The sequence below is a fragment of the Mesorhizobium sp. WSM1293 genome (genome assembly GCF_000513875.1).
Lineage (GTDB): Bacteria > Pseudomonadota > Alphaproteobacteria > Rhizobiales > Rhizobiaceae > Mesorhizobium > Mesorhizobium ciceri.
Genome location: NZ_AZUV01000036.1, coordinates 1 through 44565, shown reverse-complemented (window position 1 = coordinate 44565; position 44565 = coordinate 1). Strand labels below are relative to the sequence as shown.

Sequence of the window (44565 nt, the reverse complement as noted above, 5' to 3'; positions counted from 1 at the left end):
TTGGCGCGTTGCTTTTCGTTTTTCGGAACAAAGCGGTCGGCGTGAACGATGGTCGTGCCGCGCTCGCCTTTCCTGACATTGCCGCCAAGGGCAAGCGCCTGCCGGAAGGTCAGCCAGTTCTGGCTGGCATAGCTGCGCTCGATGACCGCGCCCCANAGGATCAGGATATTGATGCCGGAATAGCGGCGCTCGGTGGCCGCATTCCTGGGCAGGCCGAGGCCTGCCTTTGCGCTTCCCCAGGGCTTGACCCATGGCACGATGCCGCGCTCGAGCTCGGCAATGATGCGGTCCGTGATCTCTTGATAAAGGTTGGCGCCTGCGCGCCCGCCCCTGCTTGCGCCAGCCTTTCGGCTGCCGGAACGCTTGTTGATTGAACGCATGCCCTGGTCCTCCGCTCGCCAAATCGCGCCCTCCCCCGGAAGATCCCATGGGCGGTGGAGGCAGCGCTCGATCCCGATCTCGCGTGCCTGCCCCCGTGAGTGGGGTGGGCGGCAGAACGCGACTGGCTTGGCCCGCTGAACGAGGCAGGCCGCACCCGAAGGGCCGGAACGGAGTGGAGGATGTGAGCGAAGCGAACATTGCGGCCTGCCGCAGCGGGCCTAGAAAGGAGCGTCGCCCACCCCGCGAGCGGGGGTTGGCAATAACCAAAACCACATCGCGAAGCGATGACCGCAGCTGCGATCAACTCGCTTTGGCCGGCGTATTGCTCATGAACAACTTGGAGGGATAGAACACATGAAAGCTGAAAACGTGACTGAGATTGAAACCGATGCGGTCCATACGACACTCGGCGCTATCTTCATGTCCCTGGAACTCAGTCGCTCGAGCTGGTTGGTGACAAGCTTGTTGCCGTGCAACGGAGAGAAGATGTCAAAGCGCGTCGTCAAGGCAGGCGACACGGCCGGATTGTTCGATCTTATCCGCCAGTTGAAGGCAACGGTTCGGCGCAGAACGGGCCGTGACGTGCCGGTGATCGCAATCCAGGAGGCTGGCCTGGACGGCTTCTGGATACATCGGATCCTTGATTGTGACGGTATCGAAAGCCATGTGGTTGATGAAGCATCCATTGCCACGTCACGCAGGAAGCGCCGGGCGAAGACGGACAAGCTGGATGGCGAGACCCTTCTTCGCGCCCTGCTTGCCTACAAGCGCGGCGAGCCGCGGGTATGCGCCATGGTCGTTCCGCCATCGCCCGAGCAAGAGGACCGAAAGCGCAACAGCCGTGAGCGACGCGCTCTCATCGCAGAGCGGATCAAGATCGTGAACCGGGTCAAGGGGCTCTTGTTCTCGCAGGGCATCGTTGGATTTGAGCCGCTGAAGCGGGACCGCCGCAGTCGACTGGAAGAACTCAGGACCGGAGACGGTCGTGAACTACCGTCGAATCTCAAAGCGGAGATTGTCCGTGCACTGGACCGGATCGAGCTCGTGCTTCGGCAGATCAAGGACGTGGAGGCAGCGCGTGACGAAGTGGCTCGCGATGAATGCGACCCATCAAAAGTCGCCAATGGAATGTCGATGCTCAAGCAGCTGCGCGGCGTGGGAGCGGACTTTGCACGAGGTGCTTTGGTCCGAGGGTCTGTATCGCGAATTTGCGAATCGAAGGCAGCTTGCCTCCTATGCCGGTCTGACGCCGACACCGTGGCAAAGCGGATCGATCAGCCGGGAACAGGGCGTATCGAAAGCGGGCAATCCGAGGCTGAGGACCGTGATGGTGCAATTGTCGTGGTTCTGGCTTTTGCATCAACCTCGATCGGCTTTAGCACAATGGTTCCAGGAGCGGGTCGCGCTCGACGGTGGCAGGCGCCGGAAGCCGGCCATTATTGCGCTCGCGAGAAAACTTCTGATCGCGCTATGGAAGTATGTTCATCATGGTGCTGTCATTGAGGGCGCTGTCATGAAGCCGGCATGATCAACGTACTCTTTTCCATCCGCCGGGATTGATCGCTCCCGGCTGATCCTGGGCGAACGAACCTCCCACCCCACTTGGCCTAAAATGCCGTCCGGAAGATTGGTCGCGTTCCCCTGAGCCTTACCGACGAAAGCGGGATGTTGGTGCAGCTGCCACAGCGTAGCGACCGTATGTGAGTTTGGACCGGTGTTGCTACCGCGCCAAGACGACAGGCTCGGACCTGGGATCACAACGCATCGAGGTAGATATGCGAAGACAGCCTTGACGACAAAGTCCCCATGTGAGCGGGGTGGGCGGCGAAAACGACCGGAAAGGCCCGCCGTGAAAGGCGGACCGCATCCGAAGGACCGGAACGGAGAGGAGGACCCGAAGCGCAGCGAAGGGTTGCGGGACGCCGCGGCGGGCCTAGAAGGGAGAGCCGCCCACCGCGCGCCACCGGGGACGGCCAACAGACAGACCACGCCGGCCGATCGGCCGGCGGCCGTCTGCAGCCGAAAGGCTGCCCAAGCCAGGGGGCGAAGCCGGATGGCCGAGACCGCCTGAGGCCTGCGGAAGAAGAGCGGGCTCGGTGCACGAGCACCCGGCGCGCGCCACAGGGCACGCGGGCGCCCCAAGAAGCCGGCCGGTGTCCTGTCGACGCCGATCGCGAATACCGCCTTTGAGCCGAACCTTTACGAGCTCGCTCGCATGGTGCTGAATGCCTGGACGCATGGCTAAGATCACCAGAATACTAAGCGCGACCCGTCCGACCTGACGGACGAGGAGTGGGAACAGGTCGCGCCGCCAATGCCCAATCCTGGGGCGTTGAGCCGTCCGCGCGAGTTTGATTTTCATCAGGAGATCAACAGGGTGCGCTACCTCGTGCGTTCGGGTGGCTGGCGGAATGCTGCTGATGCCGAGTCTCGGCAAGCGAAGGGTACGGGGCCGTCAAGAAGATCGTCGGCCGAAGCGCCACATCGCCGTCGAGCCCAGATGAACAGCTTTTTGTGGTCACCATCACCCAGCTGATATTGGACAGTGATGGAGTTCAGGTCGATCTTGGATGATATCTAAGCGTGCGGCCCCCGCCTCGCGGACCTCTTGACTGCTGGGGCGTCGGGTGGCCGAAGGCCGTCTCGGCGCCCCCTCTTTTTAACGGAACGTCCGCCAGCGTCGTTTTACGCCGCGATCCACCTCGCCTGCGCGTTCTAATCACAATGCGTTAAAAAAGGGCACCCGGGAACAGGGCGCCCCTTCTCATCGACGAAATGCTCGGACTGGAGGTCCGTGATCAAGCAATGCGCCGATAACCGATACGAAGGCTCGCAGTTACCCGCTTCGAACGCGGGGTACGAGCCGTTCCATCCTCAGAATGAGCGTTGGAACCGAACAAAACCGCCTAAGCTGTTTTTCTTGTCAGCACCGGTCCAGTTCAAGGCCGGAGCAGGAGAACCAGCACCGAATTCGTCGAAGCGGCCTGCGTGCAAGTAATCGACTTCTGTCGTGATCGTGAAACCGGGAACGATATCGTAAGCGATATTCGCCGCAATACCGAGGTTCTTCCACTCATCGTAGGAGACCTGGGCGTTGAATGAGGCCTTCTCATTGAACTTGTAGGTGCCGCCGCCCCACACCGCCCAGTTTCCGCCCCACTGCTTGTAAATGCCGCGACCGCGGCCCGGAATCGCCCAGGTCGGATCCGACAGGTTGTCGTCCGTTCCATAGCCGGCCATCGCGAACAGCGAAACTGCGTCGCTAACATTGACGTCGATACGGACTTTGCCGGCCACTTCCTCGTAGTTGCTGTCGTAAGCGATGACGCCGGTGATGGCGCCCCAGCCCTGCGTGTACTTCACGCCGCCGACCACGTGCGGCACGTAGCTGTCGATGGTGCCCTTGTCGCCCGAGCCTTCTTCAAGTGAGACGACGGCCGAGAAGCCGTTGCCCGCGTCGAAGTAATACTGGATGACATTGGTGTTGTGGTCGCCATAGGGCACGAGCGTGTCGTTGATGACGTTGCCGGCATAATCGATGAAGCTTTCGAAAGCTGTGTCGGTCTTGCCAATACGCAGACCGCCGAGCTGGATCCAGGCGTGCTTCAGATTGACGGCCTGGTTGTGCGCGGGATTGGGATCGGTGCCAAAGTCGCCTTGATCATTGCCGAAATCGAAACGGGTCTCGGTGTAGGTCTTCAAGGTGCCGAGCTCGGTCTCCTGGCCGGTATAAGTGCGCAGCGAAAAGCGAGCGTTCTTGTACCAGGTGTGGTTGCGGCTACCGTCCTCATGATCCTCATTAGTCGCACCGTCGTATGAGCCGACGTCGCCGAAACCGATGTCGTAGCGGACATAGCCGCCGATGCGCAGGCAGGTTTCGGTGCCGGGGATGTAGAAGTAGCCGGCGCCGTAGACGTCGCAGATCTTGACGTATTCGGCCGGTTCCGGCTCGGCCACGACGACCGCGTCGGCGGCGCGCGCGCCCGAAACCGCGATCAGGGCCGCAGCGGAGCCGAGAAGAAGGCTCTTGATGTTCATACTTGATCTCCTTGAATGATTTGAAAAGGGCGAGGACGTCGATGGACGAACCGCTCCCTATCCCCACGATCGAAAAAGATGCGCATCGCGATGCATCCTTCCCGGTTCGGACGCTATTCACCGGGATGAATAGCGCAAGGTCAAATTCCGCTTCACTGCTATATGTTTCATTATTAGTTGTATTTTTATCACTAAATGGCTGTTATTACTTGCACGAATTGAACAACTATACATTTGTACAAACCGCACAATTGGCACATTGACGGATTTCGAGCACATCGAGTGTGCGCGAACAGCACCGACACCGACGAATCGTCAGATAGATCCAATCAGGGAAATAGCCTGGGCGGCCGACGCAACAGCTTCTGTGTTGATGCCTTCCCTGAGCAATTCGACAGGAACCCGACCGTTGAGCAGAGGCGACGGGCTGATCAGCCACAGCCAAGCCAGTCTGGGATCGGAGATCGAGGAAAGGACTTCCCGGATTCCGTGCACGGGCCTGCCGTCGATGAACTGAGCCAGGGGAAATACATGCTTGCGGGAGCCTCTCCGAAAGGCAACCACATCATTGTGCCGCTGCCACCAATGCAGCGTTGACCGCGGGATCCCAAAACGTCTTTCGATGTGCGTTGAGCCCGCAACTGGTCCGGCCCACTCAGCGATGCGCGCGCCTATCGGAAAATCTTTCAGAACCGGATGCCCGAGCGGATGATCGGCTGCCCGGGGCCGCGAAGCGATCTCACAGGCCTGAGCGTTTAGCCGTCGCGCTGCTTCGGCCTCGAGCCTGCCAAGCAATTCGGCGGCCACGATGGTCAGATCCGGATCGGAACCCGAAGCAGCAGGACTGTCACTTCGCTTGGCCTCATCGCATTGCGCAAGAATGCGTTGCACCTCCCTCATGACAAAGCTTGAAAGCTCGTTCTGGCGCTTGTCATCCGCAAGATCACTCGATCCCGACATGTGTAGCTTTCCTAATAGCACTCCCTCAGCAAGCCGCTGAAGGAGCGTTGAAGACATGAAGCTTGCAGGACGGCGATGTGTTGCGTCTTCGCATGCTCGCGGCCTGGCAGCCGTCTCGCGGCTTCAACCGTGCCTCGATGGACGACCTTCCTAGCCCCTACGATCGAAACAGATGCGCCTTGCAGAGCATCCGTCACATCGCGATAGTATCTGCGATGTGACTTTGCGCAAGATTCAGAGCGCATCTTGCAGATATAGTAGTTTAGACGTTGCTTGTAGGCAACTAAATTCGAGACTTTACTTGTACAAATCGAGGATATTACATATTTGTCCGATACTATAGATTACGATAGCAACTTTTATGCTTGGCCTTTTCTGCTGTTGCCGCGTCACATTTTTCAGGTGCGTGGCACCTCCATAATTACTAAGGTGAAAGCGCGTCTTCAGGAGTCTCGTATTGCGTATCGCTCGATCCACTCATGCGGGCTTCCCGGCAGGGAGAGCAGGTTTTAGCCGGTGCCTCAGCCGACTATCTGCACGAAGGATCAGGCGCCGCGTCCTTGTCCCAAGCGACCAGCAGGCCCTGTGTTCACGCTATGTTAGAAGGCGCTTCCTGCTGAAGTCTGCAATGTGCGAGGGTTCGCTGCAGCTTTCCTGCGTTTTTCTCGGCGGCTCTGAGGAGGCCGCCTTGCCGAGGTTGGAGAGTAGCTGCCCGTCGGTATGATCGGGACTGACTGTTGCCGAGCCACTCGTCTCGAGATTTAATGCTGCCGCCGGCGCGCTGGTCGGAGGAGCGCGAAGTTGTTGATCGTCGAGGACTATGGACTTCGCGGCAGGTATCGGCGATGTCGCGACGCCATGGGATTTCCAACCCACTGCTGTTTGATTGGCGCAGGTCGAATGCGTATCCTCGACGCCAGCGCCGACAATGCCAGCGGGCAGGACATAACCAATCTCTCGGCATTGACCTGGTTTTAGAACCGCTCCGCGCCCGCAACGCTGTGCGCAGCCATATCGACCGCGCGAACTGGATGGTGACGACCGGGGCCAGGCAACTGTTCGCGGCTGAACCAAAACACGGGTCAACGCGCCTCACTGGTCGTCTCTGACGACCATGCCGGCCTGGTGGCGGCAATCGGCGAGGTGATCCCCGAAGCCGCCTGGCAGCGCTGCTATGTGCATTTCCTCAGGAACGCGCTCGATCACCTGCCGAGGAAGCGCGGCGACGATTGCCCTGCAGGAACTGCGCTGGCTCTATGACCGGCGCGATCTCGCCGAGGCCAAGGCCGATCTCGCCGCATGGCTTGCCAAAATGGTCGGGCCGCTATCCGCGACTGACGAGCTGGGTGGAGGAGACCATCGAATGCACGCTGACCTCCTTTTGCCTGCCGCGCCAGCACCACAAGCACCTAAAGTCCACCAACATGCTGGAGCGCCTCAACGAGGAAATCCGCCGGCGCACCTATGTTGTGCGCATCTTCCCAAATTCACTGAGCTGCCTGCGCCTGGTCAGGGCGCTGGCCGTCGAGACCAACGAAAACTGGATGGAGGCCAACCGCTACATCAACATGGATGATCTGCGCGAGCACAAGAAGCTCGCTTTACGCCAAGCCGCATGACCACCAACCATGGCCGCCCCTTTTTTGCGGGACTTGACGCACACAACCTGGAATGCTTCCGCAATGAGCCGTCGAGGGCGCGAGAACAGGGAGCCCCTTTCAGTAACTAAAAGGCTGCCCCGCGTCTAGGCTAGCCGTATGTCCGAGACTTCGGAGACTGGCGGATAAAAGGGCTCGGGTCGCGAGCAATCGGCGCGAACTGCATGAGGGACGCCTACTAAGTCCGCAGGCTCGACAGCATCTCGCACGGATCAGCGTCAAGGGCCGCGGCTACGTCGAGAAACTCGATGACATCGAGACGCCGCTCTCCACCTTCGTACTTGGCCACGAAGGATTGCGGGCGGCCAAGCTGCTCGGCCACCTGCTCCTGGGTCAGGCCTTTGGCCTTGCGCAGCGATATCAGCTGGGCCAGAAACCGCTGGTGGCGGGGAGATCGAAGAGATTTGGGCATGCAAGCGAACCGGTCACTTAAAGGCCGGCTCAGCGACTAATCTCCGTTTCGAATTATCCCATTTTGGGATGTTCTGCATTGAATCCAGCGATCAACATGCTAGGTTCACTGCAGCCATTGAATCGACGCGAACAGATAAGACCCGAAGCGCAACGCGGTGCGACGAGGTGCCCTGGTCAGACAGCATCACGAGCTACGACAGGCAACATCGCACCATTTACCTGCGCATCCTGGACGCCTCCGCCGACAATGCCCGCGTGGAAGAAATGGCCGATCTTATTCTCGGGATCGACCCGATCCTTGAGCCGGTCCGCGCCCGCAAGGCTGTTCACAGCCATGTCGACCGCGCCAACTGGATGGTGACGACCGGCAGCAAGCACCTGTTCGGCGGCTGAAATGCGGCGCGGATTGCCACGCCTCTGGGCGTGACGGTGCAGCCCTGCCCGCCTTTATCGCGTGATCTCATGCCACCTTGCGAAGTACCGGCGCCCAGAGCACATGACCGCCTATGCCGCCGCTTTGCCGAACCGTCTGGAGCATCTTTTCCGACACTTCCAAATAGCCGGCCAAGGCGCGGGTGGCGCCAATCGTGTGCGGCTCTGCAAACCGCTCCAACGGCCAGCCGGCGCGGCGAAGGATGCGTTCCATGCGCAAATCGGTGAACCGTTACGATATGGCTGAGCTGGCGCGAGAGGCCCAACTCGATCATGCCGGCGAAAAATTCATAGGTAGCGATCGCAATGCCGCCTGCTCCCTTCGATGCCGACGAGGCAATGTCGAAGGGAGGTATGGCCAGCTTCAGTACGTCAGGAACTTGAAGCGGCGAGACGAGCAACTGCCTGTCTGGTTATGCTAACGCCAAGTTTCCTGCCGTTGGCCAGATGAAACGTTGCCGTATGCCGCGTAATCCCGAGGATGCAGCCGATATCGCGTTTGGAATTTGCCCTTCTCGGCCCATTGCAGACACTCGTATACTCGCGCCGTCAGCAATACGCCGTTCACCAGTCGATCAGCCGAAAGTTTGTGACGGACGAACATGTGAAAACAGGTCGCAACGTAAGGGAGAGCGTGTTCATAGCGTTCCGCGGCGCGGACAAATGAAGCATCACGCTTGTCAGCGGCAAAGGTCATCGCCGCAAAATTGCCTCTGAGATCAATGATCGGGATCGTCGAACCACAGCAGATGCCGAACTGCGCCGCTTCGTCAAAGAGCCTATGCTCAGCTTCTGATGGCTCAACACCCGGTAGCGAAGAGCCCCATCGGAAGGGGCATCCGCCGCCTCGGGCGTACGATTACGGTATCAATGCTCTGGTACTGGTGCTCTAGATAGCGCGCCGTCCAGCTCGTCGGATAGTTGGAGATCAGCGTGGGCTTGTTACCCTGCGGCGGGAGCGAGAGATAGGCGAAGGCGACCAGGTCGAGTTGTGAGCTCAAATGGGCCAGGGGGCTGCGGAAGTCGACCTCATCGACGCCTTCCGAAAGCTGTTCCAAAAAATCTTTCGTAGACAGATTGCAGCAAATAGTGCCGAGCATCTGGACTTGCTGCCACCTGCAGGCAAGTTGCCGAAGACCAACGCAAGTTTCTGACAAGGGCAGACATGAGGAATAGGCCCTGCCGGCGGGGAGGTGCGCCGGCAGGGCTCGCGGCGCAACGTCCGCGGTCAAATGGGAGGACCGGAAACAGCCGCAAACAAGTGGTTTGGTCCGCAATGTTATACGGCGCGTTCCGCCTTCAAGGCGCGGTACGTCGTTCAACAGACTTCCCGTCGCATCGACATGATGTCGACACCGTTGCGGGTGACGATCAGTGGCGGGGCAAGGCCGAGAGTATCACTGTGCAGCATGGCCCGGCCGATGACCCCGTTTTCAAGCAGAGCAGCGGCGGCCCGCACGCCAACCTGCAACTCGGGCTCGAATGCTACGCGCGCCCCGGGATCGCGCATCAGCTCGACACCTGACAGGTTTCCAACGCCGCGAACTTCGCCGACGATGGGGATGTACTTCCAGTTCGGCCCCGTGCAGCACTGGCAACGCCGCCCTACATGCGGCGGATTAGAGGGCCGGTCAGCGCCCTATGCCACCGAATTGGGCTAAAGGGGATGTGCAAGATCGGACCGCGGATCGAGCACCGTGTAAACTGGCTCTGCCGCACCGTCGACGCCGGCTTCACCTGTTCGGCTTCATGGTTCAATCGCGGTTTTTTGACGCTGCCTTCGACCGATTGGTCGATGCCAGCGGACATGCTGGAGAGATCATGAGCTACGAGGCGGGGGACGGTCGGCTATGAGGAGGACAACCCGATCAGTTGCAACATGTCCTTCAAATGAATTCACAGAGTCTTTGCACCCGGAATCACTGACATTGATACGTTCAGGACAAGGTCGGAGGTGGTGCATCGAAGGTGACGCCGATTACCCTCAAACTGCCGGACAGCACGCATCGTCGGAGACAACAGACAATGGCAAGAAGTAGAGCGCTCATCCTGATTGAAGGTCATCCTAGGTGCACTGGTCTGCTATACGTCCAAGCGGCCCAGCGTCTTGGTCTTCATCCAATTGTCTTGTCGGCTGATCCATCTCGGTACGACTACATTGCTGCAGAAGGCATTGAGGCAATTCGTGTTGATACCGACAATGTCGATGCGCTGACCCGCGAATGCTCCCAGCTGCATGCGGCCCACGACATAGCTGGCATTACGTCCGACATAGAGTCGGTCTACGCGACGGTTGGCAAGCTCTGCCAGTATTTCGATCTACCGGGACCGAACCCCAGATCGATTGAACGATGCTGCGACAAATTCATTCAACGTCAGCTTCTCGCGGAGGCCGGCGCACCCATACCGTCTTACCGGTTGGCAACGAATGTGACCGACGTAGAAAGCGCTGCTGCGGAGATCGGCCTGCCGGTAATTCTTAAGCCAACTGTCGGGGCCGGCGGCAGAGGTGTCCGACTATGCTGCAACGTCGGTGAGTTAGTCGAACATACGACCTATCTGTTGGGGGGGAAGCATATATGGCGGTCTTCGCCGAGGATACTCGTCGAAGAATACGCACAGGGTCCCTATTATTGGGCCGACATAATGGGCGATCAGGTCGTTGGAATTGGCACCGGTGAGACCAGACCTTCATCGCATTTTGTGTGCACCCTTCCTGCCCCGCTGACTGATGACGCCCATGAGCGAATCGTAGATGTTTCGCTGAGTTGTTTGCGAGCTCTCGGCCTTGGCTGGGGGCCAACGGGCATCGAATTCCGATGGACGGAGCGTGGCCCAGTCGTCATTGAAGTCAACCCGCGGCTTCATGGCACGCCCACTCCCCAACTGATTCAGCTGGCTTACGGTATCGATCTCATCACGGAGCACATCAAGCTCGCCACCGGCGACGAATGGGATTTGCGCCGAAGACATGAGCAGACTGCAGCGGCGCAGATCCTAGTCCCTGATCGCGACGGCACACTCGACTGGATCGGCGGTGACAGTCGGGCGACTGCCATACCGGGTGTCGCAGAGGTCAAACTCTATGCTAAATCCAAGACGCCGATCGTCAGAAACGGCGATAACCGTGACTGGATTGGACATGTCATCGCCACGTCACCCAGCAGTGGCAATGCCGCAGCGATCGTCCAGAAGGCCGTCGACCTCATCGGTTGGTCAATTAGCCCGTTTCCGGCCCTTGGCAAATAAGAACAATTCGCTGCCTCTCGGTCTTCTGCAAAGAACTGCAAGCGAATGGGAGCATCGGCGCGCTGCGGATCAGGGAGCGACAATGGCGAGCTATTGGGCGATGGACGGATTCGGTTGCGTCTCGATCTGCTCTCCGTGTGCCTGGGGGCTGGTCGGCTGTGGGTCTCAACCGACCTGCCGCGAACCTTGATCTTTGGAGACGAAGAGGTGTGCAGGGTGCTGGATGTTGATAGATGCTGTGCCGAGCGTTCCCTTTGGCCCGAGAGCTTAGATGGACGCGAGATCGTTCTCATATCTGCGTGGAGAGCTACAGCAAACTCTAGCTTCCGCAGAGAGAAACCGCAAAGCGGTGTCGAGGCCGCGTGTCTCGTCCGCAGCCTCAAACCACCACATTTCGCAGTTCCTGAAAATCGTCACCTATTAGCTTTCGGGAACAAAATGGCCCGTACACACGACGAGTTGTGTCCAAGAATCCAGAGGGCCGCGCAAACTCATAATCATAAGCCCGCTAGAAAGGACTGCCCATGACAATCGCGACGGTGCCTGCAATCAGCGAAACGGATGTCCGAATTGAGCGCCGACTATGCGAGTTAGCAATTCGCGACCCGGCGTCGATTTGGGAGGCTCAAGACGATTTGTCCAGCGCGATTGCAGAGGCAGGCATTCACTTTGAGGGACGTGCGTATCCCGTATGTCTCCGGCCTCTTGCGATAGACTGCGGTCTGGCTAATCACCTCAGCGCTACCGCTGAGGCCATGGTCAAGGTCCTTGATGTCGCCGCTGAGCTGTATTGCCGGAATGAACGTGTGCAAGACCTTTTTCCTGCTTATAGACGTTTGCGGCATTGGATCATACCCCCCCCAACATATCGGCCGGTTGTAAGAATATGCCGACTAGATGGCCTTTTCGGCAGCGATGGACATTATAAGATAATCGAAACGAATACTGAAGCGCCAGGCGGGGTTATTCAGAACGGCCTCGCCGCAAGAATCTGGAGCCGCGTACCCAACCCATTGACACATGGACTATCACTAGACGTGATGAAACAGCCTTTCGGGAAGGATCCGGCCTGCTTCGTGCGGGAGCTGTTGTCTACCTATTACGCTGCGGCCGGCAGCGAACTGAAAACTGCAGCAGTAGTCAATTTTTGCGGGCGATATACAAATGAAGTGGATTGGATCGTGAGCGGCCTAAGAGACACAGGCGTCAACGCAACATTGCTGGATGTTAGCGCGATTAGGCGCACAGCTCGTGGGTTAGTGGGACCGGACGGCGCAGTCATCGAGCTTGTTTATAATAAACTTGACCCCAGGGACTTTATCGACGCTGAGGAACCTCGAGACTACTTAGACGCCTGTGCGGGTGGAGAGGTCGTTTCGGTAAACCCGTGGATCTCCCAATGGGTATTATCTGACAAGACGATTCTTGCTGTACTCAGCGATAATCAATTCAGCTCGGACTTCAATGCCGAGCAGCTCGAGTTCATTTCACGCCACATTCCATGGACCCGTTTTGTCAAAGCGGGAGTAACAACTGACCCCGAACGGCGTCGAATCGAGCTCATCAGCTACATCCGGAGAAACAAGGCCACTCTTGTTCTGAAGCCCTCTAACGCGACGCGTGGCGAGCAAGTTTTGGTTGGGTGTCTCACCTCGGCAGCAGTTTGGGAAAAACACATTGACTGGGCGGCGCTCAATCCATGTGTTGTTCAAGAGTACATCAGACCCGGAGAGATCACGGCTCTGCACCCGCCAAGCCGATCCATCAAGAAAATGGCGCATGGAATTGACTGTTATGTATTCGGTGGCCGTATAGCAGGTTTTCAGTCGCGCGCAAGCTTCGATCCGGTGATGAACGTTGGGCGAAGCGGGATTCTGCTACCGATTTCAATCGGCTAAATTTCCCAACAGAGCTCGCCGACATGCGTGCGCTAGGCTACCGGCATGGCCAGGTGTTGCTGCGCCGGGAGGCTGGGCGGTCAACCCGAAGCGAATCTATCGTCTTTACAAGGAGATGGGCTACAAGCGTCGGGTAAAGGCGAAGCTGCGGGAGGATCGCACCGATGCGACGCAGAGCAACCAGGTCTGGGCGATGGACTTCGTTCACGACCAACTGGCGACCGGCCGCAAGATCCGCGTGCTCACCGTCGTCGACGCTTTCTTGCGCTTCTCGCCGGTGGTCGATCCGCGGTTCAGCTACCGCGGCGAGGATGTGGTCGTGGTCCTCGAAGGGGCATACCGGGAGGTCGGTTATCCGAAGACGATCCGGGTCGACCAGCGCTCCGAGTTCATTCCCGCGACCTCGACCTGTGAGCCTACCAAAAAGGTGTTGAACTGGACTTCTCCCGACCGGGAAAGCCAAGCGACAATGCTTTATCGAATCGTTCAATGGAAAGTTCCGCGCGGAATGCCTGAACGCGCACTGGTTCCTGAGCCTTGACGACGCCCGCGCCAAGATAGAGGAATGGCGTAAGGACTAGAATCCTGTTTCATAAAGCCCATCTGTCTATGCTGTTGAAGGGAATAGTTTTTGCTGATCGGGGTGCGATCCCGCGGGGTTTTTCGGGTTCTGTCGCGCGCGATGAACAATCTGCTGGGCTCGTGGCTTTCCAAGTTCTGATCGGCTGAAGATCCACAGCCCATCCGGTAGAGGATGAATGCCTTCGATCTCGCCTGCTTCGGCGGCGAGTCTGAGGGTTCGGTGCAACGCCGAGGAGGCGCGCCGCCTTGTTCAGGTTGAGCCACGGCTCGTTGCCATCCGGCGCCGGCCGGAAGACCGGGATCTTGTGATGCGATCTGTGTGCGGTGATCCGCTCCCGAGTCCAGCGATTGCCATGCTCGGTCACCAAGCCGTTGCGATTGAGAATGCCGGCGATCAGATCATCGCTGGCGATCAGCATCAGTTGCCGGATGGCCGCGATGATATCGCCAGAGGTGCTGTCGCGCTGTCCGCGCCGGCGCTTCGGCAGGCGCAGCTCGGTATAGGCGCCGCCAATCCAATGGACAGCGCACGATCTTGGAGGCTTTATCGTCGATATCGGCGACCATCTCCTGAATGACGGTGCGCACGATGCGCTTCTTGAGCCTGGCGTCCGTCGTTGGCGCCGACCAGACAGCCTGAAGGTCTGTGGCCAGCGCCGTGATGCCCGTTGCCAACACAGGTGGTGGCCTCGGCGTCGCGGCGATCTTGCTCTCGATCTCACCGACACGGATGAGTGCCTGGTTCCAACGCGCTTCCAGTTCCGCCGCGACCAGCCGGTTCTCGGGATCGGCCGCGTCATATTGCCGGAAGGCCCGGTCGGCGGCGTAGCGGGCAGCCTCAATATCCCGACCGAGGGCGTCCCGGACCTGGTCACGACGATTGGCAGCTTGCGCCTCAGCTTCGGCAGCGGCAGCAATCGCTCCCGGCTCCACGACACGCAGGAGCGCTTCCTCAATCGCATCTCGACGCGCAGTCCGCCCAAGGCGATGCATCGCGGCTCACCATTGTCGAGCAGACCCCGCCAGCAGGAATAGCGCGGAATGTTGTGCTTGGTGCCCGTGTAGCGGACCGTCAGCTTGCGGCCGCAGCGCCGGCAGCGGATTGGGCACGTTGTCGCTCACCATCTTGCGGATCGCCTCTGCCCTTTCCCAACTGACATAGCCTTCATGGCTGTCCGGGATCAGCGCCAGCCTCGCGCGTCCTGCGTCGGATACGTGGGCGAGCGGCGGATCGGCCAAATCCCGAGCGCGGCACGAGTCTTACCATAGGCGTAGGCGCCGCCTTAGATCGGATTCTCGATCATCCGTGGATGTCGCATAGCTCGGCCTGCGCTAGACCACGTCGCCATTGTTGCACTTGGCGGGCAAATCCAGCCATGCTCGAGGAACCACATCAAGGCCTGACGGGCGCTGCCGAGCTCAGCAACCTTGTCGAACACTAGGGTAATGGATTCCTGCACACGCCGATCGGGATCCTTCTCAAGACGATCGCCGACCTTCACGAATCCGACAGGGGCTGCGACGACGAGTTCGCCGCGGCGGGCCTTCTCGGAGCGGGCCGACAGCGAACGCTGGCGCAGAAGATCGAGTTCATACTCGTTGAGACTGCCCTTCAATCCCAGCAGCAGCCGATCATGCCCTGACGCGGCGCATAGACCGTCTCCTGGTCGATCAGCACGGTATCGACGACACGGCACATCTCGATGAGCTGCTGCCAGTCGCGGCCGTTGCGGCAAACCGCGACACCTCCCGTGCCGCAACCGCCCCGATCTTGCCGAGACAGACCTCCGCGACCATCCGATCGAAGCCGGCCCGTACGACGCCGCCGGCGGCAGAACGGCCAGATCGTCATCGATCGTCTCTACGGGAGACCAGCCAAGGGCTGTCAGGCGATCGCGCATCCCATATTGAAGTATGCTGCTCTCACGATTGTGCAGGACCTGATGGGCTGACGACTGCCGCACATACAGGATCGCTTTGCGCTCCAGATGGTGCCGCTCAATCTTCTCATGCATCATGGTCCGCGCCCTCCCGTTCTACGGCACCCTCGCCGTCGACGTGCCCGAGATCAGGCTGACCATCAGCTTCGTCACTGATCGGCGCGTCTCGGCCGGCAGCGCTGCCATCGCGGCGTCTGCTTCGTGTTGGCGTCGTTCGGCTTCGAGAACAGATCGAACTGGTATGTCGTGGGCTGGCGCGGCATGGACATCTCTCCGCTTGGCGTGAGAGCCCAATGCTGCGCCCATCTCCGGCGATTGCGAGGGGACACCTATGTCATGCAGCAGGGTCGCCAAAGTGCCGAGCGCGGCAAGGTCGAAGTGCGGAACAGCTATGATGCGCCAGTTCGCGCTGGCTACCCGATCGAACATCCACGCTGGAATCTCCAGCCAATGATCCGATACCTGCCCAGAAACGCTGCAGCGGAAAACCTTTGCGTCGTTCTTGTCGATCACCTCATGAATATGGACCTGGCGACACGCCAAGGATGCCATGCATAGGGAAGCTCGCGCTCCGGGCCGGTCCCGTGTGCGTTCCGTCGTCGAGTTGTACAACACATAGCGCGATCGGCAACAAGCCGCCGATATCGCTTATGAAAGGCTCATCGGCGCCCGTTCCGCCTTGAGCCATCACCCCAGGCGTTGATTTGCGGCCATTCACATGCCGCGGGCCGGTATGGTGATGCGCGGATCAGGCCCAAATCTAGGAAGCGAGCGCGAGGCTCGATGCGTCATTCCGGTTTCCTGATCCTGATCTGATCGATCATTTACCATGCGGGTCAGGCCTTCCTCACATCTCTGACGGACCGGTTCAGGTGTGCTGCTGAATGCTCATGCCGGCACCGTTGCCGGATTCCGGTAATCCTCTTCCTTTGTCAGCATGGCCCAGATGCCACGCGCCATCTTGTTGGCCGGCGCGATGGCCACGAGCATCCGCGGCTTCTTCGGCATCATGCGCGCGAGCCAGGAGCCCTCGGGCGCGCCCTTCCGCGATGCCCATCGGACCACAGCCATGGCCCCAATAATAAGCAGGCGTCATCTTCGAGGTTTTTCTTAGTCGTTGCTTACCGCCGGTCGATTTCTGCAACGGGCCGAGCCAGCGGCGAAGTCACGGCCGCATTTTGAACGTCTCCATCGGAGGCGCGAAAGTTTCGATCGCCAGTGCAGCGATGGGGTCAACGCCGGGCATGGTTTGCAAGCGCCGAGATGCCTCAGCTTCCCTCACAGAGCATCGATCTTCTTCTTCAGTAAGTCGATCCCGCCAGTTAGCTGGTAGATCCGGTCCAGCAGATCGCGGCAGATTTCGCGGGCCAGATCAGGCAAGTTGGCTTTCTCGTCCTCAACGAAACATTCAAGTCGGTTCAGATAACGAATTCCCTGCGGCGCGATGTGGCCGAATTCATAAAGGTGCGCACGCAATGCGTTGACCAACTCAGTGCGCTGATTGACCACGTGTTCTCGGGTGCGAACATTATGGACCGAGACTGCTGCTCTCGGTTTTCCGGTTCGACGAAGCGCATCGTGGGCAGTTGCGCTGCCTCGACGATCGCCTCCGCATCCGCTGCGTCGTTCTTCTGCCGCTTTATTAATCGTAAGGTGACCATAATGCAGAGGAGCGCGGTCTGATCGACAGATTCTCGCCGTTTTTGTCCATGTTCCTCCGCATTATTTCAGGTCGAGCCAGGCGAGCACGCTCGAATTGCGCTTCCAAGATGGCTGGCCGCTGGGTGTGGTTGGAGCGGCGACCCTGTTCCAGGGTTCCGCTTCGTTCCAGATTGGCCTTGGCATAGTGGTTCTTCGTGTCGAGGACCGTACCGTCGACGCCCGCCGAGATGAGGTGCACGGCGGTGGCATGCCGGAAGGCGTGTGGCGTTACGTGCTTGGCACGCAGCGTTTGGACGGTTTCGGCCCCGCCTTCATGCAGGCGGCGAGCCTGAATCGGATCCCTGAGGCGCTGAGCGGCTCACCATAGCGGTTACGAACAGCCGCTGGTCGGGCGCTCGCGGTTGCCGTTCAAGCAGTTTCTTCTGCAATATCCCGGTTTCCGGCCCGAGCGGGCAGATACGTTCCTTCCGGCCCTTGCCGGTCAGACGCACGCAGTTCGGGCTTATCGGATTGCTTCGGGGCACAGGTCGAGCGCCCCCTGTATTCGTGCGCCGCTGTTGTAGAGGAACGAGAGCAGCGCATGATCGCGGTTCGAGCGCGCTTGATCGGGATGTGGAGACTCGACGCATCGCGCAATCGATGCGGTCCTGGTGGCCACGAAGTGGAAGAAGCTGCGGATCGCAGCAAGGCGGCAGTTGCGCGTGCCGATCGTACCGCCACGTTAATGATCGGCGTGGCGGAGGGGAACGCGGCGATTCGTTGGCGTTCAGATCGGCCAGCGTGATCATAGCCACCTTCTTCCCAGCACGCCACGCAACGAACCGAAGCAGCAGCCGCCAGGTATCGCGGTAGGACCGGACTGTGTGGATGGACGCGTTGCGCTGCTCGACCAGCCATTCATAGAAGAACGCGCGCAGCAGGGCCGGGAACGGATCATCCCTGCTCATGACCCCACCTCCCGTCTCAGATTGAGGCATGGTGCGCCAAGTACCCGGAACCGCTCATTTGCATAATGCATCAGATCCTGCGTCACGGTGATGTAGACCAAGGTAGAGTTGATGTCCGGCCGAGGTAGGTAGCTAGGAACGGCAGGCGATCCTGTGGATTGGTGCCCGTTCGGTACCCTTCGAAGATCCTGTTCACCACCATCGAGTGGCGCAGGTCATGAACGCCGGGACCTGTTTTTTCTCGCAATGGCTTCAGCCCAGTGCGGCGTTATGAGGTCGGTAAGCAGCCAGGTGATCATTTCCGGCATGTAATGGCTTTCGCCTCGCTCGTGCCAGAACAGGCCGGAGCGCGCGTCCTGTGATCCACCGGCACGCCGCCGCGCATCGACGTAGGCCCGAAGCTCGACTACAACGCTGTCGGGTAGCGGCAGAATCCGGGTCTCGAAGAACCTAGTCTGCCGGATGGGCATCGTACCGACCTGCAGGTCAACATCACCAAGATCGAGACGGGCAAACGCGCCGCGCCGTAAGCCTGCGCAATAGCCAGCAGCAGCATCGTGTACATGCTCAGCGGTCGAAGCGGCACCCGTGCGCCGGATAGCTACGTGCGACGTCGAGCATCCGTCGCACGACGGCAGGCGAGTAGATATGGGGCTTTCGCCATTGCCTGGCGGCTGCTTCCTCTGTAATCCGGTCGCCGCTCACTCCCGGATGCGACTGCAGGGAATGGTCGAACCGCAAGAGCAACAGGGGCTAGGAAGTGTATTGTATCCTCTGCGCCGCATCGCGACATGCTCGGCCATCATTTTCCCAGTACGCTGCCGAACGGCCGAGGCTGGCGCAGTTCGGCAAGCGCATGTTCCGGATCCCGCGACGCCAATGCCCGCCAGATCGGCATGCACTGCTTCATATTGCCCTCATCGCGCAGAGCGGCGACGGGATTGCTTTCGATCGCGCCGATTTCCACCACGCGATCGAGGAACCGGTCAATAATGCGGGTGCGGTGCAGCGTGGATGCCGCCCGGCGAATGGCTGATTCTCGTAGCCAGGCCAGCAGCACTTCTTGACCGAGGGCCTCGTAACGTTCGGCGACATCCGGAGCAAATCCCTCGACGGACGCCAGGAACGTGCGGATTTCACGCGCTCCTCCGCATTATGGTCACCTGACGATTAGTGAAATATGGTCAGGTGAGCATATCATAATGAACGCTTTGACGTTGCGAGGTCAGCTTCGGCTGACGGCCAAGCCGAACCATCTCGTGGACACATGCCGGATTACCCGCCATGATTTGCAAAACTGCAGGCGCGACAGCTTCTTGCGGAACACGACTGATCCGTCAGCTGCCGCCCCGTCCAGTGGAAAGACGTTCTTTGCCAGATCGACCCCGATGATGGTAACCTTTTCCATGGATGCCTGCCACTCCTTTGCTGGTTCTAACACCACTGCACATTGCGATGCCGTCGGAGAAGGCTGGCATCTACCCATCTGGAAACCCTCAGCCAATGAGGCGGTGATCGGCTCATCAGCCTGCCAGCCGTGGCACGCTGATCAGCCCGGCTCCGCGCCGGAGAGCGCGGCGACCAGGCCGTAACCTAGACCAGTCCGTTGGACACCATCTTGACGGCCGGAATGAGCCCCACTCAGTGATGCTTCGTCACCAGAACTGCATTAACTGTTCATTCTTCGATTACGACAAATGTTGCGCTTCAATAAAGTAGTGAGAAAGAGCATTGTAACCTTGTAAAGATTGCAGAACCCACATCGGACGACCTAGACCCACGATCTAAACGACGCTACAGAAAAGCAATCAGGTTTCCCTTTACCAAACTCGAGGAGCTTGCAGGTTCTTCGGCAGATTCATACATGCGGGGAGTGAACAGGTTGCGTACAGATGGCGTAATCTTTGCGGATATTCCGATTACGGACAAGAAGGATCTTGGCAAGTCGCTTTCCGTTATAGTCGCCGTAGAGCTTGACCGTGAACATTTGGATCTTGTCGACGATTTCAAACGCGCGATGCGGGCCGCCAAGGAAGTGACCCAATGCTATATGGTTACTGGTGAAGCCGATTTCGTTCTGATCGTGGCGGTTGAGGACGTCGAGGCGTTCGGCCTCTTCGTAAAGACGAAGCTTTATACTAACCAAAATCTCCGAAAATTTAGGAGCATGATCGCGCTTGATCGTGTTAAGTTCGAGCCACGCGTTACGGTTTAGCAATGGCCGAACGCCCCGAAGCGCTCAGTTGGTCGAGTAGCTCAGCCAATTGGGCTTTCGGCCTCACGGATCCGGGCAGGCGGATTCGCCGAGGATAGCCCACCATATGTGCCTGCGCTCAAGTTGGAGTGATGCTCGGAGCTGGCCGGGGAAGCGCGCCGTCAAGGACCCGAACTCCCCCAGCCGATGACCTGACTTCTACAGCGCCGTCTCAGACACCGTAGCCGTGTCCACGAAGTTGACGATGCGGCCTAAAGTAGCCGGCGCAGCTGAGAAGACACGATCCGGGCGCTGACGAATGGAACCTGTTCGGATTGCTGGCCGCCACTGGGATGCGTTTCCGGAAGCCTGACGGCCTGTGGGCGTGATCAGCCGAACGCCGTTGTTGCCACTTCGTCGGCCGACGGGACTTCGCTTCGGGATGGCCTGGTGTCATGACCGATCCAAAACCGTGTTCGCCCCATCTTGCCGTCGTTGTCTTAGGCACGGCGTTGAAGACAGTTCCGTTGGCGAGCATGCGATGCGGGATCACCGCAAAGCTTGCGCACCAGCGCCACTTAGCCTTTTTCATTCCGGCCCGTCGGTCCGATCCGCATCGCCCAGCTTTTGAGCCGTGCGCCGCCCTTGAGCGGCTTGGTCAGCATTGTGAGCGGCCTCATAAAGCGCCGTGCGCACCGCGGCATCGCCGATCTTGCTGATGCGGCCTCTCGAGGCAGTCTGCGCAAGGCTGTCGTTGCCCAGCGGAAGGCCGTCACCATGCATTGGATGTGGAGTGATGGGACGGTTCGTGCGCGCCGTTGTCAAAGGAGGTTCCGAATATCGGCCATCGGGTGCCAGGTGGAAGAACCTCTATCAGCTGGGGCCGTGAGGGCGTCATTTCGATGACCCTGTAGATAGTGTTTGGGTCTTCCGCCTGGATCAGAAGGTAGAGGACAAGGCCGCCCCCGTGCGTACCCTTTGTTTGGACGATACCTTTCCGTCACCAATTGGGAGCAACACGATGCCGCCCTAACACACCCCTTCGCCATGTGAGCCCAGGATTAAGCACTATAACCTCGCCCACGCCACCGAAAATTCGAGGATTGGCGCATAACTACAACGAGGCGTCCCCTTGTTCCGATCGGGCACAATATTCCTGCTCGATCCCGATGGCTCTGCCAGACCGCATCCAAGGTTGGCTATTTAAGCTCCAATCGCGGCGCTGACCTGTTCGCCTTCGCGGCGTTTCACCAAAGATCGCGGGCATGCGCCGCGGAACGGCAATCGCTGCTGCGTCATAGTAAATCATACCGCCGTCTGTTCATCCCTGCGTTCAAGTGGGGCTTGATGACTATCAACAAGTTCCTTGACCCTCTGTTTGCGCTGTATATCGGCCCGCGCCCAGCGTTCCCGTATGTCCTCGCATTTCAGCTGCATATCCCGAAAGAGCGTTTTTGCAATGGAAATCTGGGCGTCCGATGAGCTTTTTCCGGGTCCTCCTCCGTACTGAAGAGCATCCCTGCACTCTTCAAGACTCGCCGGCAGCACGCCAGCAAGTTGCCTGGCCAGTTCAATCCGGCGCTCCGCCGCGCAGCTTTCATGAGACACGCGTCTTGCGATCTCGCCAATTAGTGTGTGCGCCTTCCTGAAAGGAACGCCTCGCGACGCCATCCGTTCGGCGGCGACGGCCGTCATGGATAATCCATCATCCAGATTTACACGCATGGATTGCACATTGAACGACATGAATTTCACAATGAGCGATGTGAGGGTGATGGCCCCCCTCAGGGTATCTTCCGCACGGCCGAGTGGAGAGCAGCTGTAGTTACTTGCTTCGATCGAATTGCTGAAAGGGGATTTGCAGGCAGCTGTTGCCGCAGAAACGTATGCACCGATCACGGTGCTTGACGACCCTTTGATATGTTCGAGCAAAAACGGGTTCTTCTTTTGGGGCAGCATGGAAGAGCCGCCGGCAAGATCGTGAGGAACGTCGATGAGAGCAAACTCGCGCGTCGTCCATACCTGCAGGTCCTGGGCCACGCGACTGAGCAAGATTGAGACGCTAGCAAAGATTGAAAGCCCGTTCAGGTGATGGTCTCGGCTCGCCACCGCATCCAGTGAGTTGTACGACGGCTGCTCAAATCCTAAAAGACTTGCGGTTTTGAAAGAATCTATCGGCGTACTGGTGCCTCCGCCGGCACCAGCTCCCATCGGGCAGTTCCTGATGTCTTCCAGCAGGGAATGGAGGCGCTGGCGCTCGCGTCCCAAAGCAAAGAAAACGCTGAGCAGGTAGTGCCCTGGCGATCCGGGGAGGGCGATCTGATACTGACTGTACAGCGGAGCCACAAGGCTCGTTGTTTCCTCCGCTCGCTGAAGTAGAGCATCTTGTGCAGTTCCTATCTGTTGCGATATGGACCATGCAGCCTCCCGAAGGACCAGGAGAGAAATAGTCGCGTTCAAGTCGTTGCGGGATCTCGCAAGGTGCAGCCAGCCGGCCTTCTCCGCGCCCGCTCTTGCCTCAAGTTCGGCCTCATAGGCCAGATAGAGGCCACGCGGGGCATCGCGGCCCTCCAAAGACTGAAAGCCCTGGTCCTGGAGAGCCAGAATTTGCTTGAGGAGATCGGCAGCGGCTGCCGGGCTGATCAAGCCTTGGTCCGCAAGCATCACCAGATGTGCTTCGTCTACGGTTGCCTGGTGCTGCAGGAGCCGACCGTCGCGCGAGATATCTATAGGTGGGGCGAGCAACTTCATCGCTTCGGGGTGCAGGGTCCACCTGCCCTCGCTCAACGCAGGATCTTGCTTGACCGATTCGCCAGCAGCCGTCTCGATATCGATCACAATGGAATCGATCATCCGATCAGCTGCGGCGGCGGCGGCATCGAGTTCATCAGCGACGCCTACAGCGTAGGCTACTCTGTCTCTGAAGTCGCCCTTTATCTGAACTTTGCCACCCTCAGATTTCAGTAGCCCCGCCTCGGGCACTGTTGGGTCTGGACTTCGAGAAAAGCCTAGGCGTCTGAGCTTTCCGGACGTGGGAGCAAGTCGGAAACGGATAGCTCCCGCCCTTCTGCCCGGGCCTGGGGGCGTGAACCCTTCTCCCGCGTAAAGCCTAATAACCATGTCAAGGATCGAGGTACCCAGCGCGTGCGAGAGCATGACTGGAATCATTCCTCCAGCCAACCTGGGATTTACCTCAATGATGACGGGGCCCGAGTCCGCTATCACGAACTCTACATGAGCCGGCCCGAACTTCAGGCCCAGAGCCGACACCGCGCCCGAGGCAAAAGAAGCCAGTTCCTTGGAGAACGGGTCTGGAAGCGGGGCCGGGAAATCATGCCCAACTTCGACGAAGCAGGGAGGCGGACCTTTGTGTTTGGCAAGAATTCCAAGGCAATATAGCGTCCCATCGTGAGCAATTATCTCTGCAGAGTATTCCTTACCCTCGACATATTGCTGGATGAGGATGTCGTGGCTACGCAAATCCACTTGATCTTGCAATACACTCTTCGCGCTTTCAAAGGCCTTGATGACGGCCGAGGCGCTCTCACATAGCCGCACGCCACTACTACCGCTTCCCAATGCTGGCTTGACAACGACCGGCAGAGTAACATGCGCAAGAATATCCTCGACGTCTCTGACGGATGTGGCCAATCGAGTTTCCGGAATAGTGACTGATTGTCGCTGCAACTCGGTCGCTTGCTTCCATTTGTTCCGGCATGTGGCTATAGCCTCCGGATTCGCTGATGGTAGCCCCATCGCCATCGCGGTACTTGACGCTGCTTCCACAAAATACTCCGACGACGAGAATATTCCTGCCAGGTTTCCAAGGTTGGCAGCGACGCCGATGAGTTCGCTCGGACTGTGTGTATCAGCTTCGATCACTCGAGCGTCGGAGTGCTTAAGAAGCGGATAACGCGCAGGATTGCGGGTAACGAGGTGAGTTTCAAAGCCAAGAAGTCGGGCTCGCTTGATCAATAGTTCGCCAGTGCCAGTCGTGTTGCTTTCCACGAAAAGGAAGCTCCCTCGGGTCATCAAACTTCCTCCAACAAGCTCAAGACGGCTTCCCGGCTTTTTCGCTTCCAAAGATATCGGTTCCATGGAGGGAGAGCTGTCGAAGGATGGTCTTCGCTAGACGGAGTGTCCAAAAGTGCACCCTCGTGTAGGCATCCGTTCTGCCTGAGCCACTCCTGGTTGTAGGCAGTTTCTGCGTAGCGGTGCCCTTCATCGGGACATATGACGACGACAGTTTCTCTTGGATACTGCCGAGCGCGCCAACGCCCAACGATAAAACTCGCGCCAGAGGTCGGTCCGGCGAAAACGGCGTGCCGTTCGTGGAGGACTCCCGTTGCAACGAATGCGAGCGGAGCCGAGATGAGATGCACCTCGTCATACAATTCATGCTTCACGTTCTCGGGAACAAGACTGTTCCCCAGCCCCCGCAGCTTCCGCTCGCCATCCTGTTGGCCAAAAATGACGCTGTTGAAGGTATCTACTCCAATCAGGCGCGCGCCAGGGGCCTTTTGGCGGAGGCGCTCTATCGTTCCGCAGGTAGAGCCGCCTGACCCCACAGAACCGACCAACGTTACGTCGGCATCCAACATCCCCGATATTTGGTCGGCGAACAGCCTATAGGCCGCGGGGTTGTCCGGTGTTTCGTATTGCCGGGGCCAGAAACAGGAATGGCCCAACTGTCTCATCCTGGCGTGTAATGCATCTAGGCGGCTTCGTTGATAACCGCCCTCCCTCGCCTTTTCGGATATGATGCAGACGTCGGCCCTCAAGGACTTCAACCTGCTTTCCAGGCCGTTGTCCATCACGGGGTCTGTGAAGATCTCAAGTTCAAATCCACCTTCCCGACAAACTACAGCCAAACCCAGCGCAAAAGTTCCGCTCGAGGTCTCGAGTACTTTCATACCATGCGTCAAAGCCCCTCGTGTCTGCGCCTGTTCAATGATATACTTGGCCGGCAGAAGTTTCATGAACGCAAATTGCGCAAGATATAGGTTTGTCTCACACCTAATGATTTTCGGGAGAGCATAGGCATCAGAGTAGCCGGAGAACGGGAGGCGTTTTTGAGCAGCGTCCATATTGCTATCTCACCGGCAGCTAGTCATGGTGAGATAAATTTTTGGCGAGTAGTCGAGCGGTGATACTTGGGCAAGCACGGACCGGAGCTTTCGTGGAAAATCAGCCGCCACTCGATCAAGCAGGATTCCAACCATTGTGCCGCTGTGCGCGACTATGACTCCGAGAGCGCCAGTGACCTCGGATACTTTCAGCATCGAGTTCAGATGCTCTTTTGGAACCCGCTCCTGATGCAGGAGAGCGCTTGCTGTAGCTATTCTGCCTATAGTGACCGCGTCACCCTGCGGAATTGCCATCCGTGCACGGTCGAGTAATTCGTGGTATTCTGCTCTGTCTTTGGCGGAAATTTCACCTCGGCGTTGATCATAGTCAATGGTTTCGATGATTCCCCCTTCATCGATACCAACGATTGCGAGCGGCGGCATTTGCCCAAGGAAAGAGAGAGGGCTGCATGTTCGCTGTTGATATGCGACCACTCCCGGGTACATCACCCCGTCGGATGGTTCGATCTCCGCCATTAACTTCTCGATCAGTGATGTCCTGATCCTACGTTTGAAGCAGCAGGCGATTGACCGCGCAGCCGCAACAAGATCCGCAGACGAACTCGCCAGCCCTTTGCCTTCAGGGAGCTCCGATTGCAAAAGGAGGATTCCTCCTGAGGCGCCAAGCGCACTCACGAGATTCTCAGCCAGCCGTTTTGCTTTTACTTTGTGTGATGGATAAACTGTTACGGATCTTGTTCCTGCAATCGGCACGAAGTGAGCTCGCGCAAAAAGCGCGATAGGCATAGTGACCAAGAAGTGAAGGTCCCGAGGAACGGAGCCGACCGGCAATTGACCTTGCAGCAATTCGCCGAAGGTGCCGCAACAAAGTGCGTGGGTAGAATGAACCCTTGGCTGCTGATCGTCGTCGGCGATAACCTGGGTCGCATCGGCGCGATCGAACGTCTGGTGATACACGTATGGCTTCCAAACGTCATCCGCGGCCGCCTCCAGAAGTTCCCTAGACGAGATACTCGTACCATTTCCGATAGGATGTAGACAATTTTGGACTGCCATATCATTTCCTCGTCAGGTACTCGAATTGGGACGTGCCGCTGCGAGAGGAGCCCGATCAGCGGAATGGCTCGCGTTTCAATTGGGGTCTTTCAAGTGCTAAGGCTAGGTGTCAGCTCCAGACTTCGGGCTGAACCTACCATTGTCAGCGACCTTAATTCGCAAAGCTTCTGTGAAATTACTTGGAGGATCTTTTGCACTGCTAAATACCCGCGGTGGTGGCTGGAGCGTCTCAGAGGCCGTTTCGAAAATCGGAAGATTGGTATTTCGGCGGCGCTCGGTGTGCTTCTAGGCTTTGGATGCGCGTAAGGTGATCAACTCAGCGCGCTACGGCGCCTGCTGCCGATCCATCTCGGCGCCTGGCATACGGGCTCTCTCGAGATCGCTCCTCCATCAGATCGTGTGTCAGGGTCGCTATGGCGCGAGACGCGAGGTGGCATCTTTCGGCGCTGTTGGAACCAACTCTTCTGAAGGAGGCGCCTCATGCCGCAGTCTTTTTGACGCAAGCCGCTCCCTTGTCGCTCTCGAACAGGATCGTCGCCGTCATAAAAATGAGCAAGGCTAGGTGGCTGATTGCAGCGCTTGTTGCGGGATTCAAGCGCCACCCGCTGAAGAAGATTGATGCCGACCCGCCATCATCGTTGAAACTGCTGCAACGCTGGTGCGACGAAGCCGGCCAGGCCGGGCATACGATCAAGCGGACCGCCGTCGCCTATCAGGTATTACCAAAGGTCATGAAGCTCGACCGACGTGAGCCCACTCTCGCATTCCGATGGATGTGATTGTTTCGGTTTGGGCGAGGAGAAGCCTAGCAGGCGGCGGGCCTCCTGGCCGTCGAAGACGCGGTTGGGGAGCCAATTGGCGCGCGGATTTTGCCAGACGTTCCGACCGGGTTGAGTACCGGGGCTCGCGATGGCAGCAGCACCGGCGTGATGTCTTTCGGCACCTTCAGCTTGGCGGTCGTGTGCCAGCAGGTCCGGTCGAGTAGCAGCACGGCGTGCGCGCCGCGCGCCACACGGCGGGCTGATCTCGTCGAGGTGAAGTTGCATGGCCGCAGTGTCGGCAAACGGCAGGGTCATGGCTGCTCTCTTGTCGCGCGCCGGGCAGATGGCGGGGCTGCCTGGGCCGCGTGCCACGGCGCCTCCATTGCTGCAGACACCGTTCTTCTGGCCAATTCTGGCTTCATCTTGAAACCACACCTCGACGGGCTTGCCCTTCGGCAGGTCGGCGAGGTGGGCGCTTAGCGTGCGCGGAAAGAACTTTTCCACTATCCAGGCATCCTGCGCCGGATGGCGGGCCGCGCACTCATGTGCGAGAAGCCGAGTTCCTTCATCAGCTTGCCCACGTAACGCTCGTGATAGGCGACGCCGAAGCGATCCTCAATGACGCGCCGCAGATCGATGCGCCGCCAGCGCACCACGCAGTCAGCCGCCACGTCTGGTCCTGTCTCGACGATTTCCGGCAGTTCGGCCTTCCGTTCCGGCGATAAGCGCTGCGAGGGTCCGCCATACCAGGTCCGTCACCACCATCCTCGTTGAAGCGATGCACCCAGTCCCGCAGCGTCTGGCGGTCCATGCCGCCATCCGTGCAGCATCTTCCCGGCTCATCCCGTCCATGGTCCCAGCCAGTGAACACCAGCTGTCGCTTGCCGCGCACAAGGCGCGGAGGTTCGCGATGCAATCGAGACGATCGGCGCCTACCACCCTGCAGCCCCGACGTCAATCCGATCGAAAACGCCTTCTCAACACTCAAGGCTCTTATGCGCGCCAAAGCTGAGAGGACAATCACAGCCTTCTGGACCGCCGTCGGATCTGTCGACCAAGATGGCCCGGGCAGGAAGTGCGCCGCGCGGGTGAGCGCTGCCAGGCCGGCGTGCTGCACGGCCATTGGAAGACCACGACCTTCACCGGCGCGTTACGGCCGACGGGCATGACCGCTTGACCTGAGACCCTGAAGCTCCTCCAGTTTTTGGTAGAGTCCGTCCCGATCAAGGAGACGGACGAATGAAGCGTTCACGGTTCACGGAAGAACAAGTCATCGCGATTTTGAAGGAGCAGGAGGCGGGAATGAAGACCGCCGATGTCTGCCGCAAGCACGGGATCTCGGAAGCGACCTTCTACAAATACAAGGCGAAGTTTGGCGGCATGGACGTTTCGGATGCGCGCAAGCTGAAGGCTTTGGAGGAGGAGAACGCCAAGCTGAAGAAGCTGCTGGCCGAGCAGATGCTGGACAATGCGATCCTGAAGGATGTCGCTGCAAAAAAATGGTGACGCCCGATGCCAAGCGATGCGCTGTGGCCCATGCCTGCGATCGGCATGGGGTGAGCCAGCGTCGGGCGTGCAAAGCCATCGGCTGTTGCCGCATGACGGTTCGCTACGAGACCAGCAGGCCGGACGACCGCGAGCTTCGCGAGCGGATGAAGGCGATTGCGCAGGAGCGTCGCCGGTTCGGCTACCGGCGTCTTCTCGTAATGCTGAGGCGGGAGGGCCTGTTCGTGAACCACAAGAAGCTGTCCGGCTCTATCAGGAGGAGAAGCTCGCCGTTCGCCGCCGTGCCGGCCGCAAGCGGGCGATCGGGACCAGGGCGCCGATGCTGGTGCCGCTGAGGCCCGACGAGCGCTGGTCGCTCGACTTCGTATCGGACCAGCTGACCGACGGGCGCCGCTTCCGCATCCTGGCCGTCGTCGACGACTGCACGAGAGAGTGCCTGGCACTCATCGTTGATACGTCTCTCTCGGGCATGCGGGTTGCCCGCGAATTGGACCGGCTCATCACCGAGCGCGGCCGGCCGAGGATGATCGTCAGCGACAACGTCCTAAGAGCGGAAGGAAATGGAGCGTGCAGTCAAGGTCTCTCTGTTCGTCAGCATGCTCTTGCTGCGTGACGTTGGTCAAGTCATCGAACCAGGCGGCTTCCACCGGCAAGGGAAAAGGTCTCGTCCATAGCAAACACAGGGTACGCACGCAGGCGGCCCTCACCGTCCTCAACATCTGATCCAGGCGGAAGACCCGAACATTATCTACAGGGTCATCGAAGCGATGCCCTCACGGCCCTAGCTGACAGAGTTCTTCCACCTGGCACCCGCCCTTCAACGAAGGGCCGGTAGTCGGAACCTCCTTTGACGACGGCGTGCACGACACGCGCCATCTTGGCGGTAATAGCGGTCATTGCCTTGCGGCGTAGATCGGGATTGTCGCGATCCCTCGCGATGTAGCGTTCGAACTTATGACGGAAGCCGTTCTCCCGCTGGCGGATGGCGACTTGTCCGGCGATCCACAGGGTGCGGCGCAGCCGAGCATTGCCGAATTTGGAAAGGCGGGTCTGGCCTCGATATTGGCCTGATTGCTGTGTCGAGAGGTCCAGTCCGCAGAACTTTAGGAATTGGCGATGATGACGAAACGGCGAAGATCGCCGGCTTCGCTCAATGCGTTGATCGGTCCGATGCCCGGGATTTGTCGCAGGAGTTGATAATCCTGGCTGTGCCGCAACAGCTCGTCGGCCTGCGCTTCAATCTCATTACGCTGCCGGATCAGATTGCGTGCTTCGTCAATGACCATCCGGAACATGCGAATGGCAGGCGCATCAAGCGGCAGCGGCAGTCCGATCGATGAGCGCGCCGTCTCGTAAATATCCTTTAGAAGCTGTGACTTGCTGACCTTTCGGCCGACGACATCCCAAGCTGCTGTTACAAACTCCTCCTTCGTCAGCACCGTGATGCTTGCCGGCGTCGGAAAGGCATCGAGGAATGCGAAGAACCAATCGCTGCGGCTGTTTCCTCGGAAGCGATCGATCTCGGGAAAATACAGCGGCAGGTAGTGCGTCAGGATCCGGTGCTGAATCTCGGTCTTTGCCCTGGCGATCGCCTCATGTGTCTTCGACAGTTCCTGTACATCGTTGATGCCGGCGCGCAGCGGATCGTGGTAGCGCTGCGTCGCCTGTATTCGGAGCATGTGCAGGATCACCTGCGCGTCCTTGGGGTCGTTCTTGTCCCAGCTATTGTGCAACGCTTCTCGCGTCCGCGCGAGCGCCAGAGACGACACCAGTCGAACCTCGAAACCAGCCTCAGCCAGGCGCCATGCAATCGGCCGGTGATATCCCGTCGCCTCGAAGCCACAGACCACGGGGCGACCGTACGTCTGCAGGACTTCGACCAGATGGTCGTGCTCAGCACGGTTGTTGAGGACCTGCAGACGGCGTCGGCGTTTGTGGCTTGGGTCTTCGATCAGAACTTCATTGCGAACCTTGGCGATATCGATCGCTACCAGCACCGCGCCGGCGGGTGTAGAATCTGAAGTATGGTCGGTCTCTCCGGAATGGGTTGTGAACATTCACATTCTAGAGAAACTCTGACTGGCCATGGCCGCCTCCAGCGGTGCGCGCCTGCAGCGAAAAGCTGCGCGCACCGCTGTCTCGGCCGCCGCCGCTCCTTCATTCCGCAGGTGCTATGGCAGCGAGTTCACCTCGAACGCCATCCTCTCCCGGGCGGATCAGAACCGCGTCGAATGGCATTACATCGCGCCCGGAAAGCCGATGCAGAATGGCTTCATCGAGAGCTTCAACGGCCGACTGCGCGATGAACTGCTCAACGAGACGCTGTTCTCCACCCTCACGCAAGCGCGGGCAGCAATCGATCTATGGAAGGAGGACTACAACCGGAACAGACCACACTCAGCCCTAGGCAACATCACGCCCATCGAATTCGCCATAAAAATGGCGCTGGAAAAGCAGGCCGCCTGAGGCCAGAAATGAAACTCCGGACTCTCCATTGAATTGGAGGGAACAAGGGTCTCAGGTCACGCTCCTTTCGTCTACGACGGCATCATGAACGGCAATGTGTTTCTCGCCTATGTCGAGCAGGTTCTCGCCCCGACCTTGTCGCCAGGCGAGCCCGGTCTCATCAATGAAGATGAGGGGCGCCAACCAGAGCAGGCGCTCGTCGACCTCTTCACCCCAGCCGAATGCCAGAACTCTTTCAAGGCGCTGCTATGTCCAGATAAATCAGACGTGCTCTAGCTTTCGCGCGCGGTATGACGAGATCTTCGTTGAAGCCCAGCGAAACGCAGATTATCTCCCCCATCGAACGTAAATTAGGTCAAAACGCATCCGCAAACGGTACATATTGAGCCTCTCGAATGTGGAAGCTTCGGCGCCGCAAACGGTGGAGGCTCTGGAGAGGCGCAGCACGCAGGTACTCCACGTCGAGAGTGTCTCAGGTACTAATTTGCCCAGCTCAGTTGCGAGCTCACGTCACCCATTGCCCGCGGCCTTTTGCGGCTATCATCGATAGAGACGTCCCCACAACATGGAGTCGAGCATGAAAATTGAAGAGGCAGTCCTTTTCCGCGAGGAAGACGTTATCCGCGAGATCGGCTACGTGACCATGAAAGATGGAACTCGCATCGCTTACATCTCGTACCGTCCGGAGGAAACGGAGCCAATTCCCACCATTTTCCTTTATGACCCATATTCGGCGAACTCTACTCCTTTCGAATTCGCGAAGGAATTCCTTGATGCTGGCTACGCTTTCGTGGGTGCCAACCTTCCTGGAACTGGCTGTTCGGAAGGTGTGATCAAGTATTGGCATGAACAGCAAATGGTCAAAGGCGGACCTTATGGAGCCGAATTGATTGAATGGATCGCCAGCCAGCCCTGGAGCGATAGCAATATCGGTATGGTCGGCAACTCATCGGCCGGGATGCCGCAGTTTTGGGTTGCGGCGGAGCGACCTGCACATCTTCGAGCTATCGTCGCGAGCGGGTTCGGGGACGGCTATGAGTTTCAGTTTTACCCTGGCGGAATGCTCCCTCTAGATGAGGGACAATGGCAGATTAGAAATCAGTTTGGCAGAAATGCCGGTGCAGATTGGCGGATGGAGCGGGGCGATATGCAATGCGCCAAGATCCGCGGGGGCGATAAGCAGGTTGTCAACAGTTCTCTTTTTGACGCGGTTCGGAAGCACCCACTGAAGGATGAATGGTGGGATTCTGAAACTTTGGTTGGCAAAGAACTCATTGACAAGGTCACTGTGCCCAGCATGATCATTGGAGCTTGGCAAGAGGCCTACGGTGGCGCCGCTATGGCAAATGTTCGAATGTTTACCCATTTCATGAAACATGTGAAGAACAAGAAGCTTCTCCTAATGAACGGGGATCATCACAGCAGCGGGCCCGGGCCACGCGGCAATAGCATTGTCGACAAGGAGCGAATGAAGTTCCTCGATCGCTGGGTTAAAGGTGTTGAGAATGCACTAGAGAACGAGCCTCCCATAACGATCTATTGGGAGGTTCAGCAGCCCGAGGGAGATCCGAAGAAATCGGTGGCGGGCTGGGTGTCGCATCACAACACGTGGCCAGATCCAAAAGTCGAGCGCCGCACATTCTATCTTACGGCCAACGCGCAAATATCGCCCGAGAAGCCGGCCGTCAGCTCCAATGAGGGATCCCGCGCCTACCTCTACCCAACGGGAGCAGAACTTTACGGAGACAATCAGCAATTCCAGGTTCGTCCTTATCCCCCCGGCGTCCTCAACTACCGGACAGCCCCTGTCTCGTCGGATATGGTGTTGCTTGGAAATCCGGAGGTCGTGCTGTATCTCAGCATTGACAACGGCGACGACGCCGACATCGAACTTACCTTGAAAGACGTCGGACCCGACGGGGTGCTCTTCGTTCAATCAGGCGTGTTACGGTCCTCGCTACGCGCGATCGACAACGACCGCACCTATGTCGACGAGGTGGTGCATTCGTTTCGGAAGTCCGAGAAACTTATCCCGGGTGAAATCTACGAACTCCGGATATCGTTGATTTCGCCTATCGCTCACGTCGTCAGGAAAGGGCATAGCCTCGAACTAACCATCGGTGCAACCAATCCCATTCCGCACAGCGTCCTCGGCAGCATTCCTGCTGGGGCCCCATCTATCAACAGGGTCTATCACTCAAGCAAGTATGCTTCCAGAATAGTTCTTCCCGTCATTCCGGGCGCGGTGGCTCAAGCACCCGCTCCGGCATACGACGCTCTTCGAGGTCAACCCTATCGCAGGGACGACGATTTTGTTCACGGTGGATTGCCGATTCAATAGGCCGCATCGTCGCTCTCCTGACGCTCTGATAGTTCCAGTGTGCTTGAGATAATGGCGCTCGCCGCCGACTGGGCGGGTGCGCGGCAGCCGGTTCTAGTCGCGGCTTCTTCGACCAGTTGCCTCAGTGCCGCATCGAGGCGCTCGCACCGGCATCTCTGAATCCCGGAACTGGAACAGCATCTCCGCCTTGCCCGCGATTATGCTGCGAGCCCCAGGCTCTACGCTGATCCGGCCCGTGGTCCAGACGGAACGCGGGCCGGCCACTCTGGGAAGCGCTCGGCAATCGCCATCGCGAGCGTCGCTGCAGCAATGCCGGCATCCTTTCGAATGGCCATGCGCGTTGTACCGGCATGATTCTGTATGCCATGAAAGGTGATCGAGTACTGCCAAATCCCAACGATGCTCGTAACAACACCGATCCGCTTGCCCGAGGCTTCCAGCGCGTCGCCCTGTTCTATGTGCGCTTCAAGATACCCGACGTAGCGCGTCGGTTCCAGCACAGACCGGGGAACGCCGGCTAGGCCGGCTGCGCGTAGCGCGTCCCTGAGCGGCAGCCCATGATGCACATTGACAGCGCGCTCCATCTCCGCCTCGTCGATGTCACCAATGAATGAAAGGCTACCGAGGAACGATAGATAGTGGCCTTCTTCATCTGCCCACGCGACTAGGGCGTTTGGGAGGCCAGCGCAGTCCGGTGTTTCCGCGAAGTCCGGGCGATCTCAGGCCCGTACATCACGCCCAGGGCTCCGTCGAGCCATCCGGCATGGTTCTCGGACTCTGCATGTGACCCGATCAACAAGAACCGCCGTTCGGACCGAGGGATGCCAAACACATTGCCCACCCCGTCGACATGTGCCTGAAGCCCTACGGCCTCATATTGCTGCGCTAGCCAGCGGCGGCTATCCATATCTTCTTTCGAGTGGGTCGGCCTATGGATGCCCGTCCGGTACGCGCCGAATTGCGCGAAACATCTGAGCTCCGAGAGCAAGCGCCCGGCGTTGATCTTTGGCATAGCCGCACCCCCACAGGGTTCGTCCTGAATAAACTGAATAGGCAGTGTCGGCGGCATTGCGGTCAGCGTATCGCTGGGCGGCGAAGTGCTGCTCAACAAAATCTTATCCTCTGTCCCCCCATCGGCCTCCCACCTAGAAAGCACGAAGTGGAATGCGCGGAAAGACGGGTACCAGCTAGTTAAGACCGCTGGTCGATCATTCGCCAAGTCGCAACGAGCCAAGCTCACCCAATAATGCAGCGCCTGTTCGAATTCCGTTGTAGAAGCAATCAAAAGGGACGATCGGATGGTCCGCACCAGTCAGCGTGAAGCCCGCCTTCGACATTTTCGAGCGGAAGCGGTCGGCGTTGTCATAAAGCTTTTTGCGCAGCGCATCGTCCTGTTCGATCAGATCGAATGCCTTCAGCGACGCCCCTGCGATGGCGGGCATCAGCGTATTGGAGAATAGATACGGGCGCGAGCGCTGGCGAAGCCAATCGATGACCCTCGCCCGGCTTGCCGTGTAGCCGCCCGAGGCGCCGCCGAGCGTCTTTCCCAGCGTGCCGGTGATGATGTCCACTGCCCACAACGCCGCAATGCTCCGCCGTACCGCGGCCATGCCTGCCGATGAAACCGACCGCATGTCTGACGTCGACCATTACCAGCGCGCTGTATTTCTCTGCCAGATCGCAAACGCCGAGAACATTGGCGATGATACCGTCCATGGAAAACACGCCGTCGGTCGCGGTCAGTTTAAAGCGGCTGCCTTCGGCCTTTTCAACTCCTTCTCAAGCGCTTCCATGTCATTGTTGGCGTAACGGAAGCGCCTGGCCTTGGAAAGGCGAATGCAGTCTATGATCGAAGCGTGGTTCAGCGCATCGGAATGATGGCGTCTCGCTCGCTGAGCAGCGTCTCGAACAGACCAGCATTGGCGTCAAAACAAGATGAATACAGGATCGCATCATCCATCTTGAGGAATGAAGAGATGCGTGCCTCGAGTTGCTTGTGATCTTCCTGCGTACCGCAGATGAAGCGGACCGACGCCATACCGTATCCATAGCGGTCGAGCGCAGCCTTAGCCGCGTTCCGCAGATCTTCATTGTCGGCTAGACCGAGATAGTTGTTAGGGCAGAAATTCAGGACCTTGCTGCCGCCCGCGAGCCGGATTTCGGACTGCTGCGTCGAAGTGATGACGCGCTCGCATTTATAGAACCCCGCGGACTTTAACTCAGCAAGTTGCGCAGTTAAATAAGCAATGAACCCGTTGTTCGTTGCCAATCCACGGGAATTCCACGCCAAAAATGCAAGTACATGATCAATGAGGACTGGGGCGCTGATCTAGTGGCTTGCGATTTGCTCAACCCGTGCCATCAGGAAATGTACGGTAGCCAGCTGCGAGCACCTAAATATTCCACACGGATCGTGACACCGAGCAAGCGCAGCTCGGCGGCGCAGAAGCTCCGCAACATCGTGGATCGCGCTTGATGGTCTCCCGATCGCAGAAGCATCCGCCCATCGGACAGTCTTCCACGTCCGGCCCACGCTACTGCTCGTTTAACCGATTTTGCTGGCAGTCAATCTATCTTTTGCCAACGGCCTGCTGACCAGTGCCGGCATTCCGACTACGGATACCTGACAGCAGTCGACCACTTCGGATCATCGTGCTTTTGCCAATAGAGATCCATCAGCCGTCGGGTGACCGGTCCCACCTGCCCAGTAGTGATTGATGCGTGGTCGATACGCGTCACGGGCATAATACCGCCGGCAGTCGAGGTGATGAACACCTCGTCACCTCCTTTGATATCATCACGACTGATGTCAGTAGCCGTAGCCGACAGCCCGATCTCGGCGCAAAGATCGAAGACAGTTCGGCGCGTAATGCCCGGCAACACCCCAAAAGCGGGCGTCCGCAAGGATCCGTCCTTGACAACGAACACATTAAAGCCGGGCCCCTCCGCAATGTGCCCATTCGTATCCACGATCAGCGCTGTTTCCGCTCCCATGTCGTAGGCGTCGAAGAGACCCTTTACGAGATCAAGCCAATGATAGTTCTTGATCGCCGGATCGACGGATCCAGGTGGGATACGGACGCTGTCGCTGATCGCGACGTGCAAGCCTCTTTCGAGCTGTTCCTTGTTGGCGACCGACCCGAAGGGAACAGCAAACGCGATGAAGCGGTTCTCTGCCTGGCGGGGATCGCGGCTAAATGTCGACGACGAACCGCGCGAACAAATCATCTCCACGTACGCCGCTCTGTGCCCCGACAAAGCAACGCAATTCGTCAGAATCGACCCAATTTCCTCACGCTCATAGGGCAGCTTCATTCGCAGCCGTTTCACGCCTCCAAAGAAACGATCAAGATGCAAATCCAACCGGAAGAACCTGCCATTCCAAACATGCACCGTATCGTAGGTGGCGTCGGAATGCAGAAATCCCCAATCGAGCACGGAGATCTTAGCCTCAGCCATCGGCAGGTACTGTCCGTCCATGAAGGCGACGCCCTCCGGATAGCGCCGTTCATCGACGTAATGCTCGTCCAAAACTGGAAGGACATGCAAGATCGGAGCTATCGTGGTCACCATTTTTTTCGTTCCACTGGCCGGTTACTTCGGGTGTGCCGATCTAGGATCGACCGCACCATCTTGATCGCACAGGTCCTGTGGCGAAAAAGCTCAATCTGGCGCTGCATGCGCAATGGCAATTTCAAAACTCGGCCCGGAGTGACGGCTTCAGCGAACCCGCTCCACTCTACACCGGGACCCGCGGCTCGAACTTGACACGATCAAGCGAGATCATGCTCCGGAATTTTCGGACATTAGGATTCGTATAGAGCTTTGCCTTAACGAAGAGGTCAAAGGCCTCGACGTCTTCAACGGCCACAATCAGCACAAAATCGGCGTCGCCCGTGATCATGTAGCACTGGGTGACCTCTTTGGCAGCGCGCATCGCGCGCTTGAAATCGTCGACGAGGTCCAGACGCTCACGGTCCAACTCAACCGTGACAACAACGGTGAGAGATCTGCCGACAGCTTTAGGATCCACCAGCGAAATGTCGCCAACGATCACACCATCAGAACGCAGCTTGTTCACTCGACGCATGCATGACGCTGCCGAGGAACCGACCAATTCCGCCAGATCTGCAAATGAGAGCCGGTTGTTCTTTTGTAGGGCCCCAAGAACCCTTCGATCTAGGTCATCCATGAACAATGCCTTTAATGGCGACTTCAACAATCCACGAAAGTGGCCCTACATTCATTGCAGTTTTCCCCACAAAGTGGAAGAATCAAGGCAACTCTAACCTCCCAACCGAAAGCGTGGGCAACTGCTCACAAGGCGATCGGCGCGCCCGGCCGCCTTCGGATATTCCTTAGCTTCGCCCATCGATTCCGACAAATGCTTCCCTCTCTGCCACGCTTGTCCTCCTCGGATGAGGATCGCCTCGGACCGTCGGCCGCACTGCAACGCGAGTCTCTTACCTCATGGAACGACTCGAAGGTTTTGTCACTTCCCCAATCACCTGCGGATCCAAGACGGAGGTGAACTCACTCGAAGAGCAGTCACTCAGGCCCGTACTAGACGAGGAACGTGGAACGCTCCAAGGGGTCGCGGGGTGATCGCTCCTTGACCGCTGAAAAAGGATCCTCCTGAAAGACGCGAAGCATGTCGGTTCCTTTTGTCGATCGTGCCGACCGTATGCAGTAAATCTTCCGACTGCTCTCGTGCTTCCTTTTTTGAAGGATCCAGAACGTAGACAGGAACCCTTTCCATACTTGGTAGATCACGCATCATTGATAGTCAGAGGGTACGTATGACGGTGGTGTTGCCGGAACATGGCGGACGATGATTGAAACCATCTCCCTTTCAGCAACGTCGAAATTCAGGTGTTCGATATATTAAACTCGCCATAGCTTCTTCTGACATTCGGGAATCTGACCCTCTGGGAGGCAGAAGCATGCGGATGCCTGAAAAGACGGCGGCGGAGTTCACCAAGGACGGCTATTTCATCAGCGGCGACCTCGGCAAGATCGATGAGGCGGGCTATCTCCACATCGTCGGCCGCGACAAGGACCTGGTGATCTCCGGCGGCTACAACATCTACCCGAAGGAAGTCGAGAGTGAAATCGATCAACTCGACGGCGTCGCCGAGAGCGCGGTCATCGGCATTGCACATCCGGATTTCGGCGAGGGGGTGACGGCCATCGTGGTGCTTAAGCCCGGTGCCACATGGACGAAAAGGCCGTGCTCAACGCGCTGCGTGAGCCCCTCGCGCGCTACAAGCAGCCGAAACGGGTGATCTTCACTGAGGACCTTCCGCGTAATAACATGGGAAAGGTGCAGAAGAACCTTCTGCGGGAACGGTTCAGCAACCTTTATATGCCCGCCTCCTAGGAGGCGCTGACTACCCAGCGTTGGTGCTTGGAGCGGGACCGATGAAAGTGAGACCGGGTGCCGATCGGCAGGTGAGATGGTGCCGTGTAGATGGGCCGAATGCACGCGGGATTAAACAATGGGCACACGGCAAGGAAACGTCGATTTCCTGCGTCCAGCCGGGACGTGTTGCGCAAAGTGGCCCCCTGACGCTGCTATAGTAAACGCGAGGGCAGAATGTCGCTTAAACCGATGATCACCGGTTCGCGGTACATGATCTCCACAGGTCAGTACCTGGCTACGCAGGCTGGCCACGCAATCCTTGAGGAAGGCGGCAACGCCATAGATGCGGGCGTCGCCGCCGGCATCGCCCTGGGCGTCAGCGACCAGGTCCAGTTTTCCGGCGTCGCCCCAAGTGCTCATCTATCTTGCCGGGCGGAACAAGGTGGTGTCGATCGCGGGACTCGGCTGGTGGCCGAAGGCTGCCACTCTCGACCTGTTTATTCGCGGATATGGTGGGGAGATACCCCTGGGCTCGCGAGGACGGTCATTCCTGCGGCACCCGGCGCCTGGATCCTGGCGTTGGAAACTATGGGGACCATGAGCTTCAGCCAAATCGAAAAGGCTGCAATCCGCTATGCCCGGGATGGCTTCGCCATGCATTCGTGCATGGCTGCCTTTGTCGACCAGTTCGCAGACTCGTACCAGTTGTTCCCCAGCAGCGCGGATTCGTTCCTGCCAGGCGGCGAGCCGATCAAGACCGGGCAACTCTTCGCCCTGACGCGCTTTCGGCAAGATGCCTCCCGGCAGGCAACATTGCCGGATTCCCACGCCGAAGTGACGACCTGAACAAGGCGGCGACACCTCCCAATGCGGGTGCCCTGATCGGTGACACTTCTTATGTCTGCGTGGTGGACGCGAAAGGAAATGCTTTCTCGGCAACGCCGAGCGACGTCTCGTGGGAAGGACCGATTATCCCGGGTGTTGGCTTCTGCCCCTCGCTGCGCGGTTCCCGTCCTGGGCGGTTGAAGGACATCCTTCCGTGATCGCACCCGGCAAGCGCCCGCGGTTGACGCCAAATCCGTCGCTCGCCGTGCGACCTGGCGAATTCATCATGCCGTTCGGCGCGCCGGGTGGGGACATGCAACCGCAGGGCATGCTACAGGTCTTCCTAAACCACATCGTGTTCGGCATGTCGATCCAAGACGCCATCGACGCGCCTCGCTTTGTGACCCACAGCCATCCGAACAGCTTTGAACCACACGCCCGGCCGCCTTCTGCTTGAGCGGTCTATAAGAGACGAACGTGCGAAGGCGCTGTCCGCGAAGGGGCACGATGTCCAATGGCTTCCCGATATCTCCCTCGGTACGGCAGGCGTGTGCGCGATTGTCGCAGATCGCCAGACGAGTATCCTGTACGGCGGCGCCGGTCTGCGGCGCAGTGCCGGGGCCATGGGCTGGTAGGTATCGCCGTTTGACAAGGCGGTGGCACTAGCCTCAAGCTGTATCGTGCAGCCCGTCGAAATGCACTCGAGCCGGAGCTTGTCGATGTTGATCGGCTTCATGGGCGCCACTTCGATCGCGAGATCGATAATATCCTGAACTGCGCTCGCTACGGACTTGGGCAGCCATTTCGATCTGGACAAGATCGCGTAGGGAGCCTCGTCGAGCGCGAGGGAGTCGGCGTCGCGACCGAAGCGCCTATCAAATTACTCGGCGTGGAAACCGACCGAGGCGATGATCCACCGCACGAGACCGTGGCCGACTCAACCGAGACTGAAACAGCCGCGCTCGATCGCCAGCCGCCGCACCAGGCCCTGTCCTTCAACCCGATTTCGGCGCTGACCGGCAGCGCGCTGGCGGCCATCCTCGGTTGCCCCAGAGCTTTACCCAGATTTCGGAGCGGATGTCCTCGCGGAACGGTGCCTGCAGCCGGCTTTAACAGTTCCCGCGCAAGCGCCGCGACACGCTCGCTCTTTTCGCCGGAAGGCTCGCCCAAGCGAAGCGCGCGTGCCATCGACATGGCGGATAAGGCCAGGCGCGTCGACCTCGACCGCCGGATAGACGACCGAGTCCATGACGCGCTCCGGCCCGATACGCTGCCAGATCGTTCCGCCGCCGCATTGAGCCGCGTGCCTTCTAGCGCGCCGCCTGCCATTGCATGGTGGCGACGGCTGTCCATTCACCCAGCAGCGGCACGATTTGCTGAAGCGCTGGGCCAGGAATTTCAAGCTTTCGCGACGACACTGCGCGAAGATGTGGCCCGTCTCAGTGAGATTGCCAGCTTTTTCGTGAAATGCGGCGGCGAGCGGGATCGCCGACATCTCGGACGTGGCGTTGCTCGGCCGGCTGCGCAATGCAGGGCCGTGGCTGCAGCAATTGATTGGGCACCTTTTGAAGCGCGAGGAAGAAGGCTTGGCCAAAGGTCGGCTGATCCGCATCCTCGATGCGACATCGGTTGCCAAGGCGGGTGTGCATGAGAAGAAGAACAATGGCCTTTGGCGTATGCACTGCGCCTTCGATCTTGAGCGCGAGCAGTTCGATTTCCTCGAGATCACCGACCAGGGCGAGGCCGAGCTGATCGACCGTGTGCCGGTGGTGCCGGGCGAGATCCGCATCGGCGACCGCGCCCTTATGCATGCCGAGCGGATCGCAAAGGTCACGGCGCAAGACGGCGACGTTGGCGGGCGCGCGCCGTGGAAGAATGTGCGATGGCTCGACGTCAACGGCAAGGCGTTCGATCTCATCGGCCACCTGAAGAGCTGCCGGGAGGAGGTCATCGAAACGCCTGTCTGGCTGGGCCTCAAGAAGGGCGAGCCCCTGAAGATGCGCCTGATCGCCTTGCGCAAATCCGAGGCCGCGACACAAGAAGCGCGGCGCAAAATCAACAAGGAAGCCAAGGCCAAGGGCAAGCAGGTTCAACCGGAGACGCTGATTGCCGCCGGCTTTATCATCCTTGTGACCTCGCTTGACCAGGAGGAGTTTCCCTCCGGCACGGTTCTCAAGCTCTATCGCATGCGCTGGCGCATCGAGCTCGCCTTCAAGCGTCTGAAGAGCCTGATCGGACTGCGCGCGCCTCCCGCCAAGGACCCAAGGATCGCAAAGCCTTGGATTCTTGCCCACTTCCCCATCGCGCTTGTGACCGAACCCCTTTCGCAGGAGTTGGGTGTCTCTCCCCATTGAGCGACGGGCGCCCGCTGCTGTGGCGCACCACCCGCCAGATCGTCGCCTCTCTGGTCGCAGCGATCTTTGCTCAACCTCCCTTGGCACCCTGCGCCAAAATCTCCATGCCTTGCGACATCGATGGCGTGAGCCACCTCGAAAGCGCAAATTTCAGTCCATGCCGAAGCTATCTTAGCACATATGCCCTTGGAGGGGTGTATGGGCGTGGTGCTCTGCTGGTGAAATGTTCCTTCTTTTGGGTTCAGGAGAAGGAATGAATTGCCTGCGGAGAGATTGGCGATGCGGCGTGTCCGCGAGATTTGGAGATATCGATTTGAAGAGGGCCTCGTCATGGGCCTATCGGAGCGTCGGGCGCGATGAGCCGTCGGCACGCGGGCGCGCTTGCGCACCGTCAGTCCTTCCTCGCGGTAGAGACAATAGATGCGGTTGATCCCCGATGTCTCGCCCTGGCGGACGGCGGCTGCGCGAGCGAATGGCTGTTGCATCATATCCCGACGCAGCACGAGTCTTACTATAGGCGTAGGCGCCGCCGTAGATTGGGTTCTCGATCATTCGGTGGATGCTCGCATAGCTTGGCCTGCGCCAGACCACATCGTCATTGTTGCGCTTGGCAGGCAAATCCGGCCCATGTTCGAGGAACCAGAGCAGGGCCTGGCGGGCAAGGCCAAGTTCCGCCACCTTGTCAAACACAAGGGTGAATGGCCTACTGCATGCGACGATCGGGATCCTTCTCCAGCAGTCGCCGACCTTCACAAAGCCGACCGGGGCAGCGACGACGAGTTCACCGCACCGGGCCTTCTCATAGCGGGCCGACAGGGAGCGCTGACGCAGAAGATCGAGCTCATACTCGTTGAGACTGCCCCCCAATCCCAGCAGCAGCCGGTCATTGCCCTGGCGCGGTGACCGTCTCCTGGTCGATCAGCAGGGTGTCGACGACGAGGCACATCTCGATGAGCTGCTGCCAGTCGCGGCTGTTGCGAGCGTAGCGCGATTCCTCCCGCGCCGCAACCGCCCCAACCTTGCCGAGACAGACTGCGGCGACCACCCGATCGAAGCCCGCTCGCGCGACACCGCCAGCAGCAGAGCGGCCGAGATCGTCATCGACCGTCTCGATGCAAGACCTGCCGAGTATCCACGCGATCGCGCATTCGCATACTGCAGGGCACCGCTCTCACGATTGTACAGAACCTGTTGGGCCGAGGACTGCCGCACATAAAGGATCGCCTTGCGCTCCAGCTGGTGGGGCCGGAGGTCAGCTCGCCGGCGCGGGAAATGGCGTCTCGGCGGTTCGCTCCCGATCGCCGGGCTTCCTCGGTATCAATGATGGTGCTGGCATGACGCGCTCGTGCCTGAGCGACCGGATCAGGCGATAAAGGCCGAACCCGGACGGCAGCGTCCGGCCTATGATCCGTCGCATGCTGGTGGCCGACGCATCCACGTCACCGAAGAATCGAACCTCCCCTTCCCGGCCTGCCTCCGCGATCGCAATAGCGTTCTTCACCCTCGCAACATCGATTCCGACAAATGCTCCTCTATAATCCGCCCGGCTCGTCCTCCTTGGTGAGTTAGCCCGCCCGAGCAAATCCTCGAACGCGCAGTGTAGGGCGAGCCACCTCATCGGCAGAGGCAGACATACGGTGGACTAAAGAACCTAGCTTACCGAGGAAGATCGGTGCCGTCGGGTCCTTGCGCTGGAGCTAACCCAAAGCCTCGTCTGAATCTGGTGACGCTGAACATCACCAGATGAGACGTTCGGACCGCCGCCCACGCCTGCCATTGGGAGACAGACTGACTGCGCCTCAGCTGAGGGCGAAGTGAAGCCGTTACCACTGGTCTAAAGGAGAAACGAGCCATCAAATATTTTGCCGATTATGACATCTAAGGAAACATCGTCACGCGTCGTCTACGAAGCAGGGAAGATCTACACAAAAGCCGGGGGCCGGCGCGATAGACAGCGTTGCGCACGGGTGAGTATTTTCCGCGGCGCATCTTGTGTGGCGGTTGCGAGCTTAGGCCTTTGGCAGTGGTGACGGGCTGCGCAGACCTTGATGAAGCCCTTGTACCCAGTCATCATGGCCCTCCTCCTCCAGAACTGATCGGATGGCGTTTGCGGTCGCATCGACGTCTTCATCGCTGACCAGATAGTGAAGGACGGCGCGAACGACGCCTTCCCGGAGCGTGCCCATCCGCACACCGCGCTGCGATAGTGCTGACAGGAGTTCCGGGGTTGATAGACCGTCGCGTTCAAGCCGAAAGAACACCATGTTCGTGTCAATGACGGGGGGCTCGAGGCGAATGCCGGGAATGTCGCGGATCTTCATCCCCAGCAGCTGGGCACGGCGATGGTCTTCGATCAGACGGTCCACCATGGTTTGAAGCGCCACGATACCCGCACTCGCCATGAAGCCGGCTTGTCGGAGGCCACCTCCTAAGAGCTTCCGATAGCGTTTTA

Annotated in this window: 35 protein-coding genes and 15 pseudogenes; 20 read left to right on the top strand and 30 right to left on the bottom strand. The window is 58.9% G+C overall.

The features are described from left to right. Positions 1-380, bottom strand: a 380-nt coding sequence (locus tag M729_RS0128820) for an ArdC-like ssDNA-binding domain-containing protein (protein WP_027163610.1), incomplete at its 3' end; no start/stop codon positions are given. 355 nt (positions 381-735) lie between these two features. Between M729_RS0128820 and M729_RS01000000136075 the strand changes: the two are divergent. Both M729_RS01000000136075 and M729_RS1000000139515 read left to right on the top strand, forming a co-directional pair. After that, positions 736-1909: pseudogene (locus M729_RS01000000136075) on the top strand (IS110 family transposase). Between the two features lie 697 nt (positions 1910-2606). Beyond that, a pseudogene (locus M729_RS1000000139515) lies at positions 2607-2791 on the top strand (IS5/IS1182 family transposase); the annotation flags it as partial. A gap of 464 nt (positions 2792-3255) precedes the next feature. Here the strand turns inward: M729_RS1000000139515 and M729_RS0128810 are convergent. Both M729_RS0128810 and M729_RS0128805 read right to left on the bottom strand, forming a co-directional pair. Beyond that, complete coding sequence (locus M729_RS0128810; protein ID WP_027163609.1) at positions 3256-4419, bottom strand: porin; 1164 nt, start codon at positions 4417-4419, stop codon at positions 3256-3258. 315 nt (positions 4420-4734) lie between these two features. Continuing rightward, positions 4735-5379, bottom strand: a complete 645-nt coding sequence (locus M729_RS0128805) for a hypothetical protein (protein WP_027163608.1) — start codon at positions 5377-5379, stop codon at positions 4735-4737. A 1095-nt stretch (positions 5380-6474) separates the two neighbouring features. On the opposite strand from M729_RS0128805, the pseudogene M729_RS01000000136070 reads away from it, so the two are divergent. Next, a pseudogene (locus M729_RS01000000136070) lies at positions 6475-6998 on the top strand (transposase); the annotation flags it as partial. Positions 6999-7215: 217 nt separating this feature from the next. On the opposite strand, the gene M729_RS0128795 reads toward M729_RS01000000136070, so the two are convergent. Continuing rightward, complete coding sequence (locus tag M729_RS0128795; RefSeq protein ID WP_027163606.1) at positions 7216-7449, bottom strand: helix-turn-helix transcriptional regulator; 234 nt, start codon at positions 7447-7449, stop codon at positions 7216-7218. Positions 7450-7517: 68 nt separating this feature from the next. Here M729_RS0128795 and M729_RS0128790 point away from each other — a divergent pair, with 68 nt between their 5' ends. Then, positions 7518-7844, top strand: a complete 327-nt coding sequence (locus M729_RS0128790) for a hypothetical protein (protein ID WP_245267655.1) — start codon at positions 7518-7520, stop codon at positions 7842-7844. Positions 7845-7911: 67 nt separating this feature from the next. On the opposite strand, the gene M729_RS1000000139890 is transcribed toward M729_RS0128790, so the two are convergent. The 4 genes and pseudogenes from M729_RS1000000139890 to M729_RS1000000137975 form a co-directional block, all read right to left on the bottom strand. Next, complete coding sequence (locus M729_RS1000000139890; protein ID WP_027163604.1) at positions 7912-8097, bottom strand: acyl-homoserine-lactone synthase; 186 nt, start codon at positions 8095-8097, stop codon at positions 7912-7914. A gap of 204 nt (positions 8098-8301) precedes the next feature. Then, a pseudogene (locus M729_RS1000000139775) lies at positions 8302-8658 on the bottom strand (autoinducer binding domain-containing protein); the annotation flags it as partial. Positions 8659-8683: 25 nt separating this feature from the next. After that, entirely contained in the window at positions 8684-8983 is a 300-nt protein-coding gene (locus tag M729_RS1000000139770) for an autoinducer binding domain-containing protein (protein WP_027163601.1), read from the bottom strand. A gap of 218 nt (positions 8984-9201) precedes the next feature. Continuing rightward, positions 9202-9393, bottom strand: a complete 192-nt coding sequence (locus M729_RS1000000137975) for a hypothetical protein (RefSeq protein WP_245267654.1) — start codon at positions 9391-9393, stop codon at positions 9202-9204. 515 nt (positions 9394-9908) lie between these two features. Between M729_RS1000000137975 and M729_RS0128755 the strand changes: the two genes are divergently transcribed. From M729_RS0128755 to M729_RS1000000137970, 3 genes and pseudogenes are all read left to right on the top strand, one after another. Continuing rightward, entirely contained in the window at positions 9909-11132 is a 1224-nt protein-coding gene (locus M729_RS0128755) for an acetyl-CoA carboxylase biotin carboxylase subunit family protein (RefSeq protein ID WP_027163599.1), read from the top strand. 524 nt (positions 11133-11656) lie between these two features. Beyond that, complete coding sequence (locus M729_RS1000000138630; RefSeq protein ID WP_156949354.1) at positions 11657-13030, top strand: hypothetical protein; 1374 nt, start codon at positions 11657-11659, stop codon at positions 13028-13030. Positions 13031-13065: 35 nt separating this feature from the next. Then, positions 13066-13608, top strand: a pseudogene (locus tag M729_RS1000000137970) (integrase core domain-containing protein); the annotation flags it as partial. 403 nt (positions 13609-14011) lie between these two features. Here M729_RS1000000137970 and M729_RS1000000139510 read toward each other — a convergent pair. The 6 genes from M729_RS1000000139510 to M729_RS0128710 form a co-directional block, all read right to left on the bottom strand. Continuing rightward, entirely contained in the window at positions 14012-14605 is a 594-nt protein-coding gene (locus tag M729_RS1000000139510) for a hypothetical protein (protein WP_245267653.1), read from the bottom strand. A 6-nt stretch (positions 14606-14611) separates the two neighbouring features. Beyond that, positions 14612-14851, bottom strand: coding sequence for a hypothetical protein (locus M729_RS1000000139505; RefSeq protein ID WP_245267652.1), 240 nt, complete (start codon positions 14849-14851; stop codon positions 14612-14614). A 44-nt stretch (positions 14852-14895) separates the two neighbouring features. Beyond that, a complete protein-coding gene (locus M729_RS1000000139500) occupies positions 14896-15630 on the bottom strand; it encodes a recombinase family protein (protein ID WP_245267651.1) in 735 nt (244 codons plus the stop codon). Positions 15631-15648: 18 nt separating this feature from the next. Then, complete coding sequence (locus M729_RS1000000139030) at positions 15649-16104, bottom strand: hypothetical protein (RefSeq protein ID WP_027163595.1); 456 nt, start codon at positions 16102-16104, stop codon at positions 15649-15651. Positions 16105-16440: 336 nt separating this feature from the next. Then, entirely contained in the window at positions 16441-16563 is a 123-nt protein-coding gene (locus M729_RS1000000139765) for a hypothetical protein (protein ID WP_280940200.1), read from the bottom strand. 267 nt (positions 16564-16830) lie between these two features. After that, entirely contained in the window at positions 16831-17061 is a 231-nt protein-coding gene (locus tag M729_RS0128710; protein ID WP_027163594.1) for a hypothetical protein, read from the bottom strand. Positions 17062-17308: 247 nt separating this feature from the next. On the opposite strand from M729_RS0128710, the gene M729_RS1000000139025 reads away from it, so the two are divergent. Continuing rightward, positions 17309-17581 (top strand): hypothetical protein, encoded by a 273-nt coding sequence (locus M729_RS1000000139025; protein ID WP_027163593.1) that lies wholly within the window; start codon positions 17309-17311, stop codon positions 17579-17581. Between the two features lie 1382 nt (positions 17582-18963). Here the strand turns inward: M729_RS1000000139025 and M729_RS1000000139020 are convergent. Continuing rightward, entirely contained in the window at positions 18964-19221 is a 258-nt protein-coding gene (locus M729_RS1000000139020; RefSeq protein WP_050596369.1) for a hypothetical protein, read from the bottom strand. A gap of 237 nt (positions 19222-19458) precedes the next feature. Next, positions 19459-19569: pseudogene (locus M729_RS1000000139495) on the bottom strand (IS110 family transposase); the annotation flags it as partial. A 474-nt stretch (positions 19570-20043) separates the two neighbouring features. Between M729_RS1000000139495 and M729_RS0128685 the strand changes: the two are divergent. Then, on the top strand, positions 20044-20376 hold the full coding sequence (locus M729_RS0128685) for an Lrp/AsnC family transcriptional regulator (protein ID WP_245267650.1): 333 nt from the start codon (positions 20044-20046) through the stop codon (positions 20374-20376). Between the two features lie 567 nt (positions 20377-20943). Here the strand turns inward: M729_RS0128685 and M729_RS0128680 are convergent. The 4 genes from M729_RS0128680 to M729_RS0128665 form a co-directional block, all read right to left on the bottom strand. Next, positions 20944-21180, bottom strand: a complete 237-nt coding sequence (locus M729_RS0128680) for a transposase (protein ID WP_156949352.1) — start codon at positions 21178-21180, stop codon at positions 20944-20946. A gap of 480 nt (positions 21181-21660) precedes the next feature. Further along, positions 21661-24453, bottom strand: coding sequence for a lyase family protein (locus M729_RS01000000136025; protein ID WP_245267649.1), 2793 nt, complete (start codon positions 24451-24453; stop codon positions 21661-21663). Then, entirely contained in the window at positions 24387-25442 is a 1056-nt protein-coding gene (locus M729_RS0128670; RefSeq protein WP_027163589.1) for a pyridoxal-phosphate dependent enzyme, read from the bottom strand. Before M729_RS0128670 ends, M729_RS01000000136025 begins: the two co-directional genes overlap by 67 nt. Positions 25443-25451: 9 nt before the next feature. Further along, positions 25452-26399: a hypothetical protein gene (locus M729_RS0128665; RefSeq protein ID WP_245267648.1), complete on the bottom strand. Its 948-nt coding sequence runs from the start codon at positions 26397-26399 to the stop codon at positions 25452-25454. 512 nt (positions 26400-26911) lie between these two features. Here M729_RS0128665 and M729_RS1000000139490 point away from each other — a divergent pair. Continuing rightward, on the top strand, positions 26912-27277 hold the full coding sequence (locus tag M729_RS1000000139490; protein WP_027163587.1) for a hypothetical protein: 366 nt from the start codon (positions 26912-26914) through the stop codon (positions 27275-27277). Here M729_RS1000000139490 and M729_RS1000000139485 read toward each other — a convergent pair. Further along, a pseudogene (locus M729_RS1000000139485) lies at positions 27228-28126 on the bottom strand (IS630 family transposase); the annotation flags it as partial. The gene M729_RS1000000139490 and the pseudogene M729_RS1000000139485 sit on opposite strands and share 50 nt — an antisense overlap. A gap of 36 nt (positions 28127-28162) precedes the next feature. Here M729_RS1000000139485 and M729_RS1000000139480 point away from each other — a divergent pair. Beyond that, positions 28163-28428 (top strand): annotated as a pseudogene (locus M729_RS1000000139480) (hypothetical protein); the annotation flags it as partial. 70 nt (positions 28429-28498) lie between these two features. Beyond that, a pseudogene (locus tag M729_RS01000000136015) lies at positions 28499-29306 on the top strand (IS3 family transposase); the annotation flags it as partial. Positions 29307-29521: 215 nt separating this feature from the next. Here M729_RS01000000136015 and M729_RS01000000136010 read toward each other — a convergent pair. Further along, positions 29522-30822: pseudogene (locus tag M729_RS01000000136010) on the bottom strand (IS110 family transposase). Between the two features lie 118 nt (positions 30823-30940). On the opposite strand from M729_RS01000000136010, the pseudogene M729_RS0128625 reads away from it, so the two are divergent. The 3 genes and pseudogenes from M729_RS0128625 to M729_RS0128615 form a co-directional block, all read left to right on the top strand. After that, positions 30941-31231 (top strand): annotated as a pseudogene (locus M729_RS0128625) (transposase); the annotation flags it as partial. 84 nt (positions 31232-31315) lie between these two features. Continuing rightward, a complete protein-coding gene (locus M729_RS0128620; RefSeq protein ID WP_156949349.1) occupies positions 31316-31507 on the top strand; it encodes a hypothetical protein in 192 nt (63 codons plus the stop codon). A 301-nt stretch (positions 31508-31808) separates the two neighbouring features. Then, positions 31809-33572: a CocE/NonD family hydrolase gene (locus M729_RS0128615; protein ID WP_027163581.1), complete on the top strand. Its 1764-nt coding sequence runs from the start codon at positions 31809-31811 to the stop codon at positions 33570-33572. Positions 33573-33790: 218 nt separating this feature from the next. Here M729_RS0128615 and M729_RS1000000139475 read toward each other — a convergent pair whose 3' ends face one another. From M729_RS1000000139475 to M729_RS0128580, 4 genes and pseudogenes are all read right to left on the bottom strand, one after another. Further along, positions 33791-34156 (bottom strand): hypothetical protein, encoded by a 366-nt coding sequence (locus M729_RS1000000139475; protein ID WP_027163580.1) that lies wholly within the window; start codon positions 34154-34156, stop codon positions 33791-33793. A 702-nt stretch (positions 34157-34858) separates the two neighbouring features. Then, positions 34859-35841, bottom strand: a pseudogene (locus M729_RS1000000138615) (glycine C-acetyltransferase); the annotation flags it as partial. Positions 35842-36185: 344 nt separating this feature from the next. After that, positions 36186-37145 (bottom strand): aminotransferase class IV, encoded by a 960-nt coding sequence (locus M729_RS0128585; RefSeq protein WP_027163575.1) that lies wholly within the window; start codon positions 37143-37145, stop codon positions 36186-36188. A 166-nt stretch (positions 37146-37311) separates the two neighbouring features. Further along, a complete protein-coding gene (locus M729_RS0128580; protein ID WP_050596370.1) occupies positions 37312-37764 on the bottom strand; it encodes an Lrp/AsnC family transcriptional regulator in 453 nt (150 codons plus the stop codon). 754 nt (positions 37765-38518) lie between these two features. Here M729_RS0128580 and M729_RS0128575 point away from each other — a divergent pair. From M729_RS0128575 to M729_RS0128560, 4 genes and pseudogenes are all read left to right on the top strand, one after another. After that, positions 38519-38952, top strand: a pseudogene (locus tag M729_RS0128575) (malonyl-CoA synthase); the annotation flags it as partial. A gap of 216 nt (positions 38953-39168) precedes the next feature. Beyond that, positions 39169-39780, top strand: coding sequence for a gamma-glutamyltransferase (locus M729_RS1000000139015; RefSeq protein ID WP_198032146.1), 612 nt, complete (start codon positions 39169-39171; stop codon positions 39778-39780). A 109-nt stretch (positions 39781-39889) separates the two neighbouring features. After that, a complete protein-coding gene (locus tag M729_RS1000000139010) occupies positions 39890-40216 on the top strand; it encodes a gamma-glutamyltransferase (protein WP_280940199.1) in 327 nt (108 codons plus the stop codon). Positions 40217-41345: 1129 nt separating this feature from the next. After that, positions 41346-42113 carry a transposase gene (locus tag M729_RS0128560; RefSeq protein ID WP_245267657.1) on the top strand — a complete coding sequence of 256 codons (768 nt, stop codon included), beginning with the start codon at positions 41346-41348 and terminating at the stop codon, positions 42111-42113. A 528-nt stretch (positions 42114-42641) separates the two neighbouring features. Here M729_RS0128560 and M729_RS1000000139470 read toward each other — a convergent pair. Further along, positions 42642-42791: pseudogene (locus tag M729_RS1000000139470) on the bottom strand (recombinase family protein); the annotation flags it as partial. Between M729_RS1000000139470 and M729_RS1000000139005 the strand changes: the two are divergent. Continuing rightward, entirely contained in the window at positions 42741-43016 is a 276-nt protein-coding gene (locus M729_RS1000000139005; protein WP_027163569.1) for a hypothetical protein, read from the top strand. The pseudogene M729_RS1000000139470 and the gene M729_RS1000000139005 sit on opposite strands and share 51 nt — an antisense overlap. Here M729_RS1000000139005 and M729_RS1000000139000 read toward each other — a convergent pair. The 3 genes and pseudogenes from M729_RS1000000139000 to M729_RS0128540 all read right to left on the bottom strand — a co-directional run. Next, positions 42997-43158 carry a hypothetical protein gene (locus M729_RS1000000139000; RefSeq protein ID WP_198032145.1) on the bottom strand — a complete coding sequence of 54 codons (162 nt, stop codon included), beginning with the start codon at positions 43156-43158 and terminating at the stop codon, positions 42997-42999. The genes M729_RS1000000139005 and M729_RS1000000139000 overlap by 20 nt on opposite strands. A gap of 202 nt (positions 43159-43360) precedes the next feature. Next, positions 43361-43695 (bottom strand): annotated as a pseudogene (locus M729_RS1000000139465) (hypothetical protein); the annotation flags it as partial. 427 nt (positions 43696-44122) lie between these two features. Further along, positions 44123-44565 (bottom strand): beta-eliminating lyase-related protein (locus tag M729_RS0128540; protein ID WP_027163567.1); only part of this gene is annotated, 443 nt, incomplete at its 5' end.

Excerpts from the sequence above, each read along its gene's own strand:
- M729_RS1000000139500 (WP_245267651.1), bottom strand. The coding sequence starts at position 15,630 with ATGATGCATGAGAAGATTGAGCGGCACCATCTGGAGCGCAAAGCGATC.
- M729_RS0128810 (WP_027163609.1), bottom strand. The coding sequence starts at position 4,419 with ATGAACATCAAGAGCCTTCTTCTCGGCTCCGCTGCGGCCCTGATCGCG.
- M729_RS1000000139005 (WP_027163569.1), top strand. The coding sequence starts at position 42,741 with ATGTTCGAGGAACCAGAGCAGGGCCTGGCGGGCAAGGCCAAGTTCCGC.
- M729_RS0128755 (WP_027163599.1), top strand. The coding sequence starts at position 9,909 with ATGGCAAGAAGTAGAGCGCTCATCCTGATTGAAGGTCATCCTAGGTGC.
- M729_RS0128670 (WP_027163589.1), bottom strand. The coding sequence starts at position 25,442 with ATGGACGCTGCTCAAAAACGCCTCCCGTTCTCCGGCTACTCTGATGCC.
- M729_RS0128580 (WP_050596370.1), bottom strand. The coding sequence starts at position 37,764 with ATGGATGACCTAGATCGAAGGGTTCTTGGGGCCCTACAAAAGAACAAC.
- M729_RS0128620 (WP_156949349.1), top strand. The coding sequence starts at position 31,316 with ATGAACGGCAATGTGTTTCTCGCCTATGTCGAGCAGGTTCTCGCCCCG.
- M729_RS1000000139015 (WP_198032146.1), top strand. The coding sequence starts at position 39,169 with ATGTCGCTTAAACCGATGATCACCGGTTCGCGGTACATGATCTCCACA.
- M729_RS1000000139770 (WP_027163601.1), bottom strand. The coding sequence starts at position 8,983 with ATGCTCGGCACTATTTGCTGCAATCTGTCTACGAAAGATTTTTTGGAA.
- M729_RS1000000137975 (WP_245267654.1), bottom strand. The coding sequence starts at position 9,393 with ATGCGCGATCCCGGGGCGCGCGTAGCATTCGAGCCCGAGTTGCAGGTT.
- M729_RS1000000138630 (WP_156949354.1), top strand. The coding sequence starts at position 11,657 with ATGACAATCGCGACGGTGCCTGCAATCAGCGAAACGGATGTCCGAATT.
- M729_RS01000000136025 (WP_245267649.1), bottom strand. The coding sequence starts at position 24,453 with ATGGAACCGATATCTTTGGAAGCGAAAAAGCCGGGAAGCCGTCTTGAG.
- M729_RS1000000139030 (WP_027163595.1), bottom strand. The coding sequence starts at position 16,104 with ATGGCATCCTTGGCGTGTCGCCAGGTCCATATTCATGAGGTGATCGAC.
- M729_RS0128795 (WP_027163606.1), bottom strand. The coding sequence starts at position 7,449 with ATGCCCAAATCTCTTCGATCTCCCCGCCACCAGCGGTTTCTGGCCCAG.
- M729_RS1000000139765 (WP_280940200.1), bottom strand. The coding sequence starts at position 16,563 with ATGATGCCGAAGAAGCCGCGGATGCTCGTGGCCATCGCGCCGGCCAAC.
- M729_RS0128585 (WP_027163575.1), bottom strand. The coding sequence starts at position 37,145 with ATGGTGACCACGATAGCTCCGATCTTGCATGTCCTTCCAGTTTTGGAC.
- M729_RS1000000139475 (WP_027163580.1), bottom strand. The coding sequence starts at position 34,156 with ATGGAGCGCGCTGTCAATGTGCATCATGGGCTGCCGCTCAGGGACGCG.
- M729_RS0128790 (WP_245267655.1), top strand. The coding sequence starts at position 7,518 with ATGTTCTGCATTGAATCCAGCGATCAACATGCTAGGTTCACTGCAGCC.
- M729_RS0128805 (WP_027163608.1), bottom strand. The coding sequence starts at position 5,379 with ATGTCGGGATCGAGTGATCTTGCGGATGACAAGCGCCAGAACGAGCTT.
- M729_RS1000000139510 (WP_245267653.1), bottom strand. The coding sequence starts at position 14,605 with ATGCATCGCCTTGGGCGGACTGCGCGTCGAGATGCGATTGAGGAAGCG.
- M729_RS0128615 (WP_027163581.1), top strand. The coding sequence starts at position 31,809 with ATGAAAATTGAAGAGGCAGTCCTTTTCCGCGAGGAAGACGTTATCCGC.
- M729_RS1000000139490 (WP_027163587.1), top strand. The coding sequence starts at position 26,912 with ATGGCGCGAGACGCGAGGTGGCATCTTTCGGCGCTGTTGGAACCAACT.
- M729_RS1000000139890 (WP_027163604.1), bottom strand. The coding sequence starts at position 8,097 with ATGGAACGCATCCTTCGCCGCGCCGGCTGGCCGTTGGAGCGGTTTGCA.